Origin of the sequence: Actinomycetospora succinea (assembly GCF_004363095.1) — a bacterium.
Taxonomy (GTDB): domain Bacteria; phylum Actinomycetota; class Actinomycetes; order Mycobacteriales; family Pseudonocardiaceae; genus Actinomycetospora; species Actinomycetospora succinea.
Genome location: NZ_SNYO01000001.1, coordinates 1,140,816 through 1,196,409, shown reverse-complemented (window position 1 = coordinate 1,196,409; position 55,594 = coordinate 1,140,816). Strand labels below are relative to the sequence as shown.

Sequence of the window (55,594 nt, the reverse complement as noted above, 5' to 3'; positions counted from 1 at the left end):
GTACCCGGTGCCGGGGCGGTCGTGGACGATCACCCGGCAGCCGGGATCGGCGACGAGCCCCTCGACGAGCCCCGGGAAGAACCCCTCGGCCGCCGCGGCTCCGCCCGGCAGCAGGAGCACGGGCGGGCCGTCGTCGCCATGGACGCGGACCGGATCGGACGTCATCGGATCATTCTCCCGATCCCCTCCGCGAACAGGCGATCACCTGCGGCTGGTTGCGCGCGACCCGCTTGCTTCTGATCAACAGGTACGGGAGCGTTCTCCCAGCGCGATGTGACCCGCCACACGCACGGCGAGGAGGCCGTTCCCCGATGAAGCTCGCTCTGTACCTGCCGAACTTCCGCACCGAGGTGACGATCAAGGAGCTCGAGGACCTCACCGATCTCGCCGAGGAGCTCGAGTTCGACTCCGTCTGGACCCTCGACCGCATCGTGGTGCCGGAAGCCTCGGACCGCGAGGGGCTGCAGTACTCGTTCGGCATGATGGACGGGCTCCCGAACGCCCTGCCCGTCGCCTCCACGGGCGGGTGGTTCCAGGGCTACCCGCTGCTCCCCTGGCTCGCCGCGAGGACATCGAGGATCCGCATCGGCCAGAGCATCATCGACACGCCGTTCCGCGCGCCGGGCGTCCTGGCCGCCGAGCTGGCGACGATCGACCACCTGTCGAACGGCCGGCTCAACGTCGGGCTCGGCGCGGGCTGGATGCCCGAGGAGTTCGCCGCCGCGAGCGCCTCGCACATCTTCCCGAAGCGCCACAAGCACGTCCGCGAGACGATCGAGGTCCTGCAGGGCGTCTGGGCCAACGAGCACTTCGAGTACCACGGCGAGTTCGCCGACTTCGAGCCGTGCGGGTTCGGCGCGAAGCCGCTCCAGCAGCCGCGTCCGCCGATCTTCATGAGCGGGCTCAAGGACCCGCTGCGCTCGGCGAAGCGCATCACCAAGTACGACCTCGACGGCTGGATCGGCATCCAGGACTCGCCCGAGGGCCTGGGCAAGTGGCGGAAGGCCATCGACGAGCAGTTCGAGGAGATCGGGAGCCCGAAGCGCTCCAAGGACCTCGAGATCTGCAGCATGATCTGGACGGTCATCACCGACACGGAGATGGACCAGAGCGACAACGGCGTCCCGTCCAACCTGCTGGTCGGCACCGAGAAGCAGCTCACCGACCGTCTGAAGGCCTACAAGGAGGCCGGGATGACGATGCCGCTGATCTGGCCGCCGTTCGCCGACGTGCCGGTGTCGAAGACGCTCGACGACCTCAAGCGGATCAAGAACGACATCATGCCGAAGGTCGAGGCCATCTAGTCAGCGGTCCGACCAGCGCAGCTCGACCTCGCGCCCCGGCGCGAGCGGGAACCCGGCGGCCTCCTCCTCGGCGGCCCGCCGGGTTCCCTCCGCGAGGTCGCCGAACGGGCTGACCTCCACGCGGTGACCTCGACGCCGCCAGGTGCCGGCGATCTCGCCGTCGGCGAGCAGCGCACCGGGCTGGGCGACGCCCAGCGGCCACACGGCCCGGCGGTGCGCGGCGTCGGGCACCAGCAGCGCGCGGTCCGGGGCCTGCAGGAACAGGTCACCGGGTGGGAGCAGGCGCACGCCGGACACCGGGGCCCGACCCGCGGGGACGGTCGCCTCGACGGGCACCGCCTCCCACGTCGCCTGCGCGTCGGCCGGTGACAGGCCCGCCCACCGCGCGAACCCGGGCGCGTCCGAGGGTCCGAGCACGGCGAGGAACCGCCGCAGCAGCTCGGCGCGTGCCGCATCGACCGTGGTGGACGGCGCCGGCACGACCCACACCAGCGTGTCCCGGCCGTCCCAGCGGATCCGCACGCGCCCCGTCGTGGCGGCCCGCAGCAGCCCGTCGACGCGTCCGCCGACCGCCGCGAGCGCGTCCCGCTTGCGTACCCGGGCCGCGCCCAGCGCGACGGCGAGGGCGTCCGCATCCCGCTCGGCGGCCTCGCGCAGGCGCTCGTCGTGGGGCATCAGCCCGAGCGTGAAGACGTCGGCGTCGGCCGCGGGCACCACCCACACCGCGCCGCGCGGCCCCCACACCTGCGCGAGGGCGGGGTCCTCCCACGCGTCCGGGCGCACCCCGGCGACCCGCGCGTACAAGGACAGCACCGCGGAGCGCGGCGCGCCGTCCTGCAGCCCCGAGGAGACCGCCGCACGCCAGGCGGCCGCTGGCAGCCGCCGGTCCAGGTGCTGGGCGGCCAGGCGGTGCGCGATCACGTCCGCCCGCGTCACGGACGTCAGGTGACCGTCTTCCCCGTGGTGTCCGCCCGGCTCCGGCTGGGCTGCACGCGCTTCGGCTCGCCCGGCATCTTGGGGTACTCGGGCGGGTAGGGCAGGTCGCCGAGGTCGTGGTCGCGCTGGTCGCGCTCGACCCACTCCAGGACCGTCTCGAGGCTGCCGGGGTCGTCGTGCAGGCCCGCGAGCGCGTCGCCGCGCTCGGCCAGGACGCCGGCGGCGGTGAGGACGTCGAAGTCGTCGGGGTCGACGTCGGGCAGCTCCTCCCAGCGCAGCGGCATCGACACCGTCGCGCGCGGGGTGCCGCGCACCGACCACGCCGAGGCGATCGTGCGGTCGCGGGCGGCCTGGTTGTAGTCGAGGAAGACGCGCTCGCCGCGCTCCTCCTTCCACCAGTCCACGGTGGCCTGCTCGGGGATGCGCCGGCAGACCTCGCGGGCCAGCGCGATCACCGCGCGGCGGACGCCGACGAAGTCCCAGTCCGGGCGCACCGGCACCAGCACGTGGATGCCGCGCCCGCCGGAGGTCTTCGGACGTCCGTGCAGGCCGGCGTCGTCGAGGACCTCGCGCAGCACCCCCGCGACACGCACCGCGTCGGCGAAGTCGGTGCCCGGCTGCGGGTCGAGGTCGATGCGCAGCTCGTCGGGCTGGTCGACCTGCCCGCGGCGCACCGGCCAGGGGTGGAAGTCGAAGGTGCCGAGGTTCGCCGCCCACGGCAGCACCGCGGTGCGCGTCGGGCAGATCTCGGTGGCGGGCCGGCCGGAGGGGAAGCGGACCTCGACGGTGTCGACCCACTCGGGAGCGCCCTTGGGCACGCGCTTCTGGTAGAAGAACTCGCCGGTCACCCCGTCGACGAACCGCTTGAGGTGCGTCGGGCGCTCGTAGAGCACCGCGAGCAGCGGCTCGCGGACCGCCACGTAGTGCTCGACGACCTGCCGCTTGGTGATCCCGCGGTCCGGGAAGTAGACCTTGTCGGGATTGCTGATGCGGACGGCCAGGCCGTCGACGTCGATCTCCTCGGCCGGGGACTTCGCCACGGCGGCAATCTACTCGTCCCCGCCGGTGACCCCGGTCTCGTCCGCGGTGCGCAGCCGGTCGGCCAGCGCCTGGAGCTCGGCGCGCAGCCGCGAGAGGTCGCCGATCTCGAGCCCCGTGTCGGCCTGCACCCGGCGCTGCACGGCCATCACCGGCTCGCGCAGCGCCTCACCCTCGGCGGTGCAGGTGACCTCGACGGTGCGCTCGTCCTCGGGGCGACGCCGCCGGAGGACCCGGCCGCGCTCCTCGAGGCGCTGCAGCAGCGGGGAGAGGGTGCCGCTGTCGAGGTGCAGCTCGCGGCACAGCCGCCCCATGGTCGTCGGGCCGTGCTCCCAGAGCACGAGCAGCACGACGTACTGGCTGTAGGTGAGCCCGAGCGGAGCGAGCCCGCGCCGGTACGAGGCCGCGATCGCGCGGGAGGCGTCGTGCAGCGCGAAGCACAGCTGTGCGTCGAGCGTCGTGCACGCCGCCGAAGTCGCCGAGGTGTCCGTGCTCATGCCGACAGGGTAGGCCCGACGGGAAGTGGTGCGGGTTACCGTGGGGCGATGAGTGCGTCGAAAGGCCCAGGTGGGGGCGTTTCCGGGACATCCGGGTCGGGGGCCGACGAGCCCGCGGGCCCGCCCGGGCGTTTCGCCGACGACCTCATCGGCCTGGACCCGGACGACCCCGAGGCGCGGGCCTTCGCCGCGCACCTCGACCGGATGGAGCACGTCGGGCCGGCCGCGTTCACCGTGGAGGGTCAACTGGCCGGGGTCCGCGACTTCGCGGACTCGGCCAACCGGGCGGACGGCACCCGTCGCCTCGCGGCGATCGTGCTGGTCACGCTGGTGCTCCTGGGCACCGGCTTCGTGATCTTCGAAGTGCTCGAGGTGGTCCTGAGCACGGCCCTCTGACGGTGGCGCGCCGTATTAGCCTGGATGCATGAGCAGTGACGCCTCGATCGGCACCCCGAAGGTCAGCAAGTCCGACGCGGAGTGGCGCGAGCAGCTCACGCCCGAGGAGTACCAGGTGCTGCGCCAGGCCGGGACCGAGCGCCCGTTCACCGGCGAGTACGACGAGGTCTTCACCGAGGGTGTGTACTCCTGCCGTGCCTGCGGCGCCGAGCTCTTCCGTTCCGAGACCAAGTTCGCCTCGCACTGCGGGTGGCCGTCGTTCTACGCGCCGTCCGCCGACGACAACGTGATCCTGCGCGAGGACCGCGCCATGGGCATGACGCGCGTCGAGGTCCTGTGCGCGACCTGCCACTCGCACCTCGGCCACGTCTTCAGCGGCGAGGGCTACGGCACGCCCACCGACCAGCGCTACTGCATGAACTCGGTGAGCCTGCACCTGGAGCCGGCCGGCTGAGACCCGAAGCCCGGGACATCCCCCGGGGGTGTTTCGTTCGTCGGTCGCTCGTTACGCTATCCGGCCGATGACTGCGACGCTGACGTCCCGCGAGGGTCCCCGTCTGGTGATGCGGACCCTCGCCCGCCACCTCGCCCCGATCCAACCCCGCCGCCTGCTCGTGGCCGCGGGCCGCCAGCTCACGCCGCGCCAGCTGACCGGGCTGCGCACGGTTCTCGGGGCGCTCGAGCAGGGCAGCTGGATCGGCGGCCTGGAGGCGCACGTCCCCAACCGCGGCGACCGGTTCGCCGTGTTCGGCGAGATCGTGGAGCGCCTGCGCTCGCCGCGCCCGCTCTACCTCGAGTTCGGCGTGCACGAGGGCCGGACCCTGCGCTGGTGGAGCGAGCACCTCGCCGCCCCCGGCGCCCGCATGATCGGGTTCGACAGCTTCGACGGCCTGCCCGGCGACTGGCACGCCGACGCCCCGGCCGGCAGCTTCGCCACCGGGCGGGTCCCGCAGATCGACGACCCGCGCGTGGAGATCGTGCCCGGGTGGTTCTCCGACACGCTGCCGGGCCGGGAGCTGCCCCCGCACGACGAGCTGGTCGTCAACGTCGACTGCGACCTCTACTCGAGCACGCGCGAGGTGCTCGACTGGCTCGAGCAGCACCTGCGCCCCGGCACGCTCGTCTACTTCGACGACCTCTTCGACCACGACGCCGAGCTGCGCGCGGTCTGGGAGTGGGTGGACGCGCACCCGGAGACCGTCCGGCCGCTGTCGATGGCGCGCTGGGGCCAGCACCTGCTCCTGGAGTACCGCACGCAGCCGTGATCCTGCTCCGAACGGCCTAGTCAGCGGGTCCGCAGCGAGGTTTTCGGCGCCGACACCGGTGTCCGACGCCACCGAGGGAGGGCGTGGACCGGCAGGATCACTACCGTCGGGAGACGGCCAACCGCCTCGCGCCCGAGCCACCGCGTGCAGAGAGGACGAAGCCGTCGATGGGCCACCCGCTCCGACCCGGTAACGCACAGGACCACCACCCGCGCCGCCCCCACCCGCTCTCGGCCCGTCTGCCGCGCTTCGACGAGACGGTCCAGTACGACGTCATCCGCGACTGCCTCATGCCCGAGGAGCAGATCGACGGCGTCTACTCGAGCGAGAGCGCCGGCATCGCGCTGTGCGGCATCACCAACCGCCGCGTCATCCTGCTGGACACGGCGTTCCCCGGCGGGCGCGCGGCGCTGATCACCGCGCCCTACAGCCGCATCACGACCGTCTCGTACGTCTCGTCGGAGGACGAGCCGATCTTCTCCCGCACCGTCGCGATCCAGGTCGGGAGGACCTTCTACGAGGTGACGTGCCGCGGCGAGGAGCAGGCCGCGGAGATCCACGACCTCATCACCTGGCACCTCATCGACTGAGGTTCACCGGCTGAGGGCGAGCACCCCACCGGCCGGGGCCATGAGCTCCTCGACGCCCGCGGCGGCGAGGCCGCGCTCGCGGGCGACGCGCACGACGAGGTCGGTGAGGTACGGCCAGGTGCAGATCACGGCGTCGACGTCACGCCCGACCAGCTCGCCCACCCGGGCGGCCACGCGGGTCGCGATGTCGGGACCGGGCGTCAGCAGGTTGCGATCGACCAGGTGGACGTCGACGACCCCGGGCGCGTGCTCGGCGAGCAGGCGCCGCGCCTCGCGGACGTGCTCGGCCGCCACGTGCAGGAAGCCGACGGTCGCCACACACGGAATATGTCATGTCGCGTTGCGTGAAGCGACTACTTGATCGATGTACGGCTCGTCCGGTACGGCGGACGGTGGGGCGTGACGGCAGCGGTTACGGCAAGGAGGTGACGAGCTGCTCCGGTGAGACGCGCGGGCCCGTGAAGAAGGGGATCTCCTCGCGCACGTGCCGCCGCGCCTCGGTGGCCCGCAGGTCGCGCATGAGGTCGACGATGCGGTCGAGCTGGTCGGACTCGAAGGCGAGGATCCACTCGTAGTCGCCGAGCGCGAACGCGGGCACGGTGTTGGCGCGCACGTCGGCGTAGCCCCGGGCGGCCTTGCCGTGGTCGGCGAGCATGGTGCGCCGCTCCTCGTCGGGGAGCAGGTACCAGTCCAGCGAGCGGACGAACGGGTAGAGGCAGAGGTAGCCCTTGGGCTCCTCCCCCGCGACGAACGCCGGCAGGTGGCTCTTGTTGAACTCCGCGGGCCGGTGCAGCGCCGTCGACGACCACACCGGCGTCGACGCGCGCCCGAGCGCCGTGCGCCGCAGCGACGTGTAGGTGGCCTGCAGCGACTCGATGTCCGGGGCGTGGGTCCAGACCATCCAGTCGGCGTCGGCGCGCATGCCGGCGAGGTCGTAGAGCCCGCGGACCGCGACGCCCTTGCCCTCGGCCTGCTCGAGCACGCCGGCGACCTCCTCGCCGAGGGCCGCGCGGTCCTCGGGCAGGCGCGCCGGGTCGGTGCGGAACACCGACCACATGGCGTAGCGGATCGTCGAGTTCAGCTCGTCGTAGTTCAGCCTGGCCACGCCGTCCATCGTGCCACTGCGTTCCCGGGGCTACAGCGACTCCTCCGTGCTCGAGACGCCCGGCACACGGTCGGCGCGGAACGCCTCGACGAAGCGGCGGTGGTCGTCGCGCACCACGCCCGCGTAGGCCCGCCCGAACGCGACGAGGTCGTCGACGAACGCGTCCTCCCGGTCGCCGACGGCGGCGAGGATCGCGTCCTCGACCTGTGTGGTGACCAGCCCCTGCTCGGCGTCGGCGTCGGAGACGCAGTGCGCCCGCGCGGTGGCCCGCCCGAGGTGGTGCAGGACGTCGCGCAGCTCGCGGGGCTCGGTGAGGTCGTCCCAGTCGAGGTCGTTCTCGTAGGGCGAGAGCTCGCTGACGACGTAGCCGACGCCGCGCAGCTCGGTCCAGCCGAGCAGCCTGTCGGCGTGCGCCTGCAGCGCCCGGCGCGACAGGGCCGTCCGGTGGCCGTGGTGGCGGAACCCCGCCGCCACCTCGGGGTCGTCGACCACCCGGCTCGGCGCGGCGCGCACCGCCTGCTTCATCGACAGCACGATGTCGTTGTCGAGCGCCTCGTTCGGGCCCTCGATGAGCACGTTGTAGGCCGGCAGGCCCGCGCTGCCGATGCCGAAGCCGCTGCGCCCGACGACGTCGTGCACGCCGTAGGCCGGGTCGGGCCAGCGCTTGGCCGGCGGGATCGTGTCGAGGTAGGCCTCGTAGGCGGCGACGACCTCGGCGCGCTCCTCGTCGTCGAGCCGGCGCACCCCGGGCCCGGCGCGGAAGACCCGGTCCTCGCCCTCGATCTCGGTGAGCCTGTCGAGCAGCCCGCGCCGGCTGCTCTCGCGCGAGCGCTGCAGCGCCTGGTGGATCGGGCCCTCGGTGTTCCGCCGGGTCAGCGCGAACTCCCGCTCCCCCGAGCCGCCGGAGAACGAGCGCACGGCGCCGAGGTACCCGCGCAGGTAGGCGGCGTTCAGGGCGTCGATGTCGGCGTCGGAGAACGCCTTGGACCAGCCGAGCAGGGCGACGCTCGCGACCAGCCGGCGCAGGTCCCAGGTCCACGGGCCGACGTACGCCTCGTCGAAGTCGTTGACGTCGAAGACGAGCACGCCGTTGCCGTCGAGGTAGGTGCCGAAGTTCTCGGCGTGCAGGTCGCCCTGGATCCACACGCGCCGCGTCCGCTCGTCGACCCACGGGTCGTCGAGGCGGGCGACGTCGGCGTAGTAGAGCGCCGCGCTGCCCCGGTAGAACGCGAACGGCTCGGCGGCCATCTTGCGGAACTTGTTCCGGAACGCCGCGGGCGCCTCGGTCATGAGCTCGGCGAACGCGTCGGCGAGCGTGTCGACGATGAGCCGGGTGCGCTGCTCGTCGTCGTGGGCGCCGAGATCCCCGGCGAGGTCGGTCATGGGAGCAGTGTGCCGGGCGTCACGCCCGGGGCTGCGCCGACCTCGCGAGGTGGTCGGCGACGCGCCGGGCCGCGGCGTCGGCGGTGGCCAGGCAGGCCGGCACGCCGACCCCGTGCAGCGTGGCCCCGGCGACCGCGAGCCCGGGCAGGGCGGCCACCCCCGCCTCGAGGGCGGCGACGCGCTCGACGTGCCCGACGCCGTACTGCGGCAGCCCGCCGGGCCAGCGCACGACCGCGCTCTCGACGGGGACCTCCTCGATCCCGGTGAGCGCGGCGAGGTCGCTGCGCGCGGCGCTGACCAGGTCGTCGTCGTCGCGGCGCAGCGCGGCGAGCGAGGCGGCGTCGCCGTGGCGGCCGATCGAGAGCCGCAGCACCGCGGTGTCGTCGGGGTCGGGGCGGGCGGGGTCGGACACAGCGAGGTGCGGCCACTTCTCGGAGCTGAAGGTGGCCGCCTTGATCGTCCAGGGCAGGCCGTCGGGACGCCGCTCCCCCGCGCCGACGAGCACGCCCGAGCGCCCGGCGAGCGGTGCCGCCGCGGCGGCGGGCAGGGCGAGCACGACGAGCGCGGTGGACGCGAGCTCGACCTCGCCGGCGGCGCGGGCGGCGTCGGGGGCGTGGTCGGCGAGCAGGCGGCGCAGCGCCGGCGCGGGGACGGCGAGCACGACGGCGTCGGCATCGATCGGTTCGTTCTCGCCGAGCTCGGCGCGCCAGCCCGTCGGCGTGCGGGACAGCGCCGTGACCGTGCGCCCGAGGCGCAGCTCGGCGCGGGCCGCGAGCGCCAGGGTGGCGGGCAGGTCGGCGAGGCTGCCGCGCAGCGTGCCGAACACCGGCAGCGGCGGCGCGCCCTCCACCGGTGGGGCGGGCAGGCAGGACCGGGCGGCGGCGAGCAGCGAGCGCGGGTCGGCGTCGAGCGCCGCGGCCAGCGCGGGCACGGTGGCCCGCAGACCCAGGCCGTCGGCGTGCCCGGCGTAGACGCCGCCGAGCAGGGGGTCGACGAGCCGGTCGGCGACCTCGTCGCCGAGGCGCTCGCGCACCAGCGCGCCCACCGCGACGTCCCCGCCGGGCTCCCAGGGGCCGGGCCGGTCCTCGCGCAGCGCCGCGAGCCCGGCGGGCGAGAGCGCGTCGGCGGCGACGTCGGGGTCGCCGGGCACCCCCATCATCGTGCGCGGCGGCAGGGCGGTACGGCGCCCCCCGACCTGCAGGGACGAGGCGGCGCGGCCGGGGTGCACGAGCTGGTCGCCGAGGCCGAGCTCCGCGATGCGCTCGGCCGCCTCCGGCCGGCGGGCGAGGAAGGCCTCGGCGCCGACGTCGACCCGGCGCCCGCCGATCTCGAGGGCGGAGAGCTTGCCGCCGAGCGTGCGGGCGGCCTCCACGACGACGAGCTCGGCGTCGGGGCCGAGCAGCGTGCGCAGACGGTGGGCCGCGGCGAGCCCGGACACCCCGCCGCCGACGACGAGGACGCGGGTCACGGTGCCGGGAGCGCCGGGAGCTCCGTCGCGTGCACGAGGTCGACCACCCGCGCGAGCGCGTCGGGGTCGGTCTCCGGCAGGACGCCGTGGCCGAGGTTGAAGACGTGGCCCGGCGCGGCGGCGCCCTCGGCGAGGATGCGCCGCACCTCGCCGGCGACGACGTCCGGGCCGGCGAAGAGCAGTGCCGGGTCGAGGTTGCCCTGCAGGGCCGTGCCCGGCGGGACCCGGCGGGCGGCGACGTCGAGCGGCAGCCGCCAGTCGACGCCGACGACGTCGGCCCCGGCCTCGCCCATCGCGCCGAGCAGCTCCCCGGTGCCGACCCCGAAGTGGATGCGCGGCACGCCGGCGTCGGCGAGGCCGCCGAGCACCCGCGCCGAGTGGGGCATGACGAGCTCGCGGTAGTCGCGCTCGGAGAGCGCGCCGGCCCAGGAGTCGAAGAGCTGGACGGCGTCGACACCGGCCTCGACCTGCGCGCGCAGGAAGGTCAGCGTGGTGTCGGCCAGCGCGGAGCACAGCGCGTGCCAGGTGTCGGGCTCGGCGTGCATCAGCGCCTTGGTGCGCTCGTGGTTGCGGCTCGGGCCGCCCTCGACGAGGTAGGAGGCGAGCGTGAACGGGGCGCCGGCGAAGCCGATGAGCGGGGTCTCGCCGAGCTCGCGCACGAGCAGGCGGACGGCGTCGGCCACGGGGGCGACGCCCTCGGCGTCGAGCACCGGCAGCGCGGCGACGTCGGCGGCCGAGCGCACCGGCTCGTCCACCACGGGCCCGGTGCCGGCGACGATGTCCACCCCGACGCCGGCGGCCTTGAGCGGCACGACGATGTCGGAGAAGAGGATCGCGGCGTCGACGCCGTAGCGGCGCACCGGCTGCAGCGTGATCTCGCAGGCGAGCTCCGGGGTCAGGCAGGCCTCGAGCATCCCGGTGCCCTTCCGGACCTCGCGGTACTCGGGCAGCGAGCGCCCGGCCTGGCGCATGAACCACACGGGGTGCCGCGACGGCCGTTCGCCCCGCGCCGCGGCGAGGAAGGGCGACCCCGGGAGGTCGCGGCGGTGCTGATCGATGTCCACGACCCCTGCCCTGCTCATGATGGGTCCATCCTCCCACGGGGCTGCAGGTCCGACCGTGTCGCGCCCGGCGTGGGAGGTACACGTCCGAACCCGTTCGGCCTACTGTCATCGAGGTGACGGCGCCCACCACCCACCCCGAGACGTTCCGGCGCGCGGTGGACTCCCTCGCCGAGCTGCAGACCCGCGCGGAGATCGAGCTCCGCACGATGCGCCCGCCGCAGCGCCTGGCGCCCTACTCGGCGGCCTGGAGCGCCGAGGTGCTGGCCACCCCGCTGCCGCCGGGCACCGGCGAGGTCGACGACGCCGAGGTCGTGGTCACCGGGCGCCTCGTGCTCCTGCACGACCCCGAGGGCCAGGACGCCTGGGACGGCACGCTGCGCGTGGTGTCGTTCGTGCGCGCCGAGCTCGACCCGGAGCACGCGGGCGACCCGATGCTCCCCGAGGTCGCGTGGTCGTGGCTCACGGGTGCGCTGGAGGACTCCGGCGCGGCGTGGACGGCGCTGGGCGGCACGGTCACCCAGACCGCCTCGGTGCGCTTCGGCGACATCAGCGGCCCCACCCACGCGACCGACCTCGAGCTGCGCGCGTCGTGGACGCCGACCGAGGAGGTCCTGACGACGCACGGCGACGCGTTCGCCGGCGTCCTCGCCATCGCGGCGGGACTTCCGCCGGAGGGCGTGACGACGCTCGGTGCCCGTCGCGCCGGGCGTTCCGGCTGACATTCTCCCGGTACCACCGGTATCGCTGTCGCAATTTTCGGGGCGTTCTGCCGGGCATCCCCAGGTCATCGTGTGCATTCACAGGGATGCACAGGGTGACGTCCGATCAGCCCGGTGCCGCTGCGACCTGCACGCGTCGCCGTTGGGTCGTTGGTTGCAGCCGCCCTGGGACGGTCGGCGCTACTCGGCACTCTCCGTAGTCGCAGTTACACCGAGTGTTACTGCGAGACGATTTCGTGGAGTCTGTCCACTCCAAAGGGTGACCGCGACCGCGTAACGCGCGAAACTCCACCGAGCGAAGTTGGCCCTGATGCTCTCGTTAACTCGCCCGGGGGGATATCTTCTCTCGCACGCACTTCTTCGTCCGATCGGCGGCGCGGTCGTTGGGACGAGGCTCAGGGTGCGGAATGTCGGGGGGCAAGACCGACTTCTAGGAGGTACTCGACGTGGCAACCGTGGGCCCAGGCATGGCCCTTCGCGGCGTCGCGAGCGGACTGCTGCCGCCGGCCATGGTCCCGCATCCGCGGGAAGAGATGTTCACCGTGCTGGTGGTCGACGACCACCCGCTGTTGCGTGAGGCCATTGCGCAGCGGCTCTCCTCGATGGGCGCGGGCACCGTCCACGAGGCGGCCTCGATCTCCGAGGCCCGCACGCGAGCCCTGGCCTCCGGGCCGTGCGATCTCGCGATCCTCGACCTCGGGCTGCCGGACGGCAGCGGCCTGGACCTGATCGCGGAGCTCCGCGCCCAGGGCTGGAACCGGGTCGTGGTGCTGGCGGCCTCCGACGACCCGTCGGCGGTCCGTGCGGCGTTCCAGGCGGGCGCCCAGGCCTACCTGCTCAAGTCGGCGTCGCCCGGTGTGGTCACCGACGGCGTGCGCCGTGTCCTCGAGGGCGGCCTGTACGCCGACCCGTCCGTCGCTCCCCTGCTCGCGGCGGGCACCCGCGTGCCGGCGACGGACAACACCCCGCGAGAGCTCTCGGCTCGCGAGGTCGAGGTGCTGCAGCTGGTCGCGGACGGGCGCTCCAACAAGGAGATCGGCGACGCGCTGAGCCTCTCGGCGCTGACCGTCAAGAGCCACCTGTCCCGGATCGGGCGCAAGCTCGGCACGGGCGACCGTGCGCAGATGGTCGCGCTGGCCATGCGGGCCGGCGTCATCCGCTGAGCGGGAGGGCACGCAGGTCGACCACCGCCGCTGCGGGGCGGTCGGCCTCGGTCATGCGGTCCACGGACCCCGCCGGTGACGCCGGCGGGGTCCGTGACCCGACCCCGGACACCAGCACGGGCACGAGCGACACGCCCGTGCGTTCGGCCGGATCTCCCGCGGACGCGGGCGACGACCGGCAGACTGTCTCCTTCGTGACGGCAGACACGGATCCGGCGCCGAGCGGCCCGCCCGACCCGCAGGCGGATCCGGACGTCGTCGACCTGCTCGAACCGGCCGACGGAGTGCCGCCACTCGTCACGGACCGGACGGCGCTCTCGGACGCCGCCGCTGCGCTGGGCTCGGGTCACGGGCCGGTCGCGGTCGACGCCGAGCGGGCGTCGGGGTACCGCTACTCCGCCCGCGCCTATCTGGTGCAGCTGCGCCGCGAGGGCGCCGGCACCTTCCTCGTCGACCCGATCGCCTGCGGCGGCGACCTCGGTGAGCTCGGCGAGGCCCTGCGCGGCGTCGAGTGGGTGCTGCACGCCGCGTCCCAGGACCTGGCGTGCCTCGCCGAGGTCGGCATGCGCCCGGACTCCCTGTTCGACACCGAGCTCGCCGGGCGCCTCGTCGGCTACCCGCGCGTCGGGCTCGGCCCGCTCACCGAGCACCTGCTGGGCGTGCGGCTGCAGAAGGGCCACGGCGCCGCCGACTGGTCCCGCCGCCCCCTGCCCGCCGACTGGCTGACCTACGCCGCCCTCGACGTCGAGCTCCTCGTGGAGCTCCGCGACCGGGTGGCCGCCGACCTCGACCGCCAGGGCAAGACCGCCTGGGCCGAGCAGGAGTTCGAGGCCGTGCGCCTCGCTCCTCCCCCGCCGCCGCGCGCCGAGCCGTGGCGCCGGACCTCGGGCGTGCACAAGGTCCGCCGCCCCGCCGCCCTCGCGGTGGTGCGCGAGCTGTGGGAGTCGCGCGACGAGCTCGCCGCCGCCCGCGACGTCGCGCCCGGGCGGCTCCTGCCGGACGCCGCGATCGTCGACGCCGCGCTGCGCGAGCCCGCCCGCCGCGACGAGCTCATCGCCATGCCCGTGTTCCGGGGCCGCGCCCAGCGCCGCCTCGCCGACCGCTGGTGGTCGGCGATCGAGCGGGCCCGCGCCCTGCCGCGCCCGCGGTGGCCGGCGAGCGCCCCGGCGCCCGACGGCCCGCCGCCCGCGCACCGGTGGGGCGACAAGGACCCGGCCGCCGCCGCGCGCCTCGCGGCGGCCCGGGCCGCGCTCGCCGGGCTCTCGGAGCGCACCGGCACGCCGGTGGAGAACCTCGTGACGCCGGACGTCGTGCGCCGCCTGTGCTGGGCGCCCCCACCGGAGACCCCGGACGCGGAGACCACCGCGGCCACCCTGACCGGGCTCGGTGCCCGGCCCTGGCAGGCGGAGCTCACCGCGCCGCTGCTCGCCGAGGCGCTCCTGGCCCGGCCCGAGGAGAAGGACGCTCAGGGCTCGGCGGGCTGAGACCGGCTCGGCAGCACCACGCTGACCGCCAGGCCGCCGCCCTCCACGGGCTCGGCCACCGCGCGGCCCCCGTGCGCGTGGGCGACGGCGCGCACGATCGACAGGCCCAGCCCGGTGCCGCTGCCGGTGCGCCCGGCCCCGCGGCGAAACGGCTCGAAGAGCTCGGCGACCATCGCGGGCGCGACCACGGGCCCCGACGACGACACCGCGAGCACCGCGTGCCCGTTCTCGACGCCGGTGCGCACCGCGAGCCAGCCGCCCTCGACGTTGTGGCGCACCGCGTTCTCGAGCAGGTTGCCGGCCACCCGCCCGAGCAGGGCGGCGTCGCCGGCGACGCCCGCGCTGGCGAGGTCGGTGCGCACGCTCAGCCCGCGGTCGCGGGCCTCGGCGCGGACGGCGTCCAGGGCGCCGGGCACGGTCTCGGCGAGGTCGACCGGGTCGGCGGCGACCGACTCGGCGGCCTCGGTGCGGGCGAGCAGCAGCAGGCCGGCGACGAGGTCCTCGGCGCGGCGGGTGGCGTCGCGCAGGACCTCGCCCATGCGCCGGAGCTCGGTGACGTCGGCGTCCGGGTCGGCGAGCGTCACGTCGACCTCGGTGCGCAGGACCGCGAGCGGGGTGCGCAGCTCGTGGCTGGCGTTGGCGACGAAGCGGCGCTGCGCGTCGAAGGCCGCCTGCAGCCGGTCGAGCATGGCGTCGAACGTGGCGGCCAGCTCGGCGACCTCGTCGCGGGGGCCGGTGACGCCGATGCGCGCGTCGAGCGACTCGGCAGAGAGGCGCCGCGCGGTCGCCGTGACGTCGTGCAGCGGGCGCAGGACACGCCGCACGAGCACCCAGGACACGATCGCGGCGGCCACGACGACCATGGCGAACGCCACCGAGCCCAGCCGCAGCACCTCGACGCGGGCCGACTTCGTCAGCGCGTCGGCGAGCTGCCCGGCGGGCACGCGCACCCCGTCGACGATCACCGGGGTGTCCGGCGGCAGCTGCGGCACCCCGGCCGCGACCTCGCCGACCAGGACCCAGCCGAGCCACACGAGCAGCACCGCGACCAGGGCGACGAGCCCGGTGGCGAGCATCGTCAGCCGGACGCGCAGCCCCGGGCCGCGGCGCGTCGCTGCCGATCCGGTGTGCACCGCGGTGACGCTACGGGGCGCGCCGCAGCACCCCGTGAAGGGCCGTGGAGAGCCGCGGAGGGCGGGATCAGACCGCGGCGGGCGTCCCCGCCGGGACCCGGTAGCCCGAGCCCACGACCGTGTCGATGATCCCCGGCTCGCCCAGCTTCTTGCGCAGCGTCATGACGGTGACGCGCACGGTGGTGGTGAACGGGTCGGCGTTCTCGTCCCACACGCGCTCGAGCAGCTCCTCGGAGCTGACCACCGCGCCGCCCGCGGCCATGAGCACCTCGAGCACGCCGAACTCCTTGCGGGTGAGCTCGAGCGTGGTGTCGCGGCGGGTGACGGTGCGCTTCGCGGGGTCGAGCACGACGTCGGCGGAGCGCAGCACCGGCGGCACGGCGGGCGTGGCGCGCCGGCCGAGGGCGCGCACGCGGGCGACGAGCTCGGGGAAGTCGAAGGGCTTGGGCAGGTAGTCGTCCGCACCGAGGGCCAGGCCCTCGACCTTGTCGCGCAGCGTGCCGCTCGCCGTGAGCATGATGACGCGGGTGACCCCGCCGACGATCTCGGCGCACAGGTCGTCGCCGGAGCGACCCGGCAGGTCGCGGTCGAGCACGACGACGTCGTAGCGCGTCACGCCGACCTTCTCGCTGCCCTCGTCGCCGTCGTACGCGACGTCGACGGCCATCCCCTCGCGACGCAGGCCGCGCGCCAGCGCGTCGGCCAGGGCCTGCTCGTCCTCCACGATCAGTACTCGCACGTCTCCACGGTGCCACAGCTCACCTGAGCGGTGGCTGAGAAGAACCCCAGGTCAGCGTGCGAGATCCGCGTCGGGCACGGTCAGCGCCTCGCGGCCCGAGACCCACTCGGTGATGCGGCGGGCGACGTCGGCGTCGGTGAGCCCGGCCGCCGCGAGCACCTGGCCGCGCGAGGCGTGCGCGAGGAACTGCTGGTCGAGGCCGAGGCGCCGCACGGGGACGTCGACGCCGGCGGCCGAGAGCACCTCGGCGAGCGCCGAGCCGACGCCGCCGTGGCGGCCGCCGTCCTCGACGGTGACCACGAGACGGTGCTCGCCGGCGAGGGTCGCCAGCGCCTCGGGGACGGGCTGCACCCAGCGCGGGTCGACGACGGTGACGCCGATCCCCTGCGCGGTGAGCCGCTCGGCGGCCTGCACCCCGAGCTCGCCGAAGCCGCCGACGCACACGAGCAGCACGTCCGGGACCTCGGGCAGCACGGCGTCGGGCAGCCGGTCGACCGCGGTGGGACGCGGCGCCGCGCGCGAGGGACGCTGCGGCTCGGCGAGGACGTCGACGCGCCCGGGCCCGCTCGCGGGGCCGAGGCTGCGGATCGCGGGCACCGAGGCGGGCACGGCGCCCTTGGACCAGCGCAGCGCGGTGGGGCCGTCGTCGATGCCGACGGCCTCGCGCAGCTCGTCGCGCAGGGTCACGGCGTCGCGCGGGGCCGCCACCCGCAGGCCCGGCACGATCCCGAGGATCGACAGGTCCCACATGCCGTTGTGGCTGGCGCCGTCGCTCCCGGTGACCCCGGCGCGGTCGAGCGCGATCGTCACCGGCGCGCGGTGCAGCGCGACGTCCATGAGCAGCTGGTCGAACGCGCGGTTGAGGAACGTCGAGTAGATCGCGACGACGGGGTGCATCCCGCCGGCGGCGAGCCCGGCCGCCGAGGTCATCGCGTGCTGCTCGGCGATGCCGACGTCGAACAGGCGCTCGGGGTAGGCCTCGCCGAACTTCGCGAGCCCGGTCGGCCCGCCCATCGCCGCGGTGATCGCGACGATGTCGGAGCGCTCGCGGCCCAGCTCGAGCATCGACTCGGTGAACACGGTGGTCCAGTCCCGCGGCTTGGGCCCGACCGGCTGCCCGGTCTCCGGGTCGAGCGGGCCCGGCGAGTGCATGAGGTCGGCCTCGTCGGCCTCGGCGGGCGCGAACCCGCGGCCCTTGGCGGTGACGGCGTGCACGACCACCGGCCCGCCGAAGTCGCGGGCGACCCGCAGCGCGTGCTCCATCGCCTCGATGTCGTGGCCGTCGACGGGGCCGAGGTACTTCAGCCCGAGGTCGGCGAACAGCGGCTGCGGGCTCAGGGCGTCCTTCATCCCGGCCTTGGCCGCGTGCAGCGCCGAGTACAGCGTCGAACCGAGGACCGGCATGCGCTGGACCGCACGCTTGCCGTGCTCGAGCACCTGCTCGTAGCGCGGCAGCAGGCGCAGCGAGGTCAGCTTGCGCGACAGCCCGCCGATCGTCGGCGAGTAGGAGCGCCCGTTGTCGTTGACGACGATGACCACGGGCCGGTCGGGCGCGGCCGCGATGTTGTTGAGCGCCTCCCAGCACATCCCGCCGGTGAGAGCGCCGTCGCCGACGATCGCGACGACCGCGCGGTCGCGGCCGGTCAGCGCGTCGGCCTTCGCGAGCCCGTCGGCCCAGGACAGGGCCGTCGAGGCGTGGGAGTTCTCGACGAGGTCGTGCTCGCTCTCCGAGCGGCTGGGGTAGCCCGAGAGGCCGCCGCCCTGGCGCAGCCCGTCGAAGTCGCCGGAGCGCCCGGTGAGGATCTTGTGCACGTAGCTCTGGTGGCCCGTGTCGAAGATCAGGGCGTCGCGCGGGGAGTCGTACACCCGGTGCAGCGCGAGCGTCAGCTCGACCACGCCCAGGTTCGGCCCCAGGTGCCCGCCCGTGCGGCACACCTTGTCCACCAGGAACGCACGGATCTCCGCGGCGAGGGCCACGACCTCGTCCGCGTCGAGACCCCGCAGATCCGCGGGGGTGCGGACACGGTCCAGCAACGTCACGGGTCACCTCGGCTGGCGAAATCGGTCACGACACTTCGGCACGCCAGTCTACGGACGCGGGCAGGAGCCGCAGGCCGCGCGCGTCACCTCACCCGCGGCCGCCGGGCGACGTAGACCACCGCCGGCGGGATGTTCGCGAGCACGGTGCGCGTGACCACGACCTCCTCGAAGTTCGCCTCGAGGTTGCGCTGCACCTTCCGCGCGTCCGGGAAGAACCGGATCCAGGCGTGGGCGAGCTGCGTCACGGCGCCGCCGGGCGCGGACAGCCGCGCGAGGGGCTCGAAGATCGAGCGGCCCCGGCGCGGCGCGGTGGCGAGCCACGGCAGCCCGGACACCGCGAGGTCGGTGCGCACGCCCTCGGCGAGGAGCCGGTCGACCACCGCGTGGGCGTCGTCGCAGATCACCTCGACCTTGGGGTGGCGCTCGGCGAGGACCGCGGCCATGCGCGGGTTGAACTCGACGGCGATGTGCCGGCCCCGCCCGGCGAGCTTCTCCTGGATGACGTCGGTGACCTGGCCGGTGCCGGCGCCGAGGTCGAGGACCACCGGGTCGCCGGTCTCGGGCAACGGAGCGGCGGCCTGCCGGCACAGCGGGGCGAAGCTGGGGAACAGGGCGGCGACGTTGAGGGGGTCGCGCAGGAACTCGCGGGCGAACGCCTGGATCTCGGTCACGACTCGTACTCCGGTGTGATCGCGGCGGGGAGGTGGCGGGGACTACGCGTTCGGGGCGGCCGCCGCCACCGGGTCCGCGGTCGGCGCCAGCGCGGCGCCCGCCGCGGTCACGGCGGCGAGCAGGGCCCGGGCGACCTCGCCGACCATCGCGTCGTCCGGCGAGAACTCCGGGTGGTGCAGCCCCGGGCCGGCGCCGGGGGTGGTCCCGGCGTCGGCGGCGCCGACGAACAGCATCAGCGACGGCAGGACCTCACCGTAGTGGGAGAAGTCGTCGGCACCGCAGGACCGGAACGTGGTGTCGAGCACGAGACCGTCCGTGCCCGCACCGTTCCCGTCGGTGGCCCGGCGCGACCCCAGCGCCCGCGCGACGGTGCGGGCGAGCGCCTCGTCGTTGACCACCGCCGGCTCGTTCGGCACCACGGTCAGCGTCGCCGTGCAGCCGTAGGCGCGGGCGGTGCTCTCGACGACCTCGCGCAGCGCGGCGAGCAGCTCGTCGCGGGAGGCGTCGAGGGCCCGGACCGTGCCGCGCGCCGTGGCCGTCTCGGGGACGACGTTGGGCGCCGACCCGGCCTGCAGCTGCCCGAGCGTGATCACGCCGGCGGTCATCGGGTCGACGCGGCGGGACACGATGTGGTGCACGCCGGCGACGATCTGGGCCAGCGCCAGCACGGGGTCGCGGGTGCGGTGCGGGTAGCCGCCGTGCCCGGCGCGGCCGTGCACCTCGATCTCGATCTCGTCGGCGGACGCGTTCACCGGCCCGCCGCGCACCGAGACCGTGCCGCGGGGCAGCTCGGGCTGGACGTGCACGCCGAGCATCGCGCCGACCTCGTGCGCGGCGAACCGCGGGTCGGCGGCGACGTCGGACGCGCCCGACGGGGCCTTCTCCTCGCGGGGCTGGAACACGGCGAGCAGCGGCGCCGGCCCGGTGTGCCCGACGCGCCCCATCGCCCGCACCACCGCGACCAGCGCGGCGACGTGCACGTCGTGGCCGCACACGTGCGCGACCGAGCCCGTGGCGCTGTACGGGAGACCCGTGCGCTCGACGACGGGCAGCGCGTCCAGCTCGGCGCGCACGGCGACCGCGGGGCGCCCGGCGTCCGCGGGCGCGCCGAGGCGCAGCATCGCGCCGGTGTCGGCGACCAGCTCGGGCGTCCCCAGGTCCCCCAGGGCGGCCAGCACCTGGTCGCGGCTGTCGGCCTCGTCACCCGAGAGCCGGGGGTCGCGGTGCAGGGCGTGGCGCAGCGCGACGGCGTCGTCCAGCTCGGCCTCGAGGGCCGCGCGCAGCGCGGGGTCGATCGGCGGCGGGTCGGCGGGGACCGGCGCGCTGGTCACACCGGCATCCGCGTGTAGACCCGGTGTGCGTTCTCGGTCCCGATCATCGTGGCCACCCGTTCGGCGTCGGCGGGCGCGAGCTCGTCGGTCGCGCAGAGGTGCTCCAGCAGACCACCCAGCGCCGACCGGAAGCGCAGCGCCCCCAGCAGGTGCAGCTCCGGCAGCCCGAACGCGTCCGAGGAGTAGAGCACCTTGCCGTAGGGCGCGAGCTCGAGGAGCTCGCCGATCACCGTCGCCGCCCGCGGCCCGACGTAGGGCACGGCGAGGCCGACGTCGACGTGCACCACGGCGAACACCTGGGCCAGCCAGGCCGCCTCGCGGTGGTACGGGTAGCAGTGCAGCAGCATCAGCGGCACGCCCAGCGGCTCGACCAGGCGTGCGAGCCCGACGAGCAGGGCGGGGTTGGACCGGTGCAGGTCCTCGTCGGCGTCGCCGAAGCCGGTGTGCAGCTGCAGCGGCAGGCCGGTGTCGATGCCCGCCCACAGCCCGTGGCGCAGCAGCACCGGGTCGCGCAGCGGCTCGCCGGTCGCCGCGCGCCGGCGCAGCCACCCGTCGGCGGCCTTCTGCACCTCGTCGGCCTCCGGGCGGGTCGGGTCGACGTCGAGCCCGGCCCGGTAGGCCAGCACGCTCTTGGTGGCCACGGGCACCGGGTGGCGCCCGTCGGCGGTGCGCACCGCCACGGCCTCGACCAGCGCGTCGCCGTACTCGGCGGCGCTGACGCCCGCGTCGGCGACGGCCTCCGCGACCGCCTCCAGGCGCACGACCTCCCCCACCGACGCGCCGGCGGCCGCACCGAGCGCCGCCGGGGGCAGCAGGGTGCCGGGCGCGAGCCCGTGGTCGACGAGCACCGCGCCCACCCCGGCGCCGCCGAGGAAGCGCCGGGTGACCTCGTCGGGGCCGAGCTCGGCGCGCCGCGCCAGGTAGTCGTCGGGCGCGGTGTGGGCGGGCAGGTCGAGCGCGGGCGCGCACCAGCGGCGCACCGAGAACCCGAGCGCCGAGTCGAAGCCGCTCGTGCCCGGGGCGGGCGCCGTGCCCTCGGTGAGCAGGGCCTCGAAGCCGGGGCGGTCGAGCGGGCCGGCGACGACGCTGTGGCAGTGGTGGTCGACGAGCCGGACGCCGTCGAGGAAGCTCACCGGCCCCGCCGGCACCAGTCCTGCGCTGACGAGGCTGCCGCTCACCGGTGATCCCCTCGACGGTCCCGGGTCCTTCGTACCGGAGTGGGTCATGACGCGAGGAGCGTTGCGACACATTCGACGTGGTGCGTCATGGGGAAGGCGTCGAAGGCGCGCAGGGCGTCGAGCCGGTAGCCGTGCTCGGCGAGGGCGGCGACGTCGCGGGCCAGCGCGGCCGGGTCGCAGGCGACCAGCACGACCCGGGCGGCGCCCCGCTGCGCGAGCTCGCCGGCGAGCCGGCGCCCGAGGCCCTTGCGGGGCGGGTCGGCGACGATCACGACGGGCGGGCCGGGCAGGCCGCCCAGCACCTTCTCCACGCGGCCGCGCACCACCTGGACCGCGGGCAGGTCGGTGAGGCACTCCCCCGCCGCCGCGGTCGCCGCCGGGTCGCTCTCGACGAGCACCACCCGGCCGCCGTCCCCGACGCGCCCGGCCAGCGGGGCCGCGATGAGGCCGGCGCCGCCGTAGAGGTCCCAGGCGCAGGCGCCCGCGGGCAGGTCGCCGACGCCCTCGAGCACCGCGTCGACCACGGCGTCCGCGGCGTGCGGGTGGACCTGCCAGAACGCCCCGGCGGGCAGCGCCCAGTCGCGGCCGGCGGCCTGCTCGTGGGCGGTGCCCCCGCCCAGCTCGGGGTGCCGCGCGCCCTCGAACAGCTCGGCGGCGTGCACCTCGCCGTCGGCGTCGCGGACGACCTCGACCTCGGCGGTCGGCGTCCACGTGCGCTCGAGCACCGGCGCGAGGGCGCCCGGCGCGGCGATCGGGCAGTCGCCGACGGGCAGCACCTCGTGGCTGCGGTGGGCGCGCAGGCCCGGGCGCCCGTCGTCGGTGACCGCCATCCGCATCCGCGTGCGCCAGTCCAGCGGGCCGCCGGGCAGCTCCTCGACCACGACGTCGCGCTCGATCCCCGCCAGCCGCGCGAGCTGCTCGGCCACCACGGTGGCCTTCAGCGCCCGCTGCGCCGCGGGCGTCGCGTGCTGCCAGTCGCAGCCGCCGCACCCGCCGGGGCCCGCCCAGGCGCACGCCGGCGCGACCCGGTCCGGGGACTCGTGCAGCACCGCCACGGCGTCGGCGCGGCAGAACGAGCCGCCGCCGTCCTCGGTGACCACGGCCCGCACCCGCTCGCCGGGCAGCGCGTGCCGGACGAACAGGACCCGGCCCTCGTGGCGCGCGACGCAGTGCCCGCCGTGGGCGACGGCGCCGACGTCGACCTCGAGCAGGCGGTCGGTCCAGTCGATCTTCTCGGTCCCCGCGGTCATCGCGGCGGACCCGCCGGCTCCGGCCGCGACTTGTGCGGCGGGGGCGCCGGGGCGGCGTCGGGCGGCGCGGAGCCGGTCGCCCCGGCGCCCGGCGGGGGCTCGTAGCCGCGGCGCGCCGAGCCGGGCGCGCCCGGGGGCCGCCGGGCCGCGGCCCGCTTCGACGACTCGAGCTGCCACGGCACGCTGACCACCATCACGCCCTGCTGGAACAGCAGCCGGCCCTTGAGGCGCAGCGCGCTCTGGTTGTGCAGCAGCTGCTCCCACCAGCGCCCGAGCACGTACTCGGGGATGAACACGGTGACCACGTCCCGCGGGTTGTCGGTCCGGATCCGCTTGACGTACTGCAGGATCGGTTTGGTGATCTCGCGGTAGGGCGACTCGACGACCTTGAGCGGCACCGGGATGTCCCGCGACTCCCACTCCGCGACGAGCTGGCGGGTGTCGGCGTCGTCGACGTTCACCGTCAGCGCCTCGAGCACGTCCGGGCGGGTCGCACGGGCGTAGGCGACGGCACGCAGCGTGGGCATGTGCAGCCGGGAGACGAGCACGATCGCGTGGTTGCGGCTGGGCAGCGTGCTGGTCATCACCTCCGGGGCGGCGATCTCCTCGCTGACCCGGTCGTAGTGCCTGCGGATCGACAGCATCATGAGGAACGCCAGCACCCCGGCGACGATCGCGATCCACGCGCCGACCACGAACTTCGTCACGAGCACGACGAGCAGCACGGTGCCGGTCATCGCCGTGCCGAACCCGCTGATCCACCGCGAGCGCCGCAGCCGCGTCAGCTCCCCCGCGTCGCGCTCGGTGCGCAGCAGGCGGGTCCAGTGCCGGACCATCCCGGTCTGGGAGAGCGTGAACGACACGAACACCCCGACCGTGTAGAGCGGGATGAGCGCGGTGACCTCGGCGCCGAAGCCGACGACCAGGACGATCGCGAAGAACGCCAGGAACAGGATCCCGTTGGAGAACGCCAGGCGGTCGCCGCGCGTGTGCAGCTGGCGGGGCAGGTAGCGGTCCTGGGCGAGGATCGAGCCGAGCACCGGGAAGCCGTTGAAGGCGGTGTTCGCCGCCAGCACGAGGATGAGGGCCGTGAAGATCGTCACGGCCCAGAAGCCGGGCGGGAACCCGCTGAAGACGGTGCGCGCGAGCTGCGCGATCAGCGTCTCCTGGCGGTAGTCCGGCGGGGCGCCGACGAGCTGCTCGCCGGGCCGCTCGGCCATGACCACGCCCGACGCGCGGGCCAGCGCGATCATCCCGGAGAACAGGAACACCGAGGTCAGCCCGAGCAGCGCGAGCGTGGTGGCGGCGTTGCGCGACTTCGGCTTGCGGAACGCCGGCACCCCGTTGCTGATGGCCTCGACGCCGGTCAGCGCCGCGCAGCCCTGGGTGAACGAGCGCAGCACCAGGAAGACCAGGGCGAGCTGGGTGAGGTCGTCGGTGGAGTCGCCCCCGCCCTCGGGCAGGACGCCGAACCCGGCGCTGGGGGCGACGAGGTCCTGGCCGAGGACCAGCCGCACGACGCCGACGACGATCATGCCGACGAGGCAGACGATGAAGCAGTAGACGGGGACGGCGAACGTCACGCCCGACTCGCGGACCCCGCGCAGGTTGACGGCCGTGAGAACGAGGATCGCGGCGACGGCGAAGAGCACCTTGTGGTCGCCGACGAACGGCACGAGCGCGCCGAGGTTGTCCGCCGCCGACGACACCGACACGGCGACGGTCAGCGTGTAGTCGACGAGCAGCGCGCTCGCCACGGTGAGGCCCGCGTAGCGGCCCAGGTTCACGGTGGCGATCTCGTAGTCGCCGCCGCCCGAGGGGTAGGCGTGCACGTTCTGGCGGTAGCTGACGACCACGGTGGCCAGCACCACGATCACCGCCACGCCCACCCACGGCGAGAGCGCGTAGGCCCCCAGCCCCGCGAGGGACAGGGTGATCAGGACCTCCTGCGGGGCGTACGCCACCGACGACAGGGCGTCGGAGGCGAACACCGGCAGGGCGATGCGCTTGCGCAGCAGGGTGCCCTGCAGTGCGTCGCTGCGGAACGGCAGACCCAGCAGCAGGCGCTTGGTCGCCGTGGCGAGCTTGGACACGGACGAAGCGTAGGCGCGTCCGTGCGCGCGAGCGCACCCGGCGCGGGGCCGCCGGGCGCGTTCCGGTGACAATACGGTCGGGTCGCCGTCACGGCGGCAGGAGTCGGGGAGGCAGGGACCGGTGCACATCGTCGTGATGGGCTGCGGCCGCGTGGGGTCGTCCCTCGCGCTCGCCCTCGAGCGGCTGGGCCACGACGTCGCCGTGGTCGACCGCGACCCGCAGGCGTTCCGGCGCCTCGGCAGCGACTTCCACGGCCAGGAGATCGTGGGCGTCGGCTTCGACCGCGAGACGCTGACGGCCGCGGGCATCCACCGCGCCGAGGCGTTCGCCGCGGTGTCGTCCGGCGACAACTCGAACATCATCGCCGCCCGCGTCGCCCGCGAGACCTTCGGCGTCGGCCAGGTCGTCGCCCGCATCTACGACGCGAAGCGCGCCGCGGTCTACGAGCGGCTCGGCATCCCCACCGTCGCGACCGTCCCGTGGACCACCGACCGCCTGCTGCGGATGCTGCTGCCCGACGGCGTGGCCACCGCCTGGCGCGACCCCTCGGGCACCGTCGCGATCATGCAGGTGCACTTCCACGAGGACTGGTCCGGCCGCCCGGTCACCGAGCTCGAGGAGGCCACGGGCAGCCGCGTGGCGTTCATCGTGCGCTTCGGCAGCGGCATCCTGACCACCGACGACACGGTGCTGCAGGCCGAGGACGTGGTCTACGCCGCGGCCGTGAGCGGCACGGTCGCCTCGGTCACCGCCGCCGCGGCGGCCTCGCCGGAGAGGGCGGAGTAGGGATGCGTGCGCCTGGGAGGAACGACCGATGCGTGTGACCGTGGCGGGGGCCGGGGCGGTCGGCCGCTCGATCGCCGCCGAGCTCGTCGAGGCCGACCACGAGGTGATGCTCATCGAGCGCGACCTCGCCCACGTCGAGCCCGAGGCCGTCCCGCAGGCCGAGTGGGTGCACGCCGACGCCTGCGAGCTCGCCTCGCTGGAGGAGGCGCGCCTGCAGGGCTGCGACGTCGTCATCGCGGCCACCGGCGACGACAAGGTCAACCTCGTCGTCTCGCTGCTCGCCAAGACCGAGTTCGCGGTGCGCCGCGTCGTCGCCCGGGTCAACGACCCCCGCAACGAGTGGCTCTTCAACGACGCGTGGGGCGTCGACGTCGCCGTGTCCACCCCGCGCATGCTCGCCGCGATGGTCGAGGAGGCCGTGACCGTCGGCGACCTCGTGCGCCTGCTGACCCTGCGCCAGGGCACGGCGAACCTCGTCGAGGTCACCCTGCCCGCCAACACCCCGCTCGCCGGCCGCGCCGTCCGCGAGGTGCCCCTGCCCCGCGAGGCCGCGCTCGTCGCGATCCTGCGCGGCGGGCGCGTCATCGTGCCCCAGCCCGACGACCCGATCGAACCCGGCGACGAGATGATGTTCGTCGCCGGCGAGGACGTCGAGGAGGAGATCCAGCGCGTCCTCAAGGGCGAGCCGGAGGAGTAGCGCCCCAGCGGGGTTGCAGCGAACGGGCGGTTCGCTGCTTCTACGCGCGCGAACGCTCCGTTGACCTACCCGGGTGTCGGCGACGACCCGCCGAGCCGCTCGCGCGCGGCACGTTTGCGCATGATCGTCGGTCTCTCGCGGCTACCGGAGGTGCCCCTCGCCGCGGGTCGACCGGCGGGCGAGCCAAGATCGCTGTTTCGGTGACGATCGCTGTCAGATCTGAGCCGTTTCGTCACCAGAACGGCGATCATGGCCTGCGGCGACCGATTCGTTGCCGCGAACGCCCTATCGGCGTGCTCAACGAGATGTTCGCTGCGTCTACGCGCGCGAACGCCCCGTCGATCTCTTGCCTCGGGGTCGCGGCGCGGGGTCGGGTTCCTCCGGAGCGGCCTGGCGGCTGCGCCGGATGGCCCAGACGGTGACGGCGGCCGCGATCGCGGCGAGCGGGACGCCCATGGCGATGCGGACCCAGCCGAGCCACGTGTCGGCGTACACCGAGTCGTAGAGCCAGCGCTGGACCACGAACCGCGCCCCGAACACGACGACCCAGGCCAGCGAGGCGATGTCGTAGCCGCGCAGCACGCGCGGGTCGCGGCGCCAGTCCTGGCCCTCGCCGTTGACGAGGTGCCAGATCACGCCGACGAGCGGGCGCCGGACGACCACGGAGAGCAGGAAGACGCCGCCGTAGGCGAGGCTGGTCCAGATCCCGAGCAGGAAGAAGCCCTTGGCCTCGCCGGTGCGCCAGGCGACGAACGCGCAGACCGCCACGCCCAGCAGGCCCGAGAGCGCCGGCTGGACCGCGTCGCCGCGCACGAAGCGCCAGATCGCGACGGCCACCGCGGACCCGACCGCCGCGGCGATCGAGGCCACCAGGTTGCCGAACACCGCCTGGGCCACCACGAACACGACGACGGGCACGCCCGAGGCGATGATCCCGGAGACCCCGCCCATCTGGTCGAGCAGCGTGGGCGTGCGCGGCTCCGGGGCCTCGTCCTCGAGGTCCCCGTCGACCTCGTCAGCGGGCTCCTCCGCCCGACCCCGCGACGTGAAGGACTCCGTCGGCGGGTCGGCCCGGGCCAGGTCGACGGGACCCGTGGGCGGGTCCACGGGATCCGCGGGGCCGGCGGGGTCGGCGCCGTGCCGCGCGCGACGGGCGCCGGTGGGGCGCGTCTCGGGTCGGATGGCGGTCTCCCGGGGGACGGCGGGTCCGTGACGAGACCCGCACCGGCCGGCGGCCGGTCCCGCCACGGTACGACGCCGGGCGGCGAGGGGTCCCGCCGCCCGAGGGGTCAGTGCGCCCGCTGCAGCTCGTAGTAGGGGTTGTAGATCACCTTGCGGCCGTCGCGGACGGCGACCCGCCCGCTCGCGCGCACCGTGCGCCCCGGCTCGATGCCCGGGATGCGGCGGCGGCCCATCCAGACGAGGGTCACCCCGTCGGTGCCGTCGAAGAGCTCCGCCTCGAGGGTGGCGACCGATCCGCGCGGACAGATCTCCACCGACCGCAGGCGTCCCTTGACGGTGACCGCCTCACCCGTGCTCGAGTCGCACGCCCGGTCGCACCCCGACCGGACGGCCTCGGCGGACAGGTCGTCCGCGTCGAGGTCGCCGACATCCGAGGTGAGACGACGGACCATGCGGCGCAGGAAACCGGTCTCGGCGCTCATGAGTGCTCCCGTGCACGTCCCCGCGGCCGTCGCCCCCAGTGGGCGACGTCGACCGCGGACGCCTCCAGGATAGTCCGATCGTGCGCCACCGGGTGTCTCAGGAACGACCAGGTGAGGTCCCGGCGCCGGCGCGCTGGGGCAGCATCATCGGGATCACCGGGCCGTCGGGCCGGGTGATCTGACGGGGCTTGGTCGGCATCGACTCGACCAGCGAGTCGGCGAACTCCTCCGGCACGTCCTCGGGGACCTCCAGCGGCAGCAGCGAGCGCACCGGCAGGGGGTCCGAGGAGCGCGCGACGACCGTGCCCCGCAGCATCTCGCGGAGCATCCCGTGCAGCTTGAGGGCGTGCTCGACCGGTCCGGTGCCGACGCCGCGCAGCATCCAGCGCGGCCCCTCGACGCCGATCACGCGGGCGACGGTGTTGCCGTTGCGGGCCACCAGCTCGCGGCCCCACTCCCCCCGGTCGCGACGGATCGTCGCGCCCTCCTTCTGGAGCTGTGCGGCGAGCTCCTCGACGAGCTCCGGCCAGAGCCCCCCGGTGCGCGGCGCCGCGAAGGCGCTGACCGTCAGCCGGCCCTCGGGGACCATCGCGTGCACGGCCCGCAGCGGGCCGGACGGGTCGGGCTCGGCCTTGAGCCGGGCGCCCCGCGGGACCGGCAGCTGCACCGACCCCAGGTCGAGGCGCAGCCGGCCGTCGCGCGGCGCGTCCTCGGCGTCCCACGGGCCCTGGCGCTGGTGGTGACGGCGACCCGCGGGGTCGGCGGCCACCGACACCTGCGCGACGCGGCCGGCCCGGTGCCGGTGCCGCCCACCGCGGGCGTCCTCACTCACGACTGCTCTCCTTCCGTCGCGGCGGCGACCCCGGTCGACCCGAAGCCGCCCGCCCCCCGTGCCGACGGCGCGACGGCGGCGAGCGTCTCGAGGTCGTCGACACCCTCGAGCACCCGGAACACGGTGTTCTCCACCCGCTGGACGACCAGCTGGGCCACGCGGTCGCCGCGACGGATCGTCACGGTGCGGGACGGATCGTGGTTGACGAGGCACACCTGGACCTCGCCCCGGTACCCGGCGTCGATCGTGCCGGGCGCGTTCAGCAAGCCCAGGCCCTCGCGCACCGCCAGCCCGGAGCGCGGCACCACGAACGCCGCGTAGCCCTCGGGGAGCACCAGCGCGACGCCCGTCCCGACGAGGGCGCGCTCGCCCGGGGCGAGGACCACGTCGCGGCTCGCGCACAGATCCGCGCCGGCGTCGCCGGGGCGGGCCCGCGCCGGGACGGGCAGTCCGGCGTCGAGGCGGACGAGGTCGACCTGCACCACAGCCTCGGACACGGGGGGCGAGACTACTCTGGGTGTCGTGAGCACCCCGCGCCCCTCACCGGGATCCGACACCTCGCCGGGCGGGCCCGCGCCGTACGCCGAACGCCTGGTCGTGCCGTGGTGGTGGTGGCCGCCGGTGCTGCTGATGGTCGGCCTGCTCGCGGCGGAGCTGCACATGGGCCACCCGGGCGTGCGGTCGTGGCTGCCCTACGTCCTGCTGATGCCGCTGGGCGTCGTGCTGCTGGTGTGGCTGGGACGGGTGCGGGTCGCCGTCGACGCCGACGGCCCCGGCGCACGCGAACTGCGCGCCGGTCCCGCGCACCTGCCGGTGTCGCAGATCGGGCGCGTGGACGTCGTCACCGGCGAGGCCAAGCGCGAGGCCCTCGGCCCCCAGCTCGACCCCGAGGCGTTCGTCCTGCACCGCCCGTGGGTGGGTCCGGTCGTCCGGATCGAGGTCATCGACCCGGACGACCCCACCCCGTACTGGGTCGTGTCCACCCGCCGCCCCGAGGAGCTCCTCGCGGCGCTGCGCTAGTCCTCAGGCCGCGCAGTCGCGGCAGATGAACAGCCCGCCGCGCTGGTCGGCCAGCCGGCTGCGGTGGTGCACGAGGAAGCAGCTCCCGCAGGTGAACTCGTCAGCCTGCTTCGGGAGCACCCGCACCGTCAGCTCTTCGCCGGAGAGGTCGGCCCCGGGGAGCTCGAAGCTCTCGGCGGTGTCGGTCTCGTCGACGTCCACGGCGGCGGACTGCGCTTCGTTGCGCCGGGCCTTGAGCTCCTCGAGGGAGTCCTCGCCCATCTCGTCGGTCTCGTTGCGGCGCGGGGCGTCGTAGTCGGTCGCCATAGCGGTTTCCCACCCTCGGTCGTGCCCGGTTTCTGCCCGGTTCCGTCTCGGTCGTGCGGCAGCACAACGCGGGACGGCGACCGTTTGTGCCGACCGGGAAAGTGACCCGGATCTCACCTCAGGGGTCCCACGGCACGGACGAGACGACGTCCGCGCGGCTGCGGAGCGGCGGGAGGGTAACCCACGCGACCCGGCGCGGTCAGCCGACCCCGGGTCGGTGACCGCGGAGTGTCGGGATCGTGATGTCGCCGCGCCCGGCGCCGCCGGAGCGTCGCCGGCGTGACCGGGCACCACTACCCTGCCCGGGAACGGGGATTTCTCGGGGAGGGGCGTTCGGTTGGTCGGCTCGGTCAAGGCGGGGACGTCGCGGGTGCGCGAGGTCTACCGGCGGCGCAACCTCGTCCCGGCCACGGTGCTGGTGGTCGTCCTCGCGGTGGCGAGCATCGTCACCTGGACCGTGGTGTTCACCAACTCCACGGCGGGGTCCGTGACCTCGTGTAACCCGTCCCCGGTCGCCGGGGCCGGTTCCCCGCAGGGGGCCGACGCGCTCGACGACCAGCAGGCGGCGGCGCCGGGCGACGTGCGGGTGAAGGTGCTCAACGGCGCCGGCCAGCGCGGCCAGGCGCAGCTGGCGGCCGCCGAGCTGGGCGAGCTCGGGATGGCCGAGGCCGCCCCGCCCGACAACGACGCGCTCTACCCCGCCCAGGACCTCTCCTGCGTCGGCCAGATCCGCTACGGCCCCGAGGGCGCCGCGGCGGCCCGCACGCTGAGCATCGTCGTCCCCTGTGCCGAGCTGGTGTCCGACCAGCGCACGGGCGCCGAGGTCGACCTCGCCCTCGGCGACGACTTCCGCGACATCGCCCCGCCCCAGCCCGTCACCGAGGCGCTGCGGGCGCTCTCCCGCCAGACCGCCACCGACGGCTCCGGCGCCCCGGCGGCGGTCCCGGACGACTCGACCCTCTCCGCGCTGCACTCGGTCGACTGCAGCACCTGACGCGCGTCAGGCGATCTCCCCGGCCCCCTCGGCCACCAGCAGCGCGGTGAGCGGGCCCGCCAGCGCCGGCGCGGCGACGAGCGTGGCCTCGGTGCCCAGCCCGTCCGGGTCCTTCCCGGGCAGCCGGACGACGGCGCCCGCCTCCTCGGCGATGAGACCGCCCGCGGCGTGGTCCCAGGCGTGCAGGCCGTGCTCGTAGAACCCGTCGAGCCAGCCGGCCGCGACCGCGCAGAGGTCGAGCGAGGCGCAGCCGGTCCGGCGCACGTCCCCGATGCGCCCCGCGATGCGCGCGAGCACCGCGGCCTGCCGGGCCCGGCGCCCGGCGTCGTAGCCGAGGCCCGTCCCGATGACGGCGAGGGCGAGGTCGTCGAGGGTGGACGTGCGCAGGGACACGTCGTCGCGGCGCGCCCCGTGCCCGCGGGCGGCGCGCCAGACCCGCCCGGAGACGGGCTCGACGACGGCGCCGGCGACGATCCGCCCGTCGACCTCCGCGGCCAGCGAGACCGAGAACCAGGGCAGGCCGTGGGTGTAGTTGACGGTGCCGTCGATCGGGTCGACGACCCAGCGCACCTGGCCGGGCCCGGGCGCGCCGCGGGTGCCGCCCTCCTCGCCGAGCACGAGGTCGTCCGGGCGGAGCGCGGCGAGGCGCTCGCGGACCAGCGCCTCGCAGGCCGTGTCGCCCTCGGTGACGACGTCGGTGGCCGAGCTCTTGGTGTCGAGGCGGTCGCGGCCCACCACCCGCTCGCGCACCGCGAGCGCCAGCTCCGCGGTCTCGCCCGCCACGGCGACGGCGATCTCCTCGAGCTCCGGCGGCGCGGTCGGGGCCGGCGCGTCACCGTGCACGGCGGGGACACTGGCGGTGCGGTCCATCGCCGCATCGGACCACATGTGGGTGTCCGCGCAACGACGCGCAGGTCGCGACCCGGTGATCGCGCTCCGCAGCCGTTCGGAATCGATCCCGGTACCCCGCGCGAGCACCGCGGCCACGGCCCGCGACTGTGAGGTGCGACGGACCGCGCTCTCGCTCGTTACAATGGACGCGAGCCGAGGCGGTTCACCGGATGGGACCCGGGCTCTCGCGTTCGTCCCGCGTCCGGGTGGCCGTCAGGCGACCCGGCCCCTCGAACCCGTCGCCGTTCAGCCGTTCGTCACGAAAGGTCGTCTGTGGCAGCCGCAAAGTCCGCAACCCGCCGCCGCGTCGCCGACGCCGCCGATCCCGAAGCAGCCGCCGCGGGCGGCCCGGTCGGAGTGGTCGCGGCTCCCGACGACACGGAGGCGCCGGCGAAGAAGGCCGCCACGCGCTCCGCCAAGGGCACCAAGAAGGCCCCCGCCAAGGGGAAGGGCGCGGCCAAGACCGACGCCGACGCCCCCGAGGGCGGCGAGGAGATCGAGGGCGCCGAGGGACCCGAGGGTGCCGACCTCGAGGGTCTCGAGGGCTCCGAGCTCGAGGCCGCCGCCTCCGAGCTCACCGAGGACGTGGTCGTCATCGGGGCCGAGGTCGTCGAGGCCGTCGAGGTCGAGACCGAGGAGCCCTCCGAGGAGGACAAGAAGTCGGGCGACTTCGTCTGGGACGAGGAGGAGTCCGAGGCGCTGCGCCAGGCGCGCAAGGACGCCGAGCTCACCGCCTCCGCCGACTCGGTCCGCGCCTACCTCAAGCAGATCGGCAAGGTGGCGCTGCTCAACGCCGAGGAGGAGGTCGAGCTCGCCAAGCGCATCGAGGCCGGCCTCTACGCCTCCGAGCGGCTGCGCAAGGTCGCCGAGGCCCAGCAGGAGCTCGCGACGCAGATGCGGCGCGACCTGCGGTGGATCGTCCGCGACGGCGAGCGCGCCAAGTCCCACCTGCTCGAGGCCAACCTGCGCCTCGTGGTCTCGCTGGCCAAGCGCTATACCGGTCGCGGCATGGCGTTCCTGGACCTCATCCAGGAGGGCAACCTCGGTCTGATCCGTGCGGTCGAGAAGTTCGACTACACCAAGGGCTACAAGTTCTCGACCTACGCGACGTGGTGGATCCGCCAGGCCATCACCCGCGCGATGGCCGACCAGGCGCGCACCATCCGCATCCCGGTGCACATGGTCGAGGTCATCAACAAGCTCGGTCGCATCCAGCGCGAGCTGCTCCAGGACCTGGGCCGCGAGCCCACCCCGGAGGAGCTCGCCAAGGAGATGGACATCACCCCGGACAAGGTGCTGGAGATCCAGCAGTACGCCCGGGAGCCCATCAGCCTCGACCAGACCATCGGCGACGAGGGCGACTCCCAGCTCGGTGACTTCATCGAGGACTCCGAGGCCGTCGTCGCGGTCGACGCGGTGTCGTTCACGCTGCTGCAGGACCAGCTCCAGTCGGTCCTCGCCACGCTGTCCGAGCGCGAGGCCGGCGTCGTGCGCCTGCGCTTCGGCCTCACCGACGGCCAGCCGCGCACCCTCGACGAGATCGGCCAGGTCTACGGCGTGACGCGCGAGCGCATCCGCCAGATCGAGTCGAAGACGATGTCGAAGCTGCGCCACCCGTCGCGCTCGCAGGTCCTGCGCGACTACCTGGACTAGGTCCCCAGGACCCCTCGAGAGCCCCGGACGGTGCGCCGTCCGGGGCTCTCGTGTGTTCCGGGCCGGTCAGCGCCTCGACCGCACCACCGCCCGCCGCGATACTCGTCCGGGTGCCGGGTGCCGACGTCACCACCGTCGGCCGCGAGGCGGAGCTCGACGCCGTCTCGCGGCGGCTGATCGACGCCCAGACCGGGACGGGCGGCGTCCTGCTGGTCGCCGGCGAGGCCGGGATCGGGAAGTCGCGCATCCTCGCGGAGGCCGCCCGGAGGGCCCGGGCGCGCGGCATGACCGTGCTGACCGGGCGGTCGGTGCCCCGCGGTGGGCCGTTCCGTCCGATCGCCGAGGCGCTTGTCCCGCTGGTGACCCCGGCGGTGGCCGAGCACCCGCGGCTCGCGCCCTACCGCCCGGTGCTCGGGCGGCTCCTCCCCGGCTGGCCGGCCACGGCCCGGCCGGACGATGCCCTCGTCGACCCGGTGGTCCTGCTGGGCGAGGCGGTCCGCGAGCTCCTCGACGTCACGGCCGCGCCGCGGGGACTGCTCGTCGCCCTCGACGACCTGCACTGGGCCGACCAGGACACGCTCGCCCTCCTCGACTACCTCGCGCACCGTGTCGCCGGGACACGGGTGCTGCTCGTCGGCACCACCCGGGACGACGAGCAGGCGCCCGAGGAGCTCGACCGGTTGCGCCGCCACCCGGCCGTCACGCTCACGGCGCTGCGACGGCTGACGGCGCCCGAGATCGCGACGCTCGTCCGGGAGCGGGCCGGCCGGCTCGACGACGCCTCCGTCGACCTCGTGGTGCGCACCTCCGACGGCCTCCCGCTGCTGGTCGAGGAGCTCACCGACGCCCTCGGGTCGGCGCAGGGCCATCCCGGCGTCCCGCACACGGTCGCCGATCTGACCCGGCGTCGTATGGACACCCTCCCGTCCCCGGCCCAGGACGTGCTGCGCACCGCGGCAGTGCTCGCGGCGACGGTCGAGTGGGAGCTTCTGCCCGCCGCGAGCGGCCGTCCGGAGCACGAGGTGGCCGCCGCACTGCGCGCCGGGGTGGACGCCGCGCTGCTGGTCCGGGAGCCCGGAGCCGACGGCACCCTGCGGTGGCGCCACGCCCTCACCCGGGACGCGGTGCTCGCCGCACTGCTCCCGCCGGAGCGCGCCGCCCTCGCCCGGGCGGCCGCGGGCGCCCTGGACCCCGGCCCCGACGATCTGCCGGACGGCGACCTCGCCCGGCTCGTGGCGGAGCTCTACGTGCAGTGCGGGCGGGGACGGAGCGCTGCCCGCCGTCTGCTGGCCCCGGCCCGTGCCGCGGTCGACGCCGGCGCGCTCGGCAGCGCCGAGGCGACGCTGCGGCGCGCCGCGGAGCTCGCGCCCGACGACCACGAGGTCGCGCTCGAGCTGGTCCGCGTGCTCTCCCTCGCCGGGCGTTCCGTGGAGGCCACCGAGCGGGGCCGGGACCTGCGGCCCCTCGTGCACGGCGAACAGCTGACGCTCCTGTGCCTGCACCTGGCCCGGGCCGCGGCGGCCACGGAGTCCTGGGCGGAGGTGCACCGGGTCCTCTCCCCCGTCGCGTCGTCCCGGGACCCGCGGGTGGACGCGATCCGGGCGCACGTCGCGCTGGGCGAGAACGAGGCCGGGCTCGCCGTCGACCTCGCCCGCGCGGCCGCCGCCCGGGGCGCCGAGCAGGGCAGGCCCGAGGCGGTGTGCGAGGCGCTGGAGATCGTCGGCCGTGCCCTGCGCCGCACCGAGCCGGAGGTCTCCGAGGCCGCGCTCACCGACGCCGAGCGCTGCGCCACCGAGCACGGCCTCACCGTCTGGCGCATCCGGGCCCTGTTCGAGCTCGGCGTCAACGACGTCTACCGCGCCAGCCGCAAGGACCGGTTGCTGCGCGCGCAGGAGCAGGCCGAGGACGCCGGCATGCTCGCGACCGCGGCCGTGCTCGACGTGCACATCGGCACCTGCGTCGCGCTCTGCGACGGCCACGTGGCGATGCTGCCCTGGGCCGAGCGCGCGGCGGCGCGGGCGGACCGGCTCGGGCTCGCCCCGGTGTCCGCCGCGGCCCGCTTCTTCGGCGCGATCGGGCACCTCTGGGCCGACGACCGCGCCCCGGTCGCCCCGTTGCTGGCCGAGGCGCGGGCGCTGGCGCCCGAGTCGATGGACGCCGGCGCCCACTACGCCGACGTGGAGGGCATGGCCGCGTGGGTCGACGGCGACCTGGCCGGCGCGGTCGCGATCTTCGACGGCAACACCGAGCGCCGGCGGCGCAACCCGGGCGACATCGCGAGCCCGATGTGGGGCGTGCGCGCCGTGCTGCGGGCGGCGCTCGACCCCGCGGACACCGCCGCGGCCGACGACCTGCTGGCCGAGGAGATCCGCTGGCACGCGTGCAACGAGGGCGCCCGGCTCTACGTGGACGCCCTGACGCACGCCCGCGACGGCGAGCGCGAGAGCGCCGAGAAGTCGATCGCCGAGGGCGACCGCGTCCTGGCCGGCCACCGGTACTGGCGGCACCTCCTGCGCGTCGAGCTCGCGCGGCCGGCGGCCGCCGGAGGCATCGGCGATCCCGGGCGGTGGCTGCGCGCCGCGTTCGCCGACCACGCCCGGACCGGCGAGGTGTGCCTGCGGCGGCGCTGTCGCGACCTCATGGTGGAGCTCGGCGTCCCCGTGCCGCGCTCCCGCCGCGACGGCGCCGTGGTCCCCACCGACCTTCGCGAGCTCGGCGTGACCCCGCGGGAGTGGCAGGTCCTCGAGCTGGTCGACCAGGGCCTGACCAACCCGCAGATCGCCGAGCGCCTGTTCCTCTCCCCGCGGACGGTGGAGACCCACGTCGCCGCGCTGCTCGCCAAGACCGGGCTCTCCCGGCGCGCCGAGCTGCGCACGCGTTAGGTCCGTACTCCCGCCCCGCTGTCTCCGTGGCCCGGTCCGGAGCCGGGCGACGCCGCCGAGCGGCAGCGTGACCGTCGTCACCCCCGTCACGTCCGCCAGGAGGCGTCATGACAGCACCCCCGGTCGACCCGTCCCACATCCTCGAGACCGGCTCGGCGTTCTGGGCGTCGAAGGCCTTGCTCTCGGCGGTCGAGCTCCACCTGTTCACCCACCTCGGCGCGGCCGGACCGATGACGGGCGACGCGATCGCCGACCGGGTCGGCCTGCATCCCCGGGCGACCGACGACTTCCTCGACGCCCTCGTCGCCCTGCGCTTCCTCGAACGGGACGGCGAGGGCACCGAGGCCCGCTACGGCAACACCCCGGACACCGCCGCCTTCCTCGACCAGCGGCTGCCGAGCTACGTCGGCGGGCTGCTCGAGATGTGCAACAGCCGCCTCTACGGGTTCTGGGGCGGGCTCACCGAGGCCCTGCGGACCGGGCGACCCCAGAACGAGACGCGCGACAACGGCGAGCCGTTCTTCGCGACGCTCGCCCGCGACCCCGCCCGGCTCGAGGAGTTCATGCACGCCATGGAGGGCAGCCAGCGGGGGAACTTCGAGGCCCTGGCGAGCACCGTCGACTTCACGCCGTACTCGACGATCTGCGACGCCGGCGGGGGCACGGGCCTGCTGAGCATCGTCCTGGCGTCGCGGTACCCGCACCTGCGATGCACGACGTTCGACCTCCCGGTCGTCGAGCCGATCGCGCGGAAGACCGTCGCCGACGCCGGCCTCGCGGACCGGGTGGCGGTCGTCTCCGGCGACTTCACCGCCGACCCGTTGCCACGGGCCGACGTGATCACCATGGGGAACGTGCTGCACGACGGGAACACCGAGCACAAACGGCGCCTCATCCGGACCGCCCACGACGCCCTCCCCGACGGCGGCACGTTCATCGTGGTGGAGAACATCATCGACGACGCGCGGCGCGAGAACGCCTTCGGCCTGCTGATGTCGCTGAACATGCTGATCGAGTTCGGCGACGCCGCCGACTACACGGGGCGCGACTTCGCCGGGTGGTGCCGCGAGGCCGGCTTCCGCGAGGTCGACATCGTGCCCCTGGCGGGGCCGGCCAGCGCGGGGATCGCGCGGAAGTAGGGCCCTGGTCCGGACGGCCGACGAGCACCAGAGGAGGGGGTCGGCCGTCCGGACCTGGGCTTTTTGGTCCTTGCTCCGCAGATACCTCTGCATGGAAACTATTTCCTGCTCGCGCGGAACGGTGCCGGGGAGGACGCGATGGCCACGTACGCCTACCGCTGCCCCGACTGCGGCGCCTTCGATGTGACCCGCCCGATGGGGGAGGCCCCGGAGCGCGTGGACTGCCCACGCTGCGCTGCGCCCTCGCCGCGGCAGTGGACGGCTCCGCTGCTCGCCCAGATGAACCCCGCGCTGCGGTCGGCCCTCGCGCGGGAGGAGAAGAGCAGCGACTCCCCCGAGGTGGTCACGCGCGCCTCGGGCACCGCGCGTCGCTGACCCGAGGTGCCGGCGGCCCGGCCCCCGCGCCGGATCGCCGTCCTCGTCCAGGGAGGACCCCCAGTGGTAGCTACCGGCCTGTTCTACGTCGGCGCGGTCCTGTTCGTGAACGGACTGCTGCTCCTCGGCTTCGTCGAGCCCAAGGCCGCAGGTGTCATGAACCTGTTCGTCGGCGGGCTCCAGGTCCTCACACCGACCTACGTGATCTTCACGGCGGACGGTGACCCGGCGCTGATCCTGACCGGGTCCGGCCTGTACCTCTTCGGCTTCACCTACCTGTACGTGGGGATCGGCCTGCTCGCCGGGCTCGACACCACCGGCGTCGGGTGGTTCTCGCTGTTCGTGGCCATCGCCGCGCTCGGCTACTCGTGGGCGAACTTCACGCTCGCGGGTGCCCCGTGGCTCGGCGTCATCTGGCTGTACTGGGCCGTCCTCTGGACCCTGTTCTGGCTGGTCCTCGGCCTCAAGAGGGAGTCGCTGACGCGCTACACCGGCTGGGTCACGCTGCTCGAGGCCTGGATCACCGCGGCGATCCCCGGCTTCCTGCTGCTCACCGGCCAGTGGCCGGCGACCACCATGACCGCCGTCGTGCTCGCCGCCATCGGCGTCGTGATGCTCGTCGTCCTCCTGCCCACGTTGCGCCCGCCGAAGGCGAAGACGGCGGAGGCCGGCGAGGGCGGTCCGGCGCCCGTCGAGACCCCGTCCGACCCGGCCCACGCCCGGACCTGATTCCCGCTGCACCCGCAACCCCGGGTCGGCGACCGCCGGCCCCGTCATGGAGAAGGTGACCGCCCGTGCCCGAGACCGTCTTCGAGGTCGACCAGTCCAAGTCCATGCGCGACCAGGCCGTGCCCGGCCACAACCGGTGGCACCCGGACATCCCGCTGGCCACGATGGTCCGCCCGGGCAGCGAGTTCCGGGTGGAGTGCCGGGAGTGGACCGACGCGCAGCTCGGCAACAACGACTCCGCCAACGACGTCCGCGACGTCGACCTGAGCGTCGCGCACATGCTGTCCGGACCCATCGGGGTGGAGGGCGCCGAGCCGGGTGACCTGCTCGTCGTGGACATCCTGGACCTCGGCCCCTGCCAGGGTCCCCAGGAGTACGGCGACGCGCCCGGTCAGGGCTGGGGCTACACCGGCATCTTCTCGAAGCAGAACGGCGGCGGCTTCCTCACCGACGAGTACCCGGACGCGGCCAAGGCGATCTGGGACTTCCACGGCCAGGTCGCGACCTCGCGGCACCTGCCCGGCGTGCGCTACACCGGCATCACGCACCCCGGCCTGTTCGGCACCGCGCCGTCGGCCGAGCTGCTCGCCCGCTGGAACCGCCGCGAGCAGGCGCTGATCGACCGCGACCCGGACCGTGTGCCGCCGCTGGCGTTGCCGCCGCTGGTCCAGAGCTCGCTCGGGGGCCAGGCCACCGGGTCGCTCGCCGAGCAGATCGCGCGGGAGGGCGCGCGCACCGTGCCCGCCCGCGAGAACGGCGGCAACCACGACATCAAGAACTTCACGCGCGGCAGCCGGGTCTACTACCCCGTGCACGTCGCGGACGCGAAGCTCTCGGGCGGCGACCTGCACTTCAGCCAGGGCGACGGCGAGATCACGTTCTGCGGCGCCATCGAGATGGGCGGGTTCATCGACTTCGGCGTCGACCTCATCAAGGGCGGCATGGAGACCTACGGGGTCACCACCAACCCGATCTTCATGCCGGGCAACGTGGAGCCGCGCTACTCCGAGTTCCTCACGTTCATCGGCATCTCGGTCGACGCCGACGACACCAACGAGTACCTCGACGCGACGCTGGCCTACAAGCGGGCGTGCCTCAACGCCGTCGAGTACCTCAAGAAGTTCGGCTACACCGGCGAGCAGGCGTACCTGCTGCTCGGCTCGGCGCCGATCGAGGGCCGGGTCAGCGGCGTGGTGGACATCCCGAACGCCTGCTGCTCGCTCTACCTGCCGACCGCCATCTTCGACTTCGACATCCGCCCCTCGGCGGCCGGTCCGGCCAAGGCCGACCGCGGGATGTCGGCGGTGGCCGGCTGATCAGGAGGTGACCGGCGCGTCGTCACCGTCCACCCGCGGGCGGGAGGTGACGACCGCCGCGCCACCGCAGTTCCAGCACGACGGCTCGGGCTCGCGGTCCCGACCGCCGACGTCGCAGCGAGGACAGTGCCAGTGGCTGACGATGAGGTCCATGACGACCCTCCTGACGACAGGGACCCACGGTCCCCGGACTGGGTCCCCCCGCCGCGGCACGTCGCCGCGGACCGCGCCGGTGTGCACAGTCTGTACACAGTTCATCACATCACGGAGGGTCTCGCGGAGGCGGGCGTCCCCGAGGAGCCCGTCGTGCTCGACCGCTCGGGCCCCCACCGGAGCATCCAGGGCCTGGAGCGCCTGCTCGACGACGCGCTCGAGGAGGAGGAGCAGCAGCAGCGCGCGGAGGACGAGGGCTGCTGATCAGGCCAACCGGCGGATCCGCGGCCAGAGCGCGGCCCAGGTGTCGCGGCGCCCCGACGCGACCGCAACCGGCGCGCCGCGCTCCTCGTTGTCGACGCCGACCTCGTTCTCGATCCGGGTCACGACGCGCACGTCGGCGAACCAGCGCCGCAACGTCGCCTCGTCGTAGCCGACGGCCACGACGGTCGTCGCCGACTCGGGCGGCGGGCCCCAGTCGGCGTAGCTGTTCTGGCCGCTGTAGGCGGGCGGGAGGCCGGCGGCCCCGAGGTCGTCGCGGAAGACGTCCACCGCGCCCGCCTCGCCGTAGTTGCCGGCCAGCACGACGGTGCCGGGCGGCGCGCCCCGGCTCACGTCCGCCACCGTCGCCACGAACGCGGGCCATCCCACCGTCTCGGCGGGGATGGGCGACACCGCGACCTGCGGGCTCCCGGGCAGGGAGCGCACGGGCACGATCGGCAGCATCAGCCACGCCACGACCACGGCGTTGGCGACGAGCACGGCCGTCACCAGCCGGGCTCGGGCCCGGGCGCGCCGCATCCACGCGACGACGGGGACCGCGCCGGCCGCGAGCAGCACCGGGTACAGGCCGGCGAGGTAGTAGTGCTTGCCGCCGGCCGCGAGCAGCAGCACGAACAGCAGCCCGTACGCGACGGCGAACGCCCGGGCGTGGGCCACCGCGGGGTCGCGGACCAGACGCCACAGCCCCGCGACCCACACCGGCACGAGGAACGGGCTGACCTCGATGAGCTGGAAGAGCGGGAACGTCCACCGGGGCTCGCTGCCGCCGTTGCCGACGGTGGCGATCTGCTGCCCGAACGCCAGCTGCGGCCAGCCGTGGGCGGCCTGCCAGACCAGGTGCGGCGCCCACACCGCGAGCGCCAGCACCGCGGCACCCCACAGCCAGGGGTCGCGGAACACCCGCCGCGGCCCGACGGCGAGCACCCCGACCGCCACGACGCCGAGGAACGCGGCGACCAGGGACTTGTTCAGCAGCCCGACGCCGGCCACCAGCCCGACCGCGAGCCACACCCGGCCGCCGTCGCGCAGGGCGCGCACCAGCAGCCACGACAGCGCCGTCCACACGAGGACGTCGATCGTGCTCGTCGAGAGCATGTGCCCGGTGGCCAGCGGGAACGCAGCCCCGGCCGTGCAGGCGGCCGTCACCGCCGCGGCGACGCGGTCGCCCCCGAGCTCGCGCGCGATCCGCCCGGTGATCACGACGCAGAGCCCGATCGCGAGCGCCGGGACGACGCGCAGGGCCGTCGGTGAGACACCGAACAGCGCGGCCTGCCACCGCGCGAGCGCGGGCGTCAGGGGCGGGTTGTCGACGTAGCCCCACGCGGGGTGCCGGCCCGAGACGAGGTAGTAGAACTCGTCGCGGTGGAAGCCGTAGCGCGCCGACACCGCGAGCAGCAGCAGGGTGACCGCGATCCCGATCACCCACGGGGCGGCCGCGAGCAGCCGGACGTGTGGGGCCGTCCGGACGATGGTCACGTTCGGTACCGCCTTCCTAGACTCCTCGCCGTGACCTCCCCCGGTGTCCGGCGGTCGCCCCAGGGCGGGCTGGCCGAGGTGCTCGACCTGATCCTCGACAAGGGTCTCGTGATCGACGCCTTCGTCAAGATCTCGGTGGTCGGGATCGAGCTGGTGACGATCGACGCGCGGATCGTCGTCGCGAGCGTCGACACCTACCTGCGCTTCGCCGAGGCCACCAACCGTCTCGACCTGCACGAGAAGGGCGGCAAGGGGCTCACCGAGCTGGGGGGCCACATGACGGAGAACGTGAGCAAGGGCGCCGCGAAGGGGATCACCAAGGGCGTCCTCGACGCCGGCCAGGAGACCTGGCGGGAGCTCCGCGAGGAGCGCAAGGAGAAGAAGCGGCGCCGCCGCGGGTAGCACCGGGCCCGGGGGCGACTGACATGCTGGCGCCCGTGCAGCCCGATCCCCAGAGCGACCTGCCCGACACCGACCCCGCCGAGATCCACCGACGCTCGGTGGCGCTGATCCGGGGCATGGACGCCGGCGACCTGGACGCGGTCGGCGCGCTGCTGGGCGAGCTGGGCGGACCGGAGGAGTTCGCGGCGCAGGTGATCAGCCTCGCGAGCCTCTCGCGGCTGCTGCTCGACCAGCGCGAGGACACCGCCCCCGGTGCCGACGACGCCCGCGCCGCCGTGCTCCACGAGCTCGCGAGCGTCCTCACCGCGGCCGAGATGCCCTGACGCGGATCACCCCCACCCGCACGGTGCCGCCGCGTGCCGTCGGGCAGGATCGGGGGGTGAGTGCCGCGAGGAACGAGCCGACGAGCACCGCCGACACGACCGGCGAGCCCACCCTCGCCGAGGACGCGGCCCTGGCCCGCGAGCTGGCCGACGCCACCGGCGCGCTGCTCCTCGAGCTCCGCGACGACACCGGCCCGGGGCGCGACCGCGAGTACCGCGGCGACGCCGAGGCCCACGAGTTCCTCGTCGGCGCCCTGCAGCGCCACCGGCCGGACGACGCGGTGCTCTCCGAGGAGGGCACGCAGGACCCGGCGCCCCGTCGCGGCGCGCACCGGCTCTGGATCGTCGACCCCCTCGACGGCTCGAGCGGCTACGGCCGCGGGGGCGACGAGTGGGGCGTGCACGTCGCGCTCGTCGTCGACGGCGCCCTCGCCGCCGGCGCCGTGTCGCTGCCCGCGCGCGGCGAGCTGGCCGACTCGGCCACGGTCGCGCCGCTGCCGGACACCCCGGTCGACCCCGAGCGCGGCCTGACGATCACGGTGAGCCGCTCCCGCCCGCCGGTCGAGCTGCGCCGGCTCGCGGCGGTCTTCCCGGTGCGCACGGTCGCGCTGTCCGCGGCCGGGGTGAAGACCCTCGCGGTCGTCGACGGCGAGGTCGACGCCTACCTGCACTCGGGCGGCCAGTACGAGTGGGACAACGCCGCGCCGGCCGCCGTCGCCGTCGGCGCCGGGCTGCGCGTCACCCGCCTCGACGGCTCGCCGCTGCCCTTCGGCGCCGACGACCCCTACTCCCCCGACCTGCTCATCGCCCGGCCCGCCGTGCACGACGCGATCCTCGACGTGCTGCTGGGCTAGTACCTCCAGCGCCAGGCCGCGAGGACGTCCTCGATCTCGCGGTCGGCGGCGAAGGCCGCGTCGGCGCGGCGCACCGCCAGGAAGGCGCTGAGGCGCTCGGGGCCCAGCAGCTCGGTGAGGCGCGGGCAGGCCACCAGTGCGCCCTCCTGCTCGGCCTGGGTGGTGGGCAGCTTCTCGAGGCCCTCCGCGGCCCGTTCCTTCTTCTTCCAGGTCCCCGGGTCGGACGCGATCGCCGCGGGCGGCACGAGGTTCTCCTCGACCCCCGCGACGCCGGAGGTGAGGATCGCGGCGAGCGCGAGGTAGGGGTTCGCGGAGGCGTCGGAGACCTTGAGCTCGACGTTCGCGTGGTCCAGGCCGAGCAGCTCCGAGCCCGCGACGTAGCGCACGGGGGCCTCGCGGTTCTCGATCCCCCAGAACCCGTAGGCACCGGCGAAGAACCCGGGCCGCAGCCGCGCCATGGACCCGATCGACGGGGCGGTGATCGCCGCGAGCGCGGGCAGGTCCCGCAGGAGGCCCGCGATGTAGGCGCTGCCCGCCGTCGTCCCCGGGCCCTCCTCGCCGCCGGCGAGCAGGTTCTGCCCGTCACGCCACAGCGAGGTGTGGGCGTGCCAGCCGTTGCCCGCGAGGTTCAGCGACGGCAGCGGCGCGAAGCTGACCCGCAGCCCGTGGCGCGCCGCGGCGGCGAGGACGGTCTGGCGGGCCAGCAGCTGGTCGTCGGCGGCCCTCACGGGGTCCGCGGCGCCGAGCGAGAGCTCGACCTGGCCGGGCCCGTACTCGGCGTGGAACTGGCCGATGCGCAGCCCGTTCGCCTCGGCGTCGCGCAGGACGTCGGTGACGAACGCGTCGATCTCGAGCAGGGCGTGCGGGCTGTACGCGGGGCTCCGGTAGGCCGGGACGACCGCCCCGTCCTCGCTCGGCAGGCTGACCGCGAACTCCATCTCGTAGCCCACCAGCGCCGTGAAGCCGCGCGCCGCGAGCCCGTCGACCGTGGAGGTCAGCAGCGAGCGCTGGTCCCACGGCCAGGGCGACCCGTCGACGCTCACCTGCGTGCCCGGCGCCCACGCGAGGCCCGGCTGGCCGGCCAGCGGCGTGAGCCGGTCGAGGTCGGGCACCAGGCGCACGTCGCCCGAGGGCGTCTCGCGTCCCGGGGCGCCGTACTGGATGCCGTCGTTGGTGTCGAAGATCGAGAAGACGGTGCTCACCCCGATGCCGTGCTCGGCCACCTCCGGCAGCGAGCCCACCGGCACGGTCCGCGAGCGCGGGATGCCGTTGTTGTCCGCCCACACGACCGTCACGCCCGCCACGCCGCGCTCGCGCAGCCCGTCGACGAGCCCCGCCGCGCGCGTCCCGATGTCGCCCACCGCTGCCTTCCCTCCACCCGGCCGCATGGTCGGCCCAGGCTAGTGGGCGACGCGGGCCGAGCGGTGACGTCCGCGCGTGACCGTCCGGGTGTCGCGGCGCGCCCGGCGACCGCGGACCGCTCGTCGCGCAAGATCGACTCCCGATCGGGTGGTCTCTCGTCCTACCCCGGAACAAGCGGTCCCTCACCACCGATGAGCGGTTCGTGACGGACGACAAAGCGGCGCGTGAACACGAGCGGTCGCGGTCGGCGTCTGACACAGTGGAGAAGCGACGGTCGCTCGACCGGAGCTCGCGGGCTCGGACTCACGTCCGAAGCCTCGACGGAGGGAGATGACGATGCCCGGCACCCTGACCCGGCCAGAACTCACCGCCTCGGACCGCTGCGATCGCTGCGGTGCAGCGGCAAAGGTGCGCGCCGTACTGCCCTCCGGTGGAGAACTCCTCTTCTGCGGGCACCACGCCCGGGCCCACGAGGCCAAGTTGAAGGAGCTGTCGGTGGACATGCAGGCCGGAGAGAGCGCATGACAGCCAGCTGACCAGCAGTTTCTTCGACAACAGCACGACCGAGACCAACACCGCGACGGGCGGGGACCACGAGGTCCCCGCCCGTCGTCGTGTGTGGGGGCGGATCTCCGGAGCGATCATCGGTGATCACGGACGCCGCGACCGCCCGCGGACGTTCGTCCGGTCTGCCCGGATCGGGGTCCGGGGCCGGTGATCACGACTCGTCCGACCTCGGACCATCGCCTCCTGCGCATCCGGTCCAGCCACTTCGTCCCGTGGCGAGCCCGCCGTGACGGCGTGATCATCACTCGATCGTGACGCTGCGGTGAACACGGTGTCGTCGCCGTGTCGGACCGCGACGACGGCGACAGCTGACGATCGCCACCGTGTGTGATATGAACCACACGTCACCGACCGGCCACGCTCCGTCGACGATCAGCGCCAGGACCGCAGGGTCGCGATCCGCTCCTCGATCTGCTCGAGCGAGGCCATCGGGGTCGCCGGGCCGCCGCAGTACTTGCGGAGATCGCCGTGGATCTGGCCGTGCGGCTTGCCGGTGCGGTGGTGGTGCGCCGCGACGAGCGCGTTGAGCTCGCGCCGCAGGTCCTTGAGCCGCTCGGCCACGCCGACGTCGCGGCGGAACTCGCGGGCGGGGGCCGGCCGGTCCGGCTGCTCGGCCGTCGTCACCGGTGACGGTGCCGGCTCGCGGGCCGCCTGCTCGTCGAGCTGCTCGCTCTGGCGGCGCCGCAGGAGGGCCCGCACCTGGTCGGGCTCGAGGAGCCCGGGGAGCCCGAGGTAGTCCTGCTCCTCGGCCGTCCCCACGCCCGCGGCGGTGCCGAACGAGGACCCGTCGTAGATCAGCTGGTCCAGCTCGGCCTCCGCCGAGAGGGCCTCGAACGCCTTCTCCTGCTCGCCGGGCTCGTCCTCGGTGCGGTTGGCCGCCTCGAGGAGGTCGTCCTCCCAGCCCTCCTTCGGGCGGTGGGGCTCGCCGAGCACGTGGTCGCGCTGCACCTCGAGCTCGCTGGCGAGGGTGAGCAGCGACGGCACGCTGGGCAGGAAGACGCTGGCCGTCTCGCCCGGGCGCCGCGAGCGCACGAAGCGCCCGACGGCCTGGGCGAAGAACAGCGGGGTCGACGCGCTGGTGGCGTAGACGCCGACGGCGAGGCGGGGGACGTCGACGCCCTCGGAGACCATGCGCACGGCGACCAGCCAGCGGTCGTTCGTGCGGGAGAACTCGGCGATGCGCCCGGACGCCTTCGGGTCGTCGGAGAGCACGACCACCGGCTCCTCGCCGGCGATCCGGCGCAGCAGGGTGGCGTAGGCCTTGGCCGTGGTGTGGTCGGTGGCGATGACGAGCCCGCCCGCGTCGGGCACCCCGCCCTGGCGCAGCTGGGTCAGCCGGGTGTCGGCGGCCTGCAGGACCGCCGGCATCCACTCGCCCTTGGGATCGAGCGCGGTCTTCCAGGCCCGCGCGTTCTGCTCGGCGGTGAGGGGCTCGCCCAGGCGGGCGGTCATCTCCTCGCCTGCGCTGGTGCGCCAGCTCGCCTGCCCCGAGTAGGCCAGGAACACCACGGGGCGCACGACCCCGTCGGCCAGCGCGTCGGCGTAGCCGTAGGAGTGGTCCGGGCGTGAGCGCAGGACGCCGACGGAGTCCGGCTCGTAGGTGATGAACGGGATCGGGCTGTCGTCGGACCGGAACGGCGTCCCCGTCAGCGCCAGCCGGCGGGTGGCGCCGGCGAACGCCTCGCGCGTCGCCTCGCCCCAGGACTTGGCGTCGCCGGCGTGGTGGATCTCGTCGAAGATCACCAGGGTGCGCCGGCCCTCGGTGCGGTTCATGTGCAGCACCGGGTGCGCGGCGACCTGGGCGTAGGTCACCGCGACGCCCTGGAAGTCGGTGGAGGTGCGCCCGACGCTGTTGGAGAACTCGGGGTCGATGGCCAGGCCCGCGCCCCGGGCCGCCTCGGCCCACTGGTGCTTGAGGTGCTCGGTGGGGCAGACGATCGTCACGGTGTCGACGGAGCGGTCGCCGAGCAGCTCGGTGGCCGCCCGCAGCGCGAACGTCGTCTTGCCGGCGCCGGGCGTCGCGACGGCCAGGAAGTCGCGAGGCCGGTCGCTGAGGTAACGGGTCAGGGCGCGCCGCTGCCACTGTCGCAGCGGTCGTGCTCCCGAGGGATCGGTGCTGGTCGGGCTACCGGTCGCGCGGGTGGTCAACGGCCCTCCGGGGCGGAGTGGGACGGGGTACCTGCCGGAGCGGACCTACTCGCCGTCGTCCCCGCCGCGGGGCATCTTGTTGAAGATCTCCTTGCACTTCGGGCAGACCGGCGACCCGGGCTTCGGCGAGCGCGTGACCGGGAAGGTCTCGCCGCAGAGCGCCACGACCATGGAACCGGTGACCGCCGACTCGGCCACCTTGTTCTTCCGGACGTAGTGGAACATCTTCGGCTCGTCGTCGCCCGTGCGGTCGGTCCCCTGCGGGCTGGTGTCGGGAAGCACGGCGGTCTGGCTCATGCCCCCATGATGCCCCACCGGCCTGACACGGGACCCACGCCGGGCGGCCCCGATCGCGTTCCCGCAGGCTGCCCGGCCAATCCCGCGAAACGGCACCCACGCCCTCGCCGCGGCTGTCACGGTGACCTCGTCGGTGGTCCGGCGGCGGTGAGGAGACCTCGTGACCCATCCGGTCCGCGCGCCCCGGCGCGCCGCGTTCGTGGTCCCGCCCGAGGAGATCCCGGGCGATCCCGGGTCGCTCGTGCGCGACGCGCTCGCCTTCGCCTGCGAGCACCGGGTGCGCCTCGGCCGCCTGGGCCTGCACCTGCTGGTGGCGGCGCTGCCCCTCCTGGCGATCTCGGTCCACGTGTTCGGGCTGGCCCCGATGAACGTCACGGCCGGGCTGGTCGTGGTGCCGCTGACACTCGCGGTGCTGCTGCTCGGCGTGTTCTCCCCCGTCGGCGAGGACCGGATCGTGCTGATGGGCGCGATCTGGGGCGTGATCGCGACGCTGGTCTACGACGCGGTGCGCCTCGACTCGGTCTACCTGCTCGGGTGGTGGGGCGACTTCATCCCCACGGTCGGCACCTGGATCCTCGGCGTCGACGGCGGGTCCACGGGCGTCGGCGCGGTCGTGGGCTACCTCTGGCGCTACGTCGGCGACGGCGGCGGCATCGGCGTCGTCTTCTTCCTGCTCGTCGCCGCGACGGGCCTGCGCCGGTGGGGCGAGCGGGCCACCGTCGCCGCCGCGGTCGTCTTCGCCGTCTTCCCGGTGTGGACGGGGCTCATCGCCACGGTCGCCGTCGCGCCGCGCGGCGAGCGGCTGATGTTCCCGCTGACGGTCACCACGGTGACGCTCTCCCTGCTGGGCCACCTCGTGTTCGGGCTCGTGCTGGGGCTGGGGTGCGCCCGCTGCCGCGGGCTCGAGGAGCGCTGGCCCTGGCCCCCGCTGCTCGACCGGCCGTGGGCGGGGGCGGCGGCGACCCCGGATCCCGCACCGGCCGCCGACGACGGCGCGTGGGGGCCGCCCGCGCTCGTCGCCCGCCCAGAGCGCACCCCGATCCCCGAGGCTCCCGGCGAGATCACCGAGATCCGGGTCGAGCGCCCGGCGCCGCGCCGTCCCGGCCGCCCGGCGCGCGTGCGCCCGTCGTCCGGGCCGGTGGTCGTGGGGCCCGATCCCGGGCCGATCCCGGCCCGGCGCGAGCCGGTCTCGGGCCCGGTCCGCGTCCTCGGCACGCCCTCGCACCCGGTCCCGGTGGTGGCCCCACCCCGCCGTCCGGCCGGGCCGGGTCCCTGGTCGCGCGCCGTCCCGCCCGGGTCCGACCCGTGGCTCGGCGACCGCCGGGACGCGCCGCCGCGGGGCGCTGCGAGTTCCGCCAAAGCGCACCCGGCGGCGTGGACGCGCGGCTAGCGTCCGCGACACCGGACAGGGGCTCCAGGGACGGAGGGCGATGAGCGGGTCGGCGTGGGGACGGCGGCGGCGTGGCGTGACGCCCCGCGAGAGCAGCCCCTGGGACGTCCTCGAGCAGCCCCGTCGCCGCCCGCGCGACGTCCGGGTCGCCGTCCTCGCCGTGGCCGCCGCGATCGTGCTGCTCTGCCTCGCCCTCCGGGTCGGCGAGCCGTCCGCGGTCCCGCCCGGCGGGGTGGTGGTCGCCGCGGCGGAGGACGACGCGGACGGGTCGGGCGGTGACGACGAGCAGTCCGACGACGAGCAGTCCGACGACGAGCAGTCCGACGATCAGGACGCTGACCAGGGCGGCGGCCGGGGCGGCGGCGGTGACCAGGAGGACGACGAGGAGTTCCCGGGGCGCGACCAGGCCGGCCGGGCCGCGGCGAACGAGTACGTCGACATCCAGCGGGTGCAGCGCGGGGCCTTCACGGGCGAGGGCGGCGCGTTCTCCGGCGGGAGCTACACGATCCGGTGCGCGGTCAGCGACCACAAGAACTCGGACAACTACCTGATCACGCCCGGCAAGCGGAACGGCGCCCAGCACACCCACGACTACGCGGGCAACGAGGGCACCAACTTCGCCTCCGACGAGGAGACGCTCGAGGAGACGGCCACCACCTGCACCAACGGCGACCGCTCCCCCATCTTCTGGCCCGTGCTGCGCGACCTGCGCCAGCAGGGGCCCGACGTCGGCGTCGACGGCGGCAGCCTCGACGGGAACGTGGGCTCGCTCGTCGAGCCCACGGCGGTCGACTTCACCTTCCACGGCCACGGCAGCCGGCAGACCGAGGCGCTGCCGCTGAACATCGCCCTGGTCACCGGGTCGGCCAAGGCCGGCACCAACGACGGCGAGGGCGCCAACGCCAAGTACACCTGCACCGGCGCGGGCGGGCGGCTGACCGACCTCTACACGATGTGCCCGCAGGGGTCGGCGCTGCAGCGGATCTACGACTTCCCGAGCTGCTGGAACGGCCAGGACCTCGACTCCGAGGACCACACGACCCACATCGTCTACCCCGACGAGAACGGCGAGTGCGACGACGACCTGGTCCCGGTCCCGGCGCTGCGGATCACGGTGAGCTACGCCGATCCGCCGCCGGGGCGCCAGTTCGCGATCGACAGCTTCCCCGAGCAGCAGCACGACCCGATCACCGACCACGCCCTGCTCGAGTACCTGTCCTCGGAGCGCCGCGCCGAGGAGGGCGCCGCGTGCATCAACGCCGCGCGCCGCTGCGTCCAGGGCCCCGAGCAGGACGGGGCCGCCTCGGGCTCCACCGCGTCGTCCGACCGCGTGCCGCGCTCGCAGACCTTCGCCCACGCGCTCGCCACGCACGCGACCGCCCACGGGAAGCGCGCCGCGGCGGTCGCGCGCCCCGGTTTCGCCGCCACGGCCCGGATCCCCGGCGCCGACGGCCCCGCCTCGCTCGCCCCGCCGGCGACGCTGCCCGTCCCCGAGGCGTCGGGCGTGGCGGCCGACCCCACGGACGCCCTCGGGCCGCTCCCCGGGCTCACGCGCCTCCCGGCGCTCGCCGCCCCGCTGCGGCCCGGCGCCTGATCAGCGCACGGCGTCCCACTCGACCACGATCACCGGCGAGCCTTCGGGGTCGAGGCGGACCGGCAGCATCCGCCCGACGCGGACGTCGGCGGCGTGGTTGAACGGCACGCGCACCCGTCGCCGGACCAGGCGTCCGCCGACGTCGAGGTCGAGCACCGGGATCGCCTCGTTGCCGATGGCGCTCGTGGTGCTGGTGACGCCGGCGACCCGCGCCAGGGCCGGGGTCCCGCGCGTGGCCGTGAGGCGCAGGGCGGCCGGGCTGCCGAACCAGCGGCGCTGCAGCGTCGTCCACACCACGCCCTGGATCAGCAGGCTCGCCCCGAGGGCACCCAGCGCGATCGACGACGCCAGCCGGGCGGTGCCCTCGAGCAGCAGCAGGACGACGACCAGCGCTCCGGCGCTCAGTGCGGCGCCGGCCAGGAACCACCGTCCGAGACGCTCGAACGTGACGGTCATCTGCTCCCCCGGGTCGCGGACCTCCCGGGGCCGAGTATCGCGGTGCTAGCCCTCGGTGCCCGTGCGCGGGGGCGCGTGCTCCGCGGCGTCCTGCTGGGGCTGGCGCGGCGACTCCGTGCGCTGGTCGCGCCGCTCGAGGGCCTCGGCCGCCTCGATGATCTGCGCCTCGGGGACCGCGCCGAGCTCCTGGTGGCTGCGGCGGTAGCGGTTGGCCTTCTCGGCCTTCTTCGGCGGCCGGTCGTTGGCGATCAGCACGGCGACCCACGGCAGCGGCACCGACAGCACGATGAACGCGACCGCGACCCACGGCAGGTTGAACCCGATGCCGGCCACGCCGGCGAGCACGAGGCACGGGATGCGGCACGCCATGATCAGCGAGTAGCGCTTCTTGCGGGCGGCGAACTCCTCGTCGTACGAGATCGCGGCCTGGGTGATCAGGATCGGCTGTCCGTCGTCGTCCTGACGTCGGTTCACCACGTGTGTCGCCTCCTTGAGCACCGGCCGTCCCCCACGGGTGCCCTCATGCGCCACCCTGAACCTTGCGCGCCGTCGGCGCCAGTCAGGACGGTGCCGACGACGACGCCTCGGCCTTCGCGGCCTTGGCCGCCTTCTTCTGGGCCTGCTTGAAGTCGCGCACCTCGCCGAGCGTCACCGGGTCGACGACGTCGGCGATCGACCGGCGCGAGCCCTCGTCGCCGTAGGAGCCGGCGGCCTCGCGCCAGCCCTCGGGCGTCACGCCGCACTGCTTGCCCAGCAGCGCCGTGAAGATCTGGGCCTTCTGCTTGCCGAAGCCGGGCAGCGACTGCAGGTTGGCGAGCACCTCGCGTCCCGAGCCGGCGTCGGTCCACAGCCGCTCGGCCTCGCCACCCCAGTCCTCGACGAGCAGCCGGCACAGCGCCTGCACCCGCTCGGCCATCGAGCGCGGGTAGCGGTGCAGCGCCGGCGGGCCGGTGAACGCCGCGACGAGCGCCTCGGTGTCGTACTCCGCGATGCCCGCGGCGGTCAGCGGGCCGCCGAGGCGCTCGGTGAGCAGGGCGGGCGAGGCGAAGGCGCGCTCCATCGGGAACTGCTGGTCGAGCAGCATGCCGATGAGCAGCGCCAGCGGGTTGGCGCTCAGGACCGCGTCGGCCTCGGTGTCCTGGGCGAGGGTCAGGTCGGGCACGGTGTCAGCCTCGCAGATCCTTCTCCAGCACGGCGAACCTGAAGTCGTCGTCGCGGGGCACGCCGACGCCCTCCTCGCCGTACGGGAAGGGCCGGGACTCGCCGGTGCGGACGTAGCCGCGCCGCTCGTACCAGGCGATGAGCTCGGCGCGCCGGTCGATGACGCACATCTCCAGGACCGACGCGCCGCGCTCGCGGGCGGTGTCCTCGGCGGCGCGCAGCAGCGTCGACCCGGCGCCGCTCGACTGCGCGTCCGGGCGCACCGCGAACATCCCGAACGACGCGGTGGTGGCCCCGTCGGCGAGGGTGACGGCGGCGCACCCGACGAGGTCGCCCGCCACGAGCACCGTGATCGCCGGGTCGGCGACGTCCGCGGCGAGCAGCTCGCGTGTCGTGCGGGGGCCGTCGATGAGGTCGGCCTCCGACGTCCAGCCCTGACGCCCCGACGGGCCGCGGTAGGCGCTGTGGACGAGGGCGAGCAGGGAGTCGACGTCGGCGGCCTCGGCGACGCGGACGGTGAGGGAGGCGGTCACGGAGGGCCAGTGTGCCCGTCAGCGGGTCAGCTGGCCCAGCCCGCGGTCGGTGTCGGCGGGCGTGCGGGCGACGACGGGCACGCCGCGGGCCCAGAGCCGGACGCCGCGGTGCCGGATCGCGGCCGCGACGCGCAGGGTGACGGCGGGGTGGCGCGCGAGGGCGCCCAGGATCGTCCGCGTCGTCGCCTCCCGGCGGCGCCCGCGCAGGGTCGCGACGAACGCGGTGGCGCCCTCGCGGCGCAGCACGACGGTCGCGGCGAGCGTCTCGCCCGGCTCCGGGACGCGCATGCGGTACTCGCCGTCGACCGGGAAGAACGGCGAGACGTAGAAGTCCTTGTCGACGCGGGCGCGCCCGTCCTCGTCGACCTCGAGGAGGTAGTGGTGGCGCCCGCCGTAGGTGTTGTGGACCTCGGCGACGACCGCGGTCAGCGCGCCGTCCGCATCGCGGCACCAGTACAGGGTGATCGGGTTGAACACGTACCCGAGCACCCGGGCGTGGGCGAGCATGAGCACCCGCGCCGGGCGCGCGATCCCCCGCGCGGCGAGGAACGCGTCGAGGTTCTCCCGGATCGTGCGCCGCGGGTCGCCGATGTGGTCGGCGGCGCGGAACCGCGCGAACGGGCGCAGCGGCGCCGGCAGGCGGGGCAGGTCGTCGAGGTCGACGAGCCACAGGTAGAGGCGGTGGGTGAACGCGTCGTCGAGGCGCTCGTGGCGGCGGTGGCCGACCTCGGCGTCGTACAGGTGAGCGGTCACCACGTCACCCCGAGGGCCTCGGCGGCCCGGACGCCCGACGCGCAGCCGTCCTCGTGGAAGCCCCAGCCGTGGTACGCGCCCGCGAAGGCGAGGCGGTCGTCGTTCAGCTCCGGGAGCCGGCGCTGTGCAGCGACCGACGCGGGCGTGTACGCCGGGTGCTCGTAGGACATGCGCGCGATCACCGTCGTCGGGTCCACGCGGTCGGTGGCGTTGAGGGTGACGACGTGGGTGTCGGGGCCGGGTAGATCCATCAGCCGCGTCATGTCGTAGCTGACCAGCACGCGCTCCTCCCCCGGCACGCGCAGCAGGTTCCAGGCCGCGCGGGCCCCGGCGGCGCGCGGGAGCACCGAGGTGTCGGTGTGCAGCCAGGTCTCGTTGCGCGAGTACCGGAAGGCGCCGAGCACGTCCGCCTGGTCGCGGGTCGGCGCGGACAGCAGCCCCAGCGCGTCCGGGGCGTGCACGGCGACGACCGCCCGGTCGAAGCGGCGCTCGACGTCGGCGTCGTCGCGCACGAGCACCTCGTCGCCGGAGCGCGCCAGCGCCCGCACCGGCGTCGACACCTCCACCGCCGAGAGGCCCTTGGCGGCCCGTTCGACGTAGGTGCGCGAGCCGCCGACGACCGTGCGCCACCGGTGCGAGCCGCCCACCGAGAGCATCCCGTGGTTGGCCAGGAACGCGAACAGGTAGCGCGCCGGGTACTGCCGCGAGAGCTCCGGCCCCGACGACCAGACCGCCGACACCACGGGGACCGCGAAGGTGTCCACGAAGAACCGCGAGTAGCGCCCGGCGTCGAGGAACTCGCCGAACGTGACGTCCTCGCCGAGCGGCGACGTCCCGTCGACCACGGCCCGCGCGGCGCGGTGGAAGCGCAGGACCTCGGCGAGCATGCGCAGGTAGCGGGGGTGGGCGAGGTTGCGCGGCTGGGCGAACAGGCCCCTCGGGCCGCGGGCGCCGGCGTACTCGAGGCCCGTGGTCTCGTCGCGGACGCTCATGCTCATCTCGGAGTCCTGGGTGGCGACCCCGAGCTCGGCGAACAGCCGCAGCAGGTGCGGGTAGGTGACGTCGTTGTGGACGATGAAGCCGGAGTCGACGGCGAGCGGGCCGACGTCGTGGGTGTGCGCGTGGCCGCCGAGCCGGGCGTCGGCCTCGAAGAGCGTGACGTCGTGGCGGCGCTGCAGCAGGTACGCCGCCGTCAGCCCCGAGACACCCGCACCGACGACCGCGACCCGTTCCCGCACGCGACACTCCTACCCCGGACCGCTACGGGTCCTCCAGGGGGACCGCCAGTCCGTCGGGGTCCCCGGCCGCCATGGCCTTCGCGACGGGCTCGGTGAACGGTTCGAGCCCGAGCGCGCCGAGGGCGAAGTGTGTGACCAGGTCGTGCCACGCGTGGGCGCGGCGCAGCATCGTGTGGCCGTCGCCGAGGACCTCGAAGCGCGCCACGCGGTCGGAGATCGTCGCGACCCGGCCGGCGAACCACCGGGAGGCCTGCGGGGACGTCATCCGCTCGCGGTCGCCGTGGGCGATGAGGACGGTCTGGTCGACGAGGTGCTCGTACGGCTCGCCGCGCTCGATCCACGGCGCCAGCCCGGCCACGCCGACCACCCCGTCGTCACCCCCGGCGCGCAGCGCCGCCCGGCCGCCCATCGAGTGCCCGACCAGCACCACCGGGACGTCGCCCAGGCGAGCCCGCACGTCGCGGAGCGCCCA

General features: G+C 74.9%; 57 protein-coding genes and 2 pseudogenes (2 of these 59 only partly in view). 24 read left to right on the top strand and 35 right to left on the bottom strand.

Annotation, left to right across the window (positions count from 1 at the left end; genetic code table 11):
* Window positions 1-165, bottom strand: partial view of an alpha/beta fold hydrolase gene (locus EV188_RS05725; RefSeq protein WP_133825190.1) — the beginning only. 627 nt of this gene lie to the left of the window's left edge; 165 of the gene's 792 nt are visible here — the first part of the coding sequence; its start codon is at window positions 163-165; its stop codon lies off the left edge, out of view.
* A 146-nt stretch (window positions 166-311) separates the two neighbouring features.
* Between EV188_RS05725 and EV188_RS05720 the strand changes: the two genes are divergently transcribed.
* The gene (locus tag EV188_RS05720) at window positions 312-1,304 is read left to right on the top strand and encodes an LLM class flavin-dependent oxidoreductase (protein ID WP_133825189.1); all 993 of its coding nucleotides are present in this window, start codon (window positions 312-314) and stop codon (window positions 1,302-1,304) included.
* Here EV188_RS05720 and EV188_RS05715 read toward each other — a convergent pair whose 3' ends face one another.
* From EV188_RS05715 to EV188_RS05705, 3 genes are read right to left on the bottom strand one after another with little or no spacing between them, the layout of a single operon-like run.
* Window positions 1,305-2,240 (bottom strand): DNA glycosylase AlkZ-like family protein, encoded by a 936-nt coding sequence (locus tag EV188_RS05715; protein ID WP_166659725.1) that lies wholly within the window; start codon window positions 2,238-2,240, stop codon window positions 1,305-1,307.
* Window positions 2,241-2,245: 5 nt separating this feature from the next.
* The gene (ligD, locus tag EV188_RS05710; protein WP_133825187.1) at window positions 2,246-3,280 is read right to left on the bottom strand and encodes a non-homologous end-joining DNA ligase; all 1,035 of its coding nucleotides are present in this window, start codon (window positions 3,278-3,280) and stop codon (window positions 2,246-2,248) included.
* Window positions 3,281-3,289: 9 nt separating this feature from the next.
* On the bottom strand, window positions 3,290-3,775 hold the full coding sequence (locus EV188_RS05705; RefSeq protein ID WP_133825186.1) for a MarR family winged helix-turn-helix transcriptional regulator: 486 nt from the start codon (window positions 3,773-3,775) through the stop codon (window positions 3,290-3,292).
* Window positions 3,776-3,823: 48 nt separating this feature from the next.
* Here EV188_RS05705 and EV188_RS05700 point away from each other — a divergent pair, with 48 nt between their 5' ends.
* From EV188_RS05700 to EV188_RS05685, 4 genes are all read left to right on the top strand, one after another.
* Complete coding sequence (locus tag EV188_RS05700) at window positions 3,824-4,171, top strand: hypothetical protein (protein ID WP_243741491.1); 348 nt, start codon at window positions 3,824-3,826, stop codon at window positions 4,169-4,171.
* Between the two features lie 28 nt (window positions 4,172-4,199).
* Complete coding sequence (gene msrB / locus EV188_RS05695; protein ID WP_133825185.1) at window positions 4,200-4,625, top strand: peptide-methionine (R)-S-oxide reductase MsrB; 426 nt, start codon at window positions 4,200-4,202, stop codon at window positions 4,623-4,625.
* Between the two features lie 67 nt (window positions 4,626-4,692).
* Entirely contained in the window at window positions 4,693-5,436 is a 744-nt protein-coding gene (locus EV188_RS05690) for a class I SAM-dependent methyltransferase (RefSeq protein ID WP_133825184.1), read from the top strand.
* Between the two features lie 167 nt (window positions 5,437-5,603).
* Window positions 5,604-6,026, top strand: coding sequence for a PH domain-containing protein (locus EV188_RS05685; RefSeq protein ID WP_133825183.1), 423 nt, complete (start codon window positions 5,604-5,606; stop codon window positions 6,024-6,026).
* A 3-nt stretch (window positions 6,027-6,029) separates the two neighbouring features.
* Here EV188_RS05685 and EV188_RS05680 read toward each other — a convergent pair whose 3' ends face one another.
* From EV188_RS05680 to hemE, 5 genes are all read right to left on the bottom strand, one after another.
* Window positions 6,030-6,344 carry a hypothetical protein gene (locus EV188_RS05680; RefSeq protein WP_133825182.1) on the bottom strand — a complete coding sequence of 105 codons (315 nt, stop codon included), beginning with the start codon at window positions 6,342-6,344 and terminating at the stop codon, window positions 6,030-6,032.
* 94 nt (window positions 6,345-6,438) lie between these two features.
* A complete protein-coding gene (gene hemQ / locus EV188_RS05675; protein ID WP_133825181.1) occupies window positions 6,439-7,131 on the bottom strand; it encodes a hydrogen peroxide-dependent heme synthase in 693 nt (230 codons plus the stop codon).
* Window positions 7,132-7,161: 30 nt separating this feature from the next.
* The gene (locus EV188_RS05670; protein ID WP_133825180.1) at window positions 7,162-8,514 is read right to left on the bottom strand and encodes a DUF2252 domain-containing protein; all 1,353 of its coding nucleotides are present in this window, start codon (window positions 8,512-8,514) and stop codon (window positions 7,162-7,164) included.
* 19 nt (window positions 8,515-8,533) lie between these two features.
* The gene (gene hemG / locus EV188_RS05665; RefSeq protein WP_133825179.1) at window positions 8,534-9,982 is read right to left on the bottom strand and encodes a protoporphyrinogen oxidase; all 1,449 of its coding nucleotides are present in this window, start codon (window positions 9,980-9,982) and stop codon (window positions 8,534-8,536) included.
* Window positions 9,979-11,064: a uroporphyrinogen decarboxylase gene (hemE, locus tag EV188_RS05660; RefSeq protein WP_133825178.1), complete on the bottom strand. Its 1,086-nt coding sequence runs from the start codon at window positions 11,062-11,064 to the stop codon at window positions 9,979-9,981. The genes hemG and hemE overlap by 4 nt, the downstream gene beginning before the upstream one ends.
* Before the next feature lie 95 nt (window positions 11,065-11,159).
* Between hemE and EV188_RS05655 the strand changes: the two genes are divergently transcribed.
* The 3 genes from EV188_RS05655 to EV188_RS05645 all read left to right on the top strand — a co-directional run bounded on the left by EV188_RS05655 (window position 11,160) and on the right by EV188_RS05645 (window position 14,412).
* Entirely contained in the window at window positions 11,160-11,765 is a 606-nt protein-coding gene (locus tag EV188_RS05655; protein WP_133825177.1) for a DUF3000 domain-containing protein, read from the top strand.
* Window positions 11,766-12,232: 467 nt separating this feature from the next.
* Complete coding sequence (locus tag EV188_RS05650) at window positions 12,233-12,928, top strand: response regulator (RefSeq protein WP_116706142.1); 696 nt, start codon at window positions 12,233-12,235, stop codon at window positions 12,926-12,928.
* Window positions 12,929-13,122: 194 nt separating this feature from the next.
* The gene (locus EV188_RS05645; RefSeq protein WP_424922909.1) at window positions 13,123-14,412 is read left to right on the top strand and encodes an HRDC domain-containing protein; all 1,290 of its coding nucleotides are present in this window, start codon (window positions 13,123-13,125) and stop codon (window positions 14,410-14,412) included.
* Here the strand turns inward: EV188_RS05645 and EV188_RS05640 are convergent.
* The 8 genes from EV188_RS05640 to EV188_RS05605 all read right to left on the bottom strand — a co-directional run bounded on the left by EV188_RS05640 (window position 14,394) and on the right by EV188_RS05605 (window position 24,848).
* Window positions 14,394-15,488, bottom strand: a complete 1,095-nt coding sequence (locus EV188_RS05640) for a sensor histidine kinase (RefSeq protein WP_133825428.1) — start codon at window positions 15,486-15,488, stop codon at window positions 14,394-14,396. The genes EV188_RS05645 and EV188_RS05640 overlap by 19 nt on opposite strands.
* A 124-nt stretch (window positions 15,489-15,612) precedes the next feature.
* A complete protein-coding gene (locus tag EV188_RS05635; RefSeq protein ID WP_133825175.1) occupies window positions 15,613-16,284 on the bottom strand; it encodes a response regulator transcription factor in 672 nt (223 codons plus the stop codon).
* 51 nt (window positions 16,285-16,335) lie between these two features.
* A complete protein-coding gene (dxs, locus tag EV188_RS05630; RefSeq protein WP_133825174.1) occupies window positions 16,336-18,324 on the bottom strand; it encodes a 1-deoxy-D-xylulose-5-phosphate synthase in 1,989 nt (662 codons plus the stop codon).
* Window positions 18,325-18,407: 83 nt separating this feature from the next.
* Window positions 18,408-18,995: a class I SAM-dependent methyltransferase gene (locus EV188_RS05625; protein WP_133825173.1), complete on the bottom strand. Its 588-nt coding sequence runs from the start codon at window positions 18,993-18,995 to the stop codon at window positions 18,408-18,410.
* Window positions 18,996-19,037: 42 nt separating this feature from the next.
* Window positions 19,038-20,327, bottom strand: coding sequence for a M20 metallopeptidase family protein (locus EV188_RS05620; protein ID WP_243741490.1), 1,290 nt, complete (start codon window positions 20,325-20,327; stop codon window positions 19,038-19,040).
* A complete protein-coding gene (locus EV188_RS05615) occupies window positions 20,324-21,505 on the bottom strand; it encodes an amidohydrolase family protein (protein WP_243741489.1) in 1,182 nt (393 codons plus the stop codon). The genes EV188_RS05620 and EV188_RS05615 overlap by 4 nt, the downstream gene beginning before the upstream one ends.
* Before the next feature lie 44 nt (window positions 21,506-21,549).
* Window positions 21,550-22,755, bottom strand: coding sequence for a class I SAM-dependent RNA methyltransferase (locus EV188_RS05610; protein ID WP_133825171.1), 1,206 nt, complete (start codon window positions 22,753-22,755; stop codon window positions 21,550-21,552).
* Entirely contained in the window at window positions 22,752-24,848 is a 2,097-nt protein-coding gene (locus EV188_RS05605; protein ID WP_133825170.1) for an APC family permease, read from the bottom strand. The genes EV188_RS05610 and EV188_RS05605 overlap by 4 nt, the downstream gene beginning before the upstream one ends.
* A 121-nt stretch (window positions 24,849-24,969) precedes the next feature.
* Between EV188_RS05605 and EV188_RS05600 the strand changes: the two genes are divergently transcribed.
* Both EV188_RS05600 and EV188_RS05595 read left to right on the top strand, forming a co-directional pair.
* The gene (locus tag EV188_RS05600; protein ID WP_133825169.1) at window positions 24,970-25,635 is read left to right on the top strand and encodes a potassium channel family protein; all 666 of its coding nucleotides are present in this window, start codon (window positions 24,970-24,972) and stop codon (window positions 25,633-25,635) included.
* A gap of 25 nt (window positions 25,636-25,660) precedes the next feature.
* Window positions 25,661-26,332, top strand: a pseudogene (locus tag EV188_RS05595) (potassium channel family protein); the annotation flags it as partial.
* Between the two features lie 318 nt (window positions 26,333-26,650).
* Here EV188_RS05595 and EV188_RS05590 read toward each other — a convergent pair.
* The 4 genes from EV188_RS05590 to dut form a co-directional block, all read right to left on the bottom strand.
* Window positions 26,651-27,439 carry a DUF3159 domain-containing protein gene (locus tag EV188_RS05590; RefSeq protein ID WP_243741488.1) on the bottom strand — a complete coding sequence of 263 codons (789 nt, stop codon included), beginning with the start codon at window positions 27,437-27,439 and terminating at the stop codon, window positions 26,651-26,653.
* A gap of 182 nt (window positions 27,440-27,621) precedes the next feature.
* Window positions 27,622-27,996 carry an OB-fold nucleic acid binding domain-containing protein gene (locus EV188_RS05585; protein WP_133825167.1) on the bottom strand — a complete coding sequence of 125 codons (375 nt, stop codon included), beginning with the start codon at window positions 27,994-27,996 and terminating at the stop codon, window positions 27,622-27,624.
* Between the two features lie 97 nt (window positions 27,997-28,093).
* Entirely contained in the window at window positions 28,094-28,828 is a 735-nt protein-coding gene (locus EV188_RS05580) for a DUF3710 domain-containing protein (protein ID WP_133825166.1), read from the bottom strand.
* The gene (gene dut / locus EV188_RS05575) at window positions 28,825-29,325 is read right to left on the bottom strand and encodes a dUTP diphosphatase (protein ID WP_208114041.1); all 501 of its coding nucleotides are present in this window, start codon (window positions 29,323-29,325) and stop codon (window positions 28,825-28,827) included. Before dut ends, EV188_RS05580 begins: the two co-directional genes overlap by 4 nt.
* Window positions 29,326-29,350: 25 nt before the next feature.
* On the opposite strand from dut, the gene EV188_RS05570 reads away from it, so the two are divergent.
* Window positions 29,351-29,848, top strand: a complete 498-nt coding sequence (locus tag EV188_RS05570; protein WP_133825165.1) for a DUF3093 domain-containing protein — start codon at window positions 29,351-29,353, stop codon at window positions 29,846-29,848.
* 3 nt (window positions 29,849-29,851) lie between these two features.
* Here the strand turns inward: EV188_RS05570 and EV188_RS05565 are convergent, their stop codons facing one another.
* A complete protein-coding gene (locus tag EV188_RS05565) occupies window positions 29,852-30,154 on the bottom strand; it encodes a DUF4193 domain-containing protein (RefSeq protein WP_133825164.1) in 303 nt (100 codons plus the stop codon).
* A 337-nt stretch (window positions 30,155-30,491) separates the two neighbouring features.
* Here EV188_RS05565 and cei point away from each other — a divergent pair, with 337 nt between their 5' ends.
* Window positions 30,492-31,148, top strand: coding sequence for an envelope integrity protein Cei (gene cei / locus EV188_RS05560; RefSeq protein WP_166659724.1), 657 nt, complete (start codon window positions 30,492-30,494; stop codon window positions 31,146-31,148).
* A gap of 6 nt (window positions 31,149-31,154) precedes the next feature.
* Here cei and EV188_RS05555 read toward each other — a convergent pair whose 3' ends face one another.
* Complete coding sequence (locus EV188_RS05555; protein WP_133825162.1) at window positions 31,155-32,018, bottom strand: inositol monophosphatase family protein; 864 nt, start codon at window positions 32,016-32,018, stop codon at window positions 31,155-31,157.
* Between the two features lie 276 nt (window positions 32,019-32,294).
* On the opposite strand from EV188_RS05555, the pseudogene EV188_RS05550 reads away from it, so the two are divergent.
* The 6 genes and pseudogenes from EV188_RS05550 to fmdA form a co-directional block, all read left to right on the top strand.
* Window positions 32,295-33,692 (top strand): annotated as a pseudogene (locus EV188_RS05550) (RNA polymerase sigma factor); the annotation flags it as partial.
* 110 nt (window positions 33,693-33,802) lie between these two features.
* On the top strand, window positions 33,803-36,574 hold the full coding sequence (locus EV188_RS05545) for an ATP-binding protein (protein ID WP_166659723.1): 2,772 nt from the start codon (window positions 33,803-33,805) through the stop codon (window positions 36,572-36,574).
* 107 nt (window positions 36,575-36,681) lie between these two features.
* Window positions 36,682-37,713 (top strand): methyltransferase, encoded by a 1,032-nt coding sequence (locus EV188_RS05540; RefSeq protein ID WP_133825159.1) that lies wholly within the window; start codon window positions 36,682-36,684, stop codon window positions 37,711-37,713.
* Between the two features lie 138 nt (window positions 37,714-37,851).
* Complete coding sequence (locus tag EV188_RS05535; RefSeq protein ID WP_133825158.1) at window positions 37,852-38,088, top strand: FmdB family zinc ribbon protein; 237 nt, start codon at window positions 37,852-37,854, stop codon at window positions 38,086-38,088.
* A gap of 63 nt (window positions 38,089-38,151) precedes the next feature.
* Window positions 38,152-38,817, top strand: a complete 666-nt coding sequence (locus tag EV188_RS05530) for an AmiS/UreI family transporter (RefSeq protein WP_133825157.1) — start codon at window positions 38,152-38,154, stop codon at window positions 38,815-38,817.
* Window positions 38,818-38,882: 65 nt separating this feature from the next.
* On the top strand, window positions 38,883-40,133 hold the full coding sequence (gene fmdA / locus EV188_RS05525; protein WP_133825156.1) for a formamidase: 1,251 nt from the start codon (window positions 38,883-38,885) through the stop codon (window positions 40,131-40,133).
* Here the strand turns inward: fmdA and EV188_RS31375 are convergent, their stop codons facing one another.
* Window positions 40,134-40,286: a hypothetical protein gene (locus EV188_RS31375; RefSeq protein WP_166659722.1), complete on the bottom strand. Its 153-nt coding sequence runs from the start codon at window positions 40,284-40,286 to the stop codon at window positions 40,134-40,136.
* Between the two features lie 264 nt (window positions 40,287-40,550).
* On the bottom strand, window positions 40,551-42,044 hold the full coding sequence (locus EV188_RS05520) for a glycosyltransferase family 39 protein (RefSeq protein WP_166659721.1): 1,494 nt from the start codon (window positions 42,042-42,044) through the stop codon (window positions 40,551-40,553).
* A 30-nt stretch (window positions 42,045-42,074) separates the two neighbouring features.
* On the opposite strand from EV188_RS05520, the gene gvpJ reads away from it, so the two are divergent.
* Genes gvpJ through EV188_RS05505 form a run of 3 tightly spaced genes read left to right on the top strand, consistent with a single transcriptional unit; the run spans window position 42,075 to window position 43,623 of the window.
* A complete protein-coding gene (gene gvpJ / locus EV188_RS05515) occupies window positions 42,075-42,446 on the top strand; it encodes a gas vesicle protein GvpJ (protein ID WP_133825154.1) in 372 nt (123 codons plus the stop codon).
* Between the two features lie 35 nt (window positions 42,447-42,481).
* Complete coding sequence (locus EV188_RS05510; RefSeq protein ID WP_133825153.1) at window positions 42,482-42,769, top strand: hypothetical protein; 288 nt, start codon at window positions 42,482-42,484, stop codon at window positions 42,767-42,769.
* 56 nt (window positions 42,770-42,825) lie between these two features.
* Complete coding sequence (locus EV188_RS05505) at window positions 42,826-43,623, top strand: inositol monophosphatase family protein (RefSeq protein ID WP_133825152.1); 798 nt, start codon at window positions 42,826-42,828, stop codon at window positions 43,621-43,623.
* Here the strand turns inward: EV188_RS05505 and EV188_RS05500 are convergent.
* Window positions 43,620-44,984, bottom strand: coding sequence for a type I glutamate--ammonia ligase (locus EV188_RS05500; RefSeq protein WP_243741487.1), 1,365 nt, complete (start codon window positions 44,982-44,984; stop codon window positions 43,620-43,622). The genes EV188_RS05505 and EV188_RS05500 overlap by 4 nt on opposite strands.
* A gap of 331 nt (window positions 44,985-45,315) precedes the next feature.
* Here EV188_RS05500 and EV188_RS05495 point away from each other — a divergent pair, with 331 nt between their 5' ends.
* A complete protein-coding gene (locus EV188_RS05495) occupies window positions 45,316-45,510 on the top strand; it encodes a DUF7455 domain-containing protein (protein WP_133825150.1) in 195 nt (64 codons plus the stop codon).
* A 414-nt stretch (window positions 45,511-45,924) separates the two neighbouring features.
* Here the strand turns inward: EV188_RS05495 and EV188_RS05490 are convergent, their stop codons facing one another.
* A complete protein-coding gene (locus tag EV188_RS05490; RefSeq protein ID WP_133825149.1) occupies window positions 45,925-47,700 on the bottom strand; it encodes a DEAD/DEAH box helicase in 1,776 nt (591 codons plus the stop codon).
* A 45-nt stretch (window positions 47,701-47,745) separates the two neighbouring features.
* Window positions 47,746-47,997, bottom strand: coding sequence for a DUF3039 domain-containing protein (locus EV188_RS05485; protein WP_133825148.1), 252 nt, complete (start codon window positions 47,995-47,997; stop codon window positions 47,746-47,748).
* Window positions 47,998-48,157: 160 nt separating this feature from the next.
* Here EV188_RS05485 and EV188_RS05480 point away from each other — a divergent pair, with 160 nt between their 5' ends.
* Together EV188_RS05480 and EV188_RS05475 are read left to right on the top strand one after the other, a co-directional pair.
* Window positions 48,158-49,387 (top strand): hypothetical protein, encoded by a 1,230-nt coding sequence (locus EV188_RS05480; RefSeq protein ID WP_133825147.1) that lies wholly within the window; start codon window positions 48,158-48,160, stop codon window positions 49,385-49,387.
* 40 nt (window positions 49,388-49,427) lie between these two features.
* Window positions 49,428-50,981: a DUF1996 domain-containing protein gene (locus EV188_RS05475; RefSeq protein WP_208113981.1), complete on the top strand. Its 1,554-nt coding sequence runs from the start codon at window positions 49,428-49,430 to the stop codon at window positions 50,979-50,981.
* On the opposite strand, the gene EV188_RS05470 is transcribed toward EV188_RS05475, so the two are convergent.
* The 7 genes from EV188_RS05470 to EV188_RS05440 all read right to left on the bottom strand — a co-directional run.
* Window positions 50,982-51,437, bottom strand: coding sequence for a hypothetical protein (locus EV188_RS05470; RefSeq protein WP_133825146.1), 456 nt, complete (start codon window positions 51,435-51,437; stop codon window positions 50,982-50,984).
* 45 nt (window positions 51,438-51,482) lie between these two features.
* Window positions 51,483-51,914: a DUF3099 domain-containing protein gene (locus EV188_RS05465; RefSeq protein WP_243741486.1), complete on the bottom strand. Its 432-nt coding sequence runs from the start codon at window positions 51,912-51,914 to the stop codon at window positions 51,483-51,485.
* Window positions 51,915-51,996: 82 nt separating this feature from the next.
* On the bottom strand, window positions 51,997-52,599 hold the full coding sequence (locus EV188_RS05460) for an HhH-GPD-type base excision DNA repair protein (protein ID WP_133825145.1): 603 nt from the start codon (window positions 52,597-52,599) through the stop codon (window positions 51,997-51,999).
* Window positions 52,600-52,603: 4 nt separating this feature from the next.
* Window positions 52,604-53,131 carry a GNAT family N-acetyltransferase gene (locus EV188_RS05455; RefSeq protein ID WP_133825144.1) on the bottom strand — a complete coding sequence of 176 codons (528 nt, stop codon included), beginning with the start codon at window positions 53,129-53,131 and terminating at the stop codon, window positions 52,604-52,606.
* Window positions 53,132-53,149: 18 nt separating this feature from the next.
* Window positions 53,150-53,887 (bottom strand): DUF1365 domain-containing protein, encoded by a 738-nt coding sequence (locus EV188_RS05450; RefSeq protein ID WP_133825143.1) that lies wholly within the window; start codon window positions 53,885-53,887, stop codon window positions 53,150-53,152.
* Window positions 53,881-55,122, bottom strand: a complete 1,242-nt coding sequence (locus EV188_RS05445) for an NAD(P)/FAD-dependent oxidoreductase (protein WP_133825142.1) — start codon at window positions 55,120-55,122, stop codon at window positions 53,881-53,883. The genes EV188_RS05450 and EV188_RS05445 overlap by 7 nt, the downstream gene beginning before the upstream one ends.
* Before the next feature lie 22 nt (window positions 55,123-55,144).
* Window positions 55,145-55,594, bottom strand: the 3' portion of a protein-coding gene (locus tag EV188_RS05440; protein ID WP_243741485.1) for an alpha/beta hydrolase. It continues 255 nt past the right edge of the window; the window shows 450 of its 705 coding nt (coding positions 256-705); its start codon lies beyond the right edge, outside the window; it ends in the stop codon at window positions 55,145-55,147.

Excerpts from the sequence above, each read along its gene's own strand:
- EV188_RS05670 (WP_133825180.1), bottom strand. The coding sequence starts at position 8,514 with ATGACCGACCTCGCCGGGGATCTCGGCGCCCACGACGACGAGCAGCGC.
- EV188_RS05585 (WP_133825167.1), bottom strand. The coding sequence starts at position 27,996 with ATGAGCGCCGAGACCGGTTTCCTGCGCCGCATGGTCCGTCGTCTCACC.
- EV188_RS05610 (WP_133825171.1), bottom strand. The coding sequence starts at position 22,755 with ATGACCGCGGGGACCGAGAAGATCGACTGGACCGACCGCCTGCTCGAG.
- msrB (WP_133825185.1), top strand. The coding sequence starts at position 4,200 with ATGAGCAGTGACGCCTCGATCGGCACCCCGAAGGTCAGCAAGTCCGAC.
- EV188_RS05690 (WP_133825184.1), top strand. The coding sequence starts at position 4,693 with ATGACTGCGACGCTGACGTCCCGCGAGGGTCCCCGTCTGGTGATGCGG.
- EV188_RS05495 (WP_133825150.1), top strand. The coding sequence starts at position 45,316 with ATGACGATGCCCGGCACCCTGACCCGGCCAGAACTCACCGCCTCGGAC.
- hemE (WP_133825178.1), bottom strand. The coding sequence starts at position 11,064 with ATGAGCAGGGCAGGGGTCGTGGACATCGATCAGCACCGCCGCGACCTC.
- EV188_RS05540 (WP_133825159.1), top strand. The coding sequence starts at position 36,682 with ATGACAGCACCCCCGGTCGACCCGTCCCACATCCTCGAGACCGGCTCG.
- EV188_RS05565 (WP_133825164.1), bottom strand. The coding sequence starts at position 30,154 with ATGGCGACCGACTACGACGCCCCGCGCCGCAACGAGACCGACGAGATG.
- EV188_RS05555 (WP_133825162.1), bottom strand. The coding sequence starts at position 32,018 with ATGGACCGCACCGCCAGTGTCCCCGCCGTGCACGGTGACGCGCCGGCC.
- EV188_RS05535 (WP_133825158.1), top strand. The coding sequence starts at position 37,852 with ATGGCCACGTACGCCTACCGCTGCCCCGACTGCGGCGCCTTCGATGTG.
- EV188_RS05470 (WP_133825146.1), bottom strand. The coding sequence starts at position 51,437 with ATGACCGTCACGTTCGAGCGTCTCGGACGGTGGTTCCTGGCCGGCGCC.
- EV188_RS05640 (WP_133825428.1), bottom strand. The coding sequence starts at position 15,488 with ATGCTCGCCACCGGGCTCGTCGCCCTGGTCGCGGTGCTGCTCGTGTGG.
- EV188_RS05475 (WP_208113981.1), top strand. The coding sequence starts at position 49,428 with ATGAGCGGGTCGGCGTGGGGACGGCGGCGGCGTGGCGTGACGCCCCGC.
- EV188_RS05485 (WP_133825148.1), bottom strand. The coding sequence starts at position 47,997 with ATGAGCCAGACCGCCGTGCTTCCCGACACCAGCCCGCAGGGGACCGAC.
- EV188_RS05650 (WP_116706142.1), top strand. The coding sequence starts at position 12,233 with ATGGCCCTTCGCGGCGTCGCGAGCGGACTGCTGCCGCCGGCCATGGTC.
- EV188_RS05685 (WP_133825183.1), top strand. The coding sequence starts at position 5,604 with ATGGGCCACCCGCTCCGACCCGGTAACGCACAGGACCACCACCCGCGC.
- EV188_RS05720 (WP_133825189.1), top strand. The coding sequence starts at position 312 with ATGAAGCTCGCTCTGTACCTGCCGAACTTCCGCACCGAGGTGACGATC.
- EV188_RS05700 (WP_243741491.1), top strand. The coding sequence starts at position 3,824 with ATGAGTGCGTCGAAAGGCCCAGGTGGGGGCGTTTCCGGGACATCCGGG.
- EV188_RS05705 (WP_133825186.1), bottom strand. The coding sequence starts at position 3,775 with ATGAGCACGGACACCTCGGCGACTTCGGCGGCGTGCACGACGCTCGAC.
- EV188_RS31375 (WP_166659722.1), bottom strand. The coding sequence starts at position 40,286 with ATGGACCTCATCGTCAGCCACTGGCACTGTCCTCGCTGCGACGTCGGC.